This is a genomic window from Cellulosimicrobium sp. So1_17 (assembly GCF_055181235.1).
The window spans coordinates 3,890,810-3,947,653 of sequence record NZ_CM143702.1; the positions used below are offsets into that span (position 1 = coordinate 3,890,810).

Annotated in this window: 54 protein-coding genes and 1 tRNA gene (2 of these 55 only partly in view); 43 read left to right on the forward strand and 12 right to left on the reverse strand. The window is 73.7% G+C overall.

Annotated elements, in window-relative coordinates:
- From ACZCLJ_RS17160 to mshA, 7 genes are all read left to right on the forward strand, one after another.
- Positions 1-371 carry the final stretch of an L-aspartate oxidase gene (locus ACZCLJ_RS17160; protein ID WP_463104630.1) on the forward strand. The gene continues 1,309 nt to the left of window position 1, outside the view, so 371 of the gene's 1,680 nt are visible here — the last part of the coding sequence; the start codon falls outside the window, past its left edge; the stop codon is at positions 369-371.
- 204 nt (positions 372-575) lie between these two features.
- Positions 576-1,502, forward strand: coding sequence for a carboxylating nicotinate-nucleotide diphosphorylase (nadC, locus tag ACZCLJ_RS17165; protein WP_463106425.1), 927 nt, complete (start codon positions 576-578; stop codon positions 1,500-1,502).
- Positions 1,503-1,544: 42 nt separating this feature from the next.
- Complete coding sequence (lysS, locus tag ACZCLJ_RS17170) at positions 1,545-3,068, forward strand: lysine--tRNA ligase (protein ID WP_463104631.1); 1,524 nt, start codon at positions 1,545-1,547, stop codon at positions 3,066-3,068.
- Between the two features lie 19 nt (positions 3,069-3,087).
- On the forward strand, positions 3,088-3,273 hold the full coding sequence (locus ACZCLJ_RS17175; protein WP_251150139.1) for a hypothetical protein: 186 nt from the start codon (positions 3,088-3,090) through the stop codon (positions 3,271-3,273).
- 136 nt (positions 3,274-3,409) lie between these two features.
- Positions 3,410-3,742 (forward strand): histone-like nucleoid-structuring protein Lsr2, encoded by a 333-nt coding sequence (locus ACZCLJ_RS17180; protein ID WP_251150140.1) that lies wholly within the window; start codon positions 3,410-3,412, stop codon positions 3,740-3,742.
- Between the two features lie 102 nt (positions 3,743-3,844).
- Complete coding sequence (locus ACZCLJ_RS17185; protein ID WP_463104632.1) at positions 3,845-4,975, forward strand: lactonase family protein; 1,131 nt, start codon at positions 3,845-3,847, stop codon at positions 4,973-4,975.
- Positions 4,976-5,021: 46 nt separating this feature from the next.
- Entirely contained in the window at positions 5,022-6,275 is a 1,254-nt protein-coding gene (mshA, locus tag ACZCLJ_RS17190) for a D-inositol-3-phosphate glycosyltransferase (protein WP_463106426.1), read from the forward strand.
- A gap of 41 nt (positions 6,276-6,316) precedes the next feature.
- Here the strand turns inward: mshA and ACZCLJ_RS17195 are convergent, their stop codons facing one another.
- Positions 6,317-6,760, reverse strand: coding sequence for a nitroreductase family deazaflavin-dependent oxidoreductase (locus ACZCLJ_RS17195; protein WP_463104633.1), 444 nt, complete (start codon positions 6,758-6,760; stop codon positions 6,317-6,319).
- 156 nt (positions 6,761-6,916) lie between these two features.
- Between ACZCLJ_RS17195 and ACZCLJ_RS17200 the strand changes: the two genes are divergently transcribed.
- On the forward strand, positions 6,917-7,654 hold the full coding sequence (locus tag ACZCLJ_RS17200; protein ID WP_251150143.1) for a phosphoglyceromutase: 738 nt from the start codon (positions 6,917-6,919) through the stop codon (positions 7,652-7,654).
- Between the two features lie 92 nt (positions 7,655-7,746).
- Here the strand turns inward: ACZCLJ_RS17200 and phoU are convergent, their stop codons facing one another.
- The gene (gene phoU / locus ACZCLJ_RS17205) at positions 7,747-8,430 is read right to left on the reverse strand and encodes a phosphate signaling complex protein PhoU (protein WP_251150144.1); all 684 of its coding nucleotides are present in this window, start codon (positions 8,428-8,430) and stop codon (positions 7,747-7,749) included.
- A gap of 253 nt (positions 8,431-8,683) precedes the next feature.
- Between phoU and ACZCLJ_RS17210 the strand changes: the two genes are divergently transcribed.
- The 6 genes from ACZCLJ_RS17210 to pstB all read left to right on the forward strand — a co-directional run bounded on the left by ACZCLJ_RS17210 (position 8,684) and on the right by pstB (position 14,992).
- On the forward strand, positions 8,684-9,952 hold the full coding sequence (locus tag ACZCLJ_RS17210) for a sensor histidine kinase (RefSeq protein WP_463104634.1): 1,269 nt from the start codon (positions 8,684-8,686) through the stop codon (positions 9,950-9,952).
- Entirely contained in the window at positions 9,949-10,656 is a 708-nt protein-coding gene (locus ACZCLJ_RS17215; RefSeq protein WP_251150146.1) for a response regulator transcription factor, read from the forward strand. The genes ACZCLJ_RS17210 and ACZCLJ_RS17215 overlap by 4 nt, the downstream gene beginning before the upstream one ends.
- A gap of 188 nt (positions 10,657-10,844) precedes the next feature.
- Positions 10,845-11,987: a phosphate ABC transporter substrate-binding protein PstS gene (locus ACZCLJ_RS17220; protein ID WP_251150147.1), complete on the forward strand. Its 1,143-nt coding sequence runs from the start codon at positions 10,845-10,847 to the stop codon at positions 11,985-11,987.
- A gap of 91 nt (positions 11,988-12,078) precedes the next feature.
- Positions 12,079-13,059, forward strand: a complete 981-nt coding sequence (gene pstC, locus ACZCLJ_RS17225) for a phosphate ABC transporter permease subunit PstC (RefSeq protein ID WP_251150148.1) — start codon at positions 12,079-12,081, stop codon at positions 13,057-13,059.
- Complete coding sequence (gene pstA / locus ACZCLJ_RS17230; RefSeq protein WP_463104635.1) at positions 13,059-14,123, forward strand: phosphate ABC transporter permease PstA; 1,065 nt, start codon at positions 13,059-13,061, stop codon at positions 14,121-14,123. The genes pstC and pstA overlap by 1 nt, the downstream gene beginning before the upstream one ends.
- 89 nt (positions 14,124-14,212) lie before the next feature.
- The gene (pstB, locus tag ACZCLJ_RS17235; protein ID WP_251150150.1) at positions 14,213-14,992 is read left to right on the forward strand and encodes a phosphate ABC transporter ATP-binding protein PstB; all 780 of its coding nucleotides are present in this window, start codon (positions 14,213-14,215) and stop codon (positions 14,990-14,992) included.
- A 109-nt stretch (positions 14,993-15,101) separates the two neighbouring features.
- On the opposite strand, the gene ACZCLJ_RS17240 is transcribed toward pstB, so the two are convergent.
- Positions 15,102-15,584 carry a hypothetical protein gene (locus ACZCLJ_RS17240; RefSeq protein ID WP_463104636.1) on the reverse strand — a complete coding sequence of 161 codons (483 nt, stop codon included), beginning with the start codon at positions 15,582-15,584 and terminating at the stop codon, positions 15,102-15,104.
- Positions 15,585-15,817: 233 nt separating this feature from the next.
- On the opposite strand from ACZCLJ_RS17240, the gene ACZCLJ_RS17245 reads away from it, so the two are divergent.
- The 3 genes from ACZCLJ_RS17245 to ispF all read left to right on the forward strand — a co-directional run bounded on the left by ACZCLJ_RS17245 (position 15,818) and on the right by ispF (position 17,769).
- On the forward strand, positions 15,818-16,300 hold the full coding sequence (locus ACZCLJ_RS17245; protein WP_031315710.1) for a CarD family transcriptional regulator: 483 nt from the start codon (positions 15,818-15,820) through the stop codon (positions 16,298-16,300).
- A 168-nt stretch (positions 16,301-16,468) separates the two neighbouring features.
- Positions 16,469-17,224, forward strand: a complete 756-nt coding sequence (gene ispD, locus ACZCLJ_RS17250; RefSeq protein WP_463104637.1) for a 2-C-methyl-D-erythritol 4-phosphate cytidylyltransferase — start codon at positions 16,469-16,471, stop codon at positions 17,222-17,224.
- Positions 17,221-17,769, forward strand: coding sequence for a 2-C-methyl-D-erythritol 2,4-cyclodiphosphate synthase (gene ispF, locus ACZCLJ_RS17255; protein WP_251150153.1), 549 nt, complete (start codon positions 17,221-17,223; stop codon positions 17,767-17,769). Before ispD ends, ispF begins: the two co-directional genes overlap by 4 nt.
- On the opposite strand, the gene ACZCLJ_RS17260 is transcribed toward ispF, so the two are convergent.
- Entirely contained in the window at positions 17,753-18,319 is a 567-nt protein-coding gene (locus ACZCLJ_RS17260) for a hypothetical protein (RefSeq protein WP_463104638.1), read from the reverse strand. The genes ispF and ACZCLJ_RS17260 overlap by 17 nt on opposite strands.
- Positions 18,320-18,482: 163 nt before the next feature.
- Here ACZCLJ_RS17260 and ACZCLJ_RS17265 point away from each other — a divergent pair, with 163 nt between their 5' ends.
- Positions 18,483-19,106, forward strand: a complete 624-nt coding sequence (locus tag ACZCLJ_RS17265; protein WP_463104639.1) for a TetR/AcrR family transcriptional regulator — start codon at positions 18,483-18,485, stop codon at positions 19,104-19,106.
- A 48-nt stretch (positions 19,107-19,154) separates the two neighbouring features.
- Here the strand turns inward: ACZCLJ_RS17265 and ACZCLJ_RS17270 are convergent, their stop codons facing one another.
- A complete protein-coding gene (locus ACZCLJ_RS17270) occupies positions 19,155-20,564 on the reverse strand; it encodes a D-arabinono-1,4-lactone oxidase (protein ID WP_463104640.1) in 1,410 nt (469 codons plus the stop codon).
- A 63-nt stretch (positions 20,565-20,627) separates the two neighbouring features.
- Between ACZCLJ_RS17270 and ACZCLJ_RS17275 the strand changes: the two genes are divergently transcribed.
- From ACZCLJ_RS17275 to rlmB, 3 genes are all read left to right on the forward strand, one after another.
- On the forward strand, positions 20,628-21,914 hold the full coding sequence (locus tag ACZCLJ_RS17275) for an alanine racemase (RefSeq protein ID WP_251150157.1): 1,287 nt from the start codon (positions 20,628-20,630) through the stop codon (positions 21,912-21,914).
- A 49-nt stretch (positions 21,915-21,963) separates the two neighbouring features.
- Positions 21,964-23,394 (forward strand): cysteine--tRNA ligase, encoded by a 1,431-nt coding sequence (gene cysS / locus ACZCLJ_RS17280; protein WP_463104641.1) that lies wholly within the window; start codon positions 21,964-21,966, stop codon positions 23,392-23,394.
- Positions 23,395-23,504: 110 nt separating this feature from the next.
- Complete coding sequence (rlmB, locus tag ACZCLJ_RS17285; RefSeq protein WP_463104642.1) at positions 23,505-24,494, forward strand: 23S rRNA (guanosine(2251)-2'-O)-methyltransferase RlmB; 990 nt, start codon at positions 23,505-23,507, stop codon at positions 24,492-24,494.
- Between the two features lie 40 nt (positions 24,495-24,534).
- On the opposite strand, the gene ACZCLJ_RS17290 is transcribed toward rlmB, so the two are convergent.
- The 4 genes from ACZCLJ_RS17290 to otsA form a co-directional block, all read right to left on the reverse strand.
- Positions 24,535-25,800 carry a DUF4032 domain-containing protein gene (locus ACZCLJ_RS17290; RefSeq protein ID WP_463104643.1) on the reverse strand — a complete coding sequence of 422 codons (1,266 nt, stop codon included), beginning with the start codon at positions 25,798-25,800 and terminating at the stop codon, positions 24,535-24,537.
- A gap of 344 nt (positions 25,801-26,144) precedes the next feature.
- Positions 26,145-27,269 carry an ABC transporter ATP-binding protein gene (locus ACZCLJ_RS17295; protein ID WP_251150160.1) on the reverse strand — a complete coding sequence of 375 codons (1,125 nt, stop codon included), beginning with the start codon at positions 27,267-27,269 and terminating at the stop codon, positions 26,145-26,147.
- 213 nt (positions 27,270-27,482) lie between these two features.
- The gene (gene otsB, locus ACZCLJ_RS17300; protein WP_463104644.1) at positions 27,483-28,346 is read right to left on the reverse strand and encodes a trehalose-phosphatase; all 864 of its coding nucleotides are present in this window, start codon (positions 28,344-28,346) and stop codon (positions 27,483-27,485) included.
- Positions 28,343-29,839, reverse strand: a complete 1,497-nt coding sequence (gene otsA, locus ACZCLJ_RS17305; RefSeq protein WP_463104645.1) for an alpha,alpha-trehalose-phosphate synthase (UDP-forming) — start codon at positions 29,837-29,839, stop codon at positions 28,343-28,345. Before otsA ends, otsB begins: the two co-directional genes overlap by 4 nt.
- Positions 29,840-29,969: 130 nt before the next feature.
- On the opposite strand from otsA, the gene ACZCLJ_RS17310 reads away from it, so the two are divergent.
- From ACZCLJ_RS17310 to ACZCLJ_RS17325, 4 genes are all read left to right on the forward strand, one after another.
- Entirely contained in the window at positions 29,970-31,685 is a 1,716-nt protein-coding gene (locus ACZCLJ_RS17310) for a serine/threonine-protein kinase (RefSeq protein ID WP_463104646.1), read from the forward strand.
- Between the two features lie 71 nt (positions 31,686-31,756).
- Positions 31,757-32,335 (forward strand): hypothetical protein, encoded by a 579-nt coding sequence (locus ACZCLJ_RS17315; protein ID WP_251150163.1) that lies wholly within the window; start codon positions 31,757-31,759, stop codon positions 32,333-32,335.
- Positions 32,336-32,422: 87 nt separating this feature from the next.
- Entirely contained in the window at positions 32,423-33,280 is an 858-nt protein-coding gene (locus tag ACZCLJ_RS17320) for a DsbA family protein (RefSeq protein WP_251150164.1), read from the forward strand.
- A gap of 63 nt (positions 33,281-33,343) precedes the next feature.
- Positions 33,344-33,416, forward strand: a tRNA-Thr gene (locus ACZCLJ_RS17325).
- Between the two features lie 45 nt (positions 33,417-33,461).
- On the opposite strand, the gene ACZCLJ_RS17330 is transcribed toward ACZCLJ_RS17325, so the two are convergent.
- Positions 33,462-34,319, reverse strand: a complete 858-nt coding sequence (locus ACZCLJ_RS17330) for an SGNH/GDSL hydrolase family protein (protein ID WP_251150165.1) — start codon at positions 34,317-34,319, stop codon at positions 33,462-33,464.
- A gap of 156 nt (positions 34,320-34,475) precedes the next feature.
- Positions 34,476-35,177, reverse strand: coding sequence for a uracil-DNA glycosylase (locus ACZCLJ_RS17335; RefSeq protein WP_463104647.1), 702 nt, complete (start codon positions 35,175-35,177; stop codon positions 34,476-34,478).
- 141 nt (positions 35,178-35,318) lie between these two features.
- On the opposite strand from ACZCLJ_RS17335, the gene ACZCLJ_RS17340 reads away from it, so the two are divergent.
- From ACZCLJ_RS17340 to ACZCLJ_RS17355, 4 genes are all read left to right on the forward strand, one after another.
- Complete coding sequence (locus ACZCLJ_RS17340; RefSeq protein WP_251150166.1) at positions 35,319-35,636, forward strand: DUF3263 domain-containing protein; 318 nt, start codon at positions 35,319-35,321, stop codon at positions 35,634-35,636.
- Between the two features lie 72 nt (positions 35,637-35,708).
- A complete protein-coding gene (locus ACZCLJ_RS17345; protein ID WP_251150167.1) occupies positions 35,709-36,356 on the forward strand; it encodes a LytR C-terminal domain-containing protein in 648 nt (215 codons plus the stop codon).
- Positions 36,357-36,458: 102 nt separating this feature from the next.
- Positions 36,459-36,662, forward strand: coding sequence for a cold-shock protein (locus tag ACZCLJ_RS17350; RefSeq protein WP_251150168.1), 204 nt, complete (start codon positions 36,459-36,461; stop codon positions 36,660-36,662).
- Positions 36,663-36,707: 45 nt separating this feature from the next.
- A complete protein-coding gene (locus tag ACZCLJ_RS17355) occupies positions 36,708-38,210 on the forward strand; it encodes a phytoene desaturase family protein (RefSeq protein WP_463104648.1) in 1,503 nt (500 codons plus the stop codon).
- Positions 38,211-38,227: 17 nt separating this feature from the next.
- On the opposite strand, the gene ACZCLJ_RS17360 is transcribed toward ACZCLJ_RS17355, so the two are convergent.
- Positions 38,228-39,802, reverse strand: coding sequence for a glycoside hydrolase family 15 (locus ACZCLJ_RS17360; protein ID WP_463104649.1), 1,575 nt, complete (start codon positions 39,800-39,802; stop codon positions 38,228-38,230).
- Positions 39,803-40,115: 313 nt separating this feature from the next.
- On the opposite strand from ACZCLJ_RS17360, the gene groL reads away from it, so the two are divergent.
- The 14 genes from groL to urtE form a co-directional block, all read left to right on the forward strand.
- Positions 40,116-41,741 carry a chaperonin GroEL gene (groL, locus tag ACZCLJ_RS17365; protein WP_251150171.1) on the forward strand — a complete coding sequence of 542 codons (1,626 nt, stop codon included), beginning with the start codon at positions 40,116-40,118 and terminating at the stop codon, positions 41,739-41,741.
- Between the two features lie 300 nt (positions 41,742-42,041).
- The gene (locus tag ACZCLJ_RS17370; protein ID WP_251150172.1) at positions 42,042-42,344 is read left to right on the forward strand and encodes an urease subunit gamma; all 303 of its coding nucleotides are present in this window, start codon (positions 42,042-42,044) and stop codon (positions 42,342-42,344) included.
- Between the two features lie 41 nt (positions 42,345-42,385).
- Positions 42,386-42,760 carry an urease subunit beta gene (gene ureB / locus ACZCLJ_RS17375; RefSeq protein WP_463104650.1) on the forward strand — a complete coding sequence of 125 codons (375 nt, stop codon included), beginning with the start codon at positions 42,386-42,388 and terminating at the stop codon, positions 42,758-42,760.
- Between the two features lie 3 nt (positions 42,761-42,763).
- On the forward strand, positions 42,764-44,482 hold the full coding sequence (locus ACZCLJ_RS17380; RefSeq protein WP_463104651.1) for an urease subunit alpha: 1,719 nt from the start codon (positions 42,764-42,766) through the stop codon (positions 44,480-44,482).
- A 3-nt stretch (positions 44,483-44,485) separates the two neighbouring features.
- Positions 44,486-45,388, forward strand: a complete 903-nt coding sequence (locus ACZCLJ_RS17385; RefSeq protein WP_463104652.1) for an urease accessory UreF family protein — start codon at positions 44,486-44,488, stop codon at positions 45,386-45,388.
- On the forward strand, positions 45,381-46,184 hold the full coding sequence (gene ureG / locus ACZCLJ_RS17390) for an urease accessory protein UreG (protein WP_251150176.1): 804 nt from the start codon (positions 45,381-45,383) through the stop codon (positions 46,182-46,184). Before ACZCLJ_RS17385 ends, ureG begins: the two co-directional genes overlap by 8 nt.
- Positions 46,185-46,219: 35 nt before the next feature.
- Complete coding sequence (locus tag ACZCLJ_RS17395) at positions 46,220-47,134, forward strand: urease accessory protein UreD (protein ID WP_463104653.1); 915 nt, start codon at positions 46,220-46,222, stop codon at positions 47,132-47,134.
- Between the two features lies 1 nt (position 47,135).
- On the forward strand, positions 47,136-48,173 hold the full coding sequence (locus ACZCLJ_RS17400; protein WP_463104654.1) for an energy-coupling factor ABC transporter permease: 1,038 nt from the start codon (positions 47,136-47,138) through the stop codon (positions 48,171-48,173).
- Between the two features lie 203 nt (positions 48,174-48,376).
- Positions 48,377-51,619, forward strand: coding sequence for a hypothetical protein (locus ACZCLJ_RS17405; RefSeq protein WP_463104655.1), 3,243 nt, complete (start codon positions 48,377-48,379; stop codon positions 51,617-51,619).
- A gap of 175 nt (positions 51,620-51,794) precedes the next feature.
- On the forward strand, positions 51,795-53,057 hold the full coding sequence (gene urtA / locus ACZCLJ_RS17410; protein WP_251150180.1) for an urea ABC transporter substrate-binding protein: 1,263 nt from the start codon (positions 51,795-51,797) through the stop codon (positions 53,055-53,057).
- 203 nt (positions 53,058-53,260) lie between these two features.
- Positions 53,261-54,145, forward strand: coding sequence for an urea ABC transporter permease subunit UrtB (urtB, locus tag ACZCLJ_RS17415; RefSeq protein WP_454042875.1), 885 nt, complete (start codon positions 53,261-53,263; stop codon positions 54,143-54,145).
- Complete coding sequence (gene urtC / locus ACZCLJ_RS17420) at positions 54,142-55,326, forward strand: urea ABC transporter permease subunit UrtC (protein ID WP_463104656.1); 1,185 nt, start codon at positions 54,142-54,144, stop codon at positions 55,324-55,326. Before urtB ends, urtC begins: the two co-directional genes overlap by 4 nt.
- Positions 55,323-56,276 carry an urea ABC transporter ATP-binding protein UrtD gene (gene urtD / locus ACZCLJ_RS17425; protein ID WP_463104657.1) on the forward strand — a complete coding sequence of 318 codons (954 nt, stop codon included), beginning with the start codon at positions 55,323-55,325 and terminating at the stop codon, positions 56,274-56,276. Before urtC ends, urtD begins: the two co-directional genes overlap by 4 nt.
- Positions 56,276-56,844 carry the 5' portion of an urea ABC transporter ATP-binding subunit UrtE gene (gene urtE, locus ACZCLJ_RS17430; protein ID WP_463104658.1) on the forward strand. It continues 124 nt past the right edge of the window, so only the first 569 of its 693 coding nucleotides appear in the window; the start codon lies at positions 56,276-56,278; its stop codon lies off the right edge, out of view. Before urtD ends, urtE begins: the two co-directional genes overlap by 1 nt.

Sequence of the window (56,844 nt, forward strand, 5' to 3'; positions counted from 1 at the left end):
TCGGGTCGCCGTCTCCGCGTCCCGGGCCGTCCGCGCTCGTCGCCGCGGCCGCCCGGTCGCGGATCCAGTCGGTCGCGTCCGCCGGGCCAGGCGTCATCCGCGACGCCGAGGGGCTCGCCGCTGCCGAGCGCCGCCTCGCCGCGATCCGCACGGACGCGCACGAGGCGAGCGACGTCGTCGCGCAGCCGCAGGCCGCCGAGTGGGAGACGACGAACATCCACCAGGTCGCGACGGCGCTCACCGCGGCGGCGACGCTGCGCAGCGAGAGCCGCGGCGGCCACTTCCGCACCGACTTCCCGGCGCCGGACCCGGCGTGGGAGCGCCGCGTCGTCGTCTCGCTCGACGACGACGGCACCCTGCTCGTCCGCTGACCGGTTCCCTGCCGAGCACGACCTGAGGGACGTTCTGCGCGCGATGACGACCGCGAGGTCGTTCTCGACCGCGGGCGAGGTCGTGCTCGGTCGTCGCGCGGGCGGCTACGGTGGGGGACCGTGAGCACCCCCGCCGAGCCCGTTCCCGCCCGCCCGTCCGAGGGCGAACCGCAGCCCGGCGCCCCGTCGCGCGTCGAGCCGGGTCTGGACCCCACGTGGGTCGCCGAGACCGTGGCGCGCGCGCTCGACGAGGACCTCGGCGTCGCGCCCGGGCGCGACGTCACCACCCAGGCGACCGTCCCGCCGTCGGCCACGGGCACCGCGCACCTCGTCGCGCGCGCGGACGGCGTGGTCGCCGGTCTCGTCGTGGTCGAGGAGGTGACGCGCCAGGTGGCCGCGCGGCTCGGGCTGCCGCCCGTCGACGTGACGTTCTCCGCGCGCGACGGCGACGCCGTCGGTCGTGGCCACGTGCTCGCCGCGCTCACCGGCCCGGTCCAGGTGCTGCTCGTCGCGGAGCGCACGCTGCTCAACCTCGCGTCGCGCGCGTCGGGCGTCGCGACGGCGACGCGCGCGTGGGCGCGCGAGCTCGACGGCACGGGGGCGCAGGTCCTCGACACGCGCAAGACGACGCCGGGTCTGCGCGCGCTCGAGAAGTACGCCGTGCGCGCCGGCGGCGGGACCAACAAGCGCATGGGCCTGTACGACGTCGCGATGGTCAAGGACAACCACGTCGTCGCCGCAGGCTCCGTGAGCGCGGCGATCGAGGCGATCCGCCGGACGTTCTCGGACGTGCTGGTCCAGGTGGAGGCCGACACGACCGCCCAGGCGCTGGAGGCGCTCGACGCGGGTGCCGACTTCCTCCTGCTCGACAACATGCCGACGTCCGTCCTCGCCGAGACCGTCGCGGCCGTCCGTGCGCGCGAGGGCCGGGACGGCGTGCCCGCGAAGGTCGAGCTCGAGGCGACGGGAAACCTCACGCTCGACCGCGCGCGCGAGGTGGCCGGCACGGGCGTCGACTACCTCTCGGTCGGCGCCCTCACGCACTCCGCCCCGATCCTCGACCTCGCGCTCGACCTGCTGCCGTCCGTCGAGTCCGTCTCGTCCGTCCCGTCCGTCCCGTCACGGTCGTGACCCGGACCCTGTCATCGAGGGGGCGTCGGTAGAATCGTCCGCGTGACTCCCCCCGCCGGAAACCCTGATCCCTCCACGCCCGACGAGGACGACGTCCCCGAGCAGATCCAGGTCCGCCGCGAGAAGCGCGAGCGCATCCTCGCGCGCGGCGACGAGCCGTACCCGGTGGGCGTGCCGCGCACGCACACGATCGCCGAGGTCCGCGCGGGCTGGGCGCACCTCGAGACGGGCGAGGAGACGCAGGACGAGGTCGGGGTCGCGGGCCGCGTCGTCTTCCTGCGCAACACCGGAAAGCTGTGCTTCGTCACGCTGCAGGACGGCGAGGGCAACCGCCTGCAGGTCATGCTCAGCCAGGCCGTGGTCGGCGAGGAGTCGCTCGCCACGTTCAAGGCCGACGTCGACCTCGGCGACCACCTGTTCGCGCACGGGCGCGTCATCAGCTCCCGGCGCGGTGAGCTGAGCGTCTTCGCCGATGCCTGGAAGGTCGCCGCGAAGGCGCTGCGCCCCCTTCCGGTGCTGCACAAGGACCTGTCGGAGGAATCACGCGTCCGACAGCGTTACGTGGATCTCATCGCACGTCCCGCGGCGCGGGACACGGTACGTCTGCGCGCCGCCGTCGTGCGCTCGATCCGCGAGAACTTCTGGGAGCGCGGGTTCGTCGAGGTCGAGACGCCCATGCTGCAGACGCGCCCGGAAGGTGCCGCGGCGCGCCAGTTCGAGACACACATGAATGCGTTCGACATCGACCTTTTCCTGCGCATCGCGCCCGAGCTGTTCCTCAAGCGCGCTGCGGTCGGCGGAGTCGAGAAGGTCTTCGAGATCAACCGGAACTTCCGCAACGAGGGCGTGGACTCCACGCACTCCCCGGAATTCGCGATGCTCGAGGCGTACGAGGCCTACGGCGACTACGACACCATGGCGGCGCTCACGAAGAATCTCGTGCAGCGCGCGGCGCAGGACGCTCTCGGCACCACGCTCCTGACCCTGGCGGACGGTACCGAGTACGACGTCGGCGGCGAATGGACGCAGCTGAAGATGTACGACTCGTTGTCGGACGCGCTGGGGGAGCAGATCACTCCGGAGACGTCGGTCGAGCAGCTGTTGTCGTTCGCGACGAGGTTCGAGCTCTCGTTCGACCCGAAGAACGTCAACCACGGGAAGCTCGTCGAGGGCCTGTGGGAGCACCTCGTGGGCGACCACCTCGTCGCCCCGACGTTCGTCCGCGACTTCCCGGTCGAGACCTCGCCTCTCACACGGGACCACCGCACGGTGCGCGGTCAGGTCGAGAAGTGGGACCTGTACGTGCGCGGCGTCGAGCTCGCGACGGCCTACTCCGAGCTCGTCGACCCCGTGGTGCAGCGCCAGCGCTTCGAGGCGCAGGCCCTGCTCGCCGCGGCGGGCGACGACGAGGCGATGCGCATCGACGAGGACTTCCTCACCGCGATGGAGTTCGCGATGCCACCCTCGGGCGGCATGGGCCTGGGCATCGACCGCCTGCTCATGGCGCTCACGGGACTGGGGATCCGCGAGACGATCCTCTTCCCGCTCGTCAAGCCGGCCCAGTGACGGGATTAGGATCGGGATCATGAACGACGTGCTGCCCGTGCTCGGCGCCCTCGTCCCCTCGGTCGGCGTGGGGCTGCTGTTCTGGTTCGCCATGCGGTACATCGTGCGCGCGGACCGCAACGAACGAGCGGCTCTCGCGCGGCTCGACGCCGAAGAGGAAATGCGTTCGCGGGTGGCCGTGGATTCCGGTCGCGACGCGGCATGACGTTCGGGCCATGCACGGATTCATCGCACCGGACGACGTTATCCCCTGGACGCGCGGCAAAGACAATTGACGTGCTTGTCGTGCTGGGGCATGCTGGACAGGTCATCTCCTTCCTGTGAAGCGTGAGGAATCAACAGTGGCCCAGAAAGTCCAGGTAATTCTCGTGGACGACATCGACGGAGGGGCGGCGGACGAGACGGTGACCTTCGCGCTCGACGGCGTCTCCTACGAGATCGATCTCAGCACGAAGAATGCGCAGCAGCTGCGCGACGCGTTCGCCTCGTGGGTCGGCAACGCCCGCAAGGTCTCGTCGCGCACCTCCGCACGCCCGGCGGCGCGCCGTGGCCGCAGCACGGGTTCCGCCCGCGCGACCGAGATCCGCGAGTGGGCCCGGGCGAACGGACACAAGGTCAACGACCGCGGCCGCATCTCCCAGGAGATCCAGGCCGCCTACGACGCGGCGCACTGACGCTCGACCCGCACGGGGCGCACCACCTCTCGGTCCTCGACCGGGCGGCGGGCGCCCCGTCGTCGTGTCGGGAGCGGACGGGAGAGAAACTACGCTCGGGCTATGACCTTCTCGACGCGCACCCTGTGGATCGGCACCTACCCGCACCCCGGGTCGGACGTCCCGGAGGGTGTCTGGCAGGTCGAGGTCGACGTCGAGCAGGGCGCGTTCGTCGGTGGACGTCTCGTCGCCACGACGCCGTCGCCGTCGTTCCTCGCGCTGACGGCCCCCGTCCCGCCCGGGGGCGGCACGGCCCGCACGCTCTACGCCGTCGGTGAGACCCCGGAGGGCACGCTCTCGGCGTTCGACGTCTCCGCGGACGGCACGATCCGGCCGCTGGGCCCGGGGATCCCCACCGGCGGCGACTCGCCCTGCCACGTCCTCGCCCGGCCCGGCGAGGTGCTCGTCGCCAACTACGGCGACGGCGTCCTCACGGTCGCGGCCACCGAGTGCGACGGCGCTCTCACGGGCTCGACGCGTCGGTACGGTCACGCGGGGACCGGACCCGACGCGGAGCGTCAGGAGGGACCGCACGCGCACTTCGTCGCGGACGACGGCGAGGGGGGCGTCCTCGTCGTCGACCTCGGGACGGACGAGCTGCGTCGGCACGACCCCGCAGACGCCGAGGGCACGCCGCCCGCGGTCGTCGCGACCTTCCCGCCCGGGACCGGGCCCCGACACCTGGCGACCCTTCCGGGCGGTCATCTCGTCGTCGTGGGGGAGCTCGACCCGGCCCTCTTCGTCCTCGCGCCCGCGGGCGACGGCCGCTACGACGTCGTCGCACGGTACCCGGTGACCTTCGCCACCGCGCCGGACGGCGGACGGAGCTTCCCGTCGCACGTCGAGGTCACGCCGGACGGCGCGCGCGTCGTCGTGGGCGTGCGGGGTGCCGACGTGCTCGCCGTGCACGCGGTCGAGCACGGGCCGGACGGCGCGCCCCCGCGACTGCGCCACCTGGCCGACAGCCCGGTCGGCGGGACGTGGCCGCGCCACCTCGCGGTCCTGCTGCCGGTGAGCGGCGAGGAACCGACCCACGACCTCGTCGTCGTCGCGAACCAGCAGGACGACCCGCTGGCGGCCGGCGACGGGCCGTCGTCGAACCTCGCGCTCCTGCGCGTGCGCCGCAGCGACGGGCTCGGCGAGGTGCTCGACGTCCTCGCGCTCCCCGCCCCCGCCTGCGTCGTGGAGGCGTGACGCGGTGACCACCGGCCGCCCCGACGGCGACGCCCTGCGCGTCGCGATGCTGTCCGTCCACACCTCGCCCCTGGACCAGCCGGGAACGGGCGACGCGGGCGGGATGAACGTCTACGTCACCGAGCTCGCGCGCGCGCTCGCGCGGCACGGTGCGCAGGTCGAGATCTTCACGCGCGCGACGTCGTCCGCCCAGCCGCCCGTCGTCGAGGTCGCGGAGGGCGTGACCGTGCGGCACGTCGCCGCCGGCCCGTTCGAGGGACTGGACAAGAACGACCTGCCCGGGCAGCTCTGCGCGTTCACCGCGGGGGTCCTGCGCGCGGAGGCGCGGCACCACGTCGGCTGGTACGACGTCGTGCACACCCACTACTGGCTGTCGGGCCAGGTCGGGTGGCTGGCCGCCGACCGCTGGGACGTGCCGCTCGTGCACACGATGCACACGCTCGCGCGCGTGAAGAACGCCGCGCTCGCGCCCGGGGACGCGCCCGAGCCGCTCGGGCGGATCATCGGGGAGGAGCAGGTCGTCGCGGAGGCCGACGCGCTCGTCGCGAGCACCGACGCCGAGGGCGACGACCTCGTGCGCGACTACGCGGCAGACCCGGCGCGCGTCCACGTCGTGCCCCCGGGCGTCGACCTCGACCTCTTCTCCCCAGGCGTGCCCGACGGCGCCGGGCCGGCGGAGCGCGCGGAGCGGCGCCGCGCGCTGCGCGACGAGCTCGGCCTGCCCACCGAGGGCCGGCTCGTGCTGTTCGCCGGCCGCGTCCAGCCGCTCAAGGCGCCCGACGTCCTCGTCCGTGCGCTCGGCGTGCTCGCCGACCACGACGAGCCCGTGCCGACGCTCGTCGTCCTGGGCGGACCGAGCGGGCGCCCGACGGCTGTCCGCGAGCTCGAGGCGCTCGCCTACCAGCTGGGCGTCAGCGACCAGGTCGTCGTGCGGCCGCCCGTCGCGCGCGCGCTGCTCGTCGACTACTACCGGGCCGCCGACCTCGTGGCGGTGCCCTCGCACAACGAGACGTTCGGGCTCGTCGCCGCCGAGGCGCAGGCGAGCGGGACGCCCGTGGTCGCGGCTGCCGTCGGCGGCCTGACGACCGTCGTGGTCGACGGCGAGTCCGGCGTCCTCGTCCCGGACCACAACCCGTGGACCTGGGCCCGTGCGCTCGCGGACCTGCTCGCGGACGACGACCGTCGCGCCGGGCTCGCCGTCGGTGCGCGGCGCGTCAGCGAGCGGTTCGGCTGGGACGCCGCTGCACGCCGCATGCTCGACGTCTACGCCCAGGCGACGAAGGTCCGCGCGGCGCGCTGACCCCGGCGCGCGGCGGTCGCTGCGGGCCGTGCCCGGCGGTGTCAGGCGTCGGTCGTGCGCTCCAGGACGAGGACCGGGATCTCCCGCGTCGTCTTCTCCTGGTAGTCCGCGTACGGCGGGTACGCGGCGACGGCGCGCTGCCACCACAGCGCCTTCTCCTCGCCGTGCACCTCGCGCGCGACGTAGTCGTGGCGCTCGGCGCCGTCCTGCAGCTCGACCTGCGGGTGCGCGAGGACGTTGTGGTACCAGACGGGGTGCTCGGGGGCGCCGCCGAGAGAGGCGACGACCGCGTACGCGCCGTCGTGCTCGACGCGCATGAGCGGCGTCTTGCGGACCTTCCCGGTGCGTCGCCCGAGGGTCGTCAGCACGACCACCGGCATCCCGTTGAGCGTCGTGGCCTTCGTCCCCCCGGACGTCTCGTACGTCTCGGCCTGCTTGCGGGCCCAACCGCTGGTGCTGGGTGCGTAGTCTCCGTGGATCGGCATGCCCGTCCCAACGTGCGTGCCGGGGGCGACATTCCCCGCGGACGTCCTCGCCGTGCGAGGACGTCCGTCCTGCGGCGGGCGACATCGGTCACCGGCCGGTCACCAGCCCGTGGACCGGACGTGCCCCGCCCCGGAGGCGTGCGGCAGGATGGAGCCATGACCTACACCCTCGTGCTGCTCCGCCACGGCGAGAGCGACTGGAACGCCAAGAACCTCTTCACCGGCTGGGTGGACGTGGCCCTCTCCGAGAAGGGGATCGAGGAGGCGAAGCGTGGCGGCGAGCTCCTCGCGGAGTCGCAGATCTCTCCCGACGTCGTGCACACCTCGCTCCTGCGCCGCGCCATCACGACGGCGAACCTCGCGCTGGACGCCGCCGACCGCCACTGGATCCCGGTCAAGCGGTCGTGGCGCCTCAACGAGCGCCACTACGGCGCGCTGCAGGGCAAGGACAAGAAGCAGACCCTCGAGGAGTACGGCGAGGAGCAGTTCATGCTCTGGCGCCGCTCGTACGACACGCCGCCGCCGGAGATCGAGCTCGGCTCGGAGTTCTCGCAGGACGCGGACCCCCGCTACGCCGACGCGCCGGTCGTGCGCACCGAGTGCCTCAAGGACGTGCTCGAGCGCGCCCTGCCGTACTGGGAGGGCGAGGTCGTCCCCGACCTGAAGGCCGGCAAGACCGTCCTCGTCGCCGCGCACGGCAACTCGCTGCGCGCGCTCGTCAAGCACCTCGACGGGATCTCCGACGAGGACATCGCCGGGCTCAACATCCCGACGGGCATCCCGCTGCTGTACGAGCTCGACGAGGACCTGAAGCCCGTCACGCGCGGCGGCCGCTACCTCGACCCCGAGGCCGCCGCGACGGCCGCCGCGGCCGTGGCGAACCAGGGCCGCTGAGCGTCATCAGGGCGTGACGGCACGAAGGAGGCGCGGATCGACGATCCGCGCCTCCTTCGTTCCGCCGTGCCCTCTCGGCACCGGGCGGGCGATCAGGCGGTCGCGCGCGCCTGGCCCGACGGGATGCCGCGGTCGTCGGCGAAGTCGCCGGTCACCAGGTAGGTGACGCGCTTCGCGATGGAGACGCCGTGGTCGCCGAACCGCTCGTAGTAGCGGCCGACGAGCGTCACGTCGACGGTCTCCTGCGTCGTGCCGTCCCAGGAGTGGTCCAGCAGGGCCGTGAACGTGTCCTGGTGAAGGCGGTCCAGCAGGTCGTCGTCGCGCTCGATGTTCGCGGCGACCGTGAGGTCCCGGGTCGTGAGGAGCGTCGTCGTGCGGCGAGCGACACGCACCGCGGCGTCGTTCATCTGCTCGAACGTCCTGTGCAGCGTCGGCGCGATGGCACGCGAGGGGTACCGGCCGCGGGCGACCTGTGCGACGTGACGGGCGAGGTCGCCCATGCGCTCGAGCGTCGCGCTCATGCGCAGCGCGCTGACCACCACGCGCAGGTCGGTGGCGACCGGCTGCTGCTTCGCGAGCAGGAGGACGCAGCGCTCGTCGAGCTCCCGCTCGATGGCGTCGATGGTGTGGTCGGCCGCGATGACCTGCTGCGCGAGCTGCAGGTCCGCCGTGAGCAGCGCCTGTCCGGCGCGGTTCATCGCCGCCTCGACCAGCCGGCTCATCTCGGCCAGGTCGTCACCGACCTGCTTCAGCTCGGCCTCGAAGATCTCCCGCATCGCTTCCCTCTCGTCGTGACCGGACGGCACCGGACAGCACCGGTCGGCGCGCCCGGGACGCGCCGGCGCAGTGCTCCTCGTGGTCCTCGCAGGTTCCTGGCAGCCGGATGCGTCGTCGGCTCCGGTCACCTTTCCATCCGAGATGGTCCGCGCGATGAACGCCAGGACGCCGCAAGGTGAACTCTTGCCGTCCCGGTCCGGGGAGGGCCGCCCGCAGTCCGGGACGCGTCGCGGCCGACCGTACGCTGGACGTGTGGAAGCCGAGAGCCTCATCGAGGGCGCGACCGTGCTGCTGGCCGGGATCGTCGGCGTCGTCGTCGGCGTCATCGCCGCGGTCGCGTTCCGCCTGAGCGAGCGCGAGCAGCGCAGGGGCGCACCCGAACCGGCGCGCGAGCTGGACGAGGGTCTCGTCCGCGTGCTCGCGGTGCTGCGGTCGGCGGCCGTCGTGCTCGACGGCGAGGGCGACGTCGTGCGCGCGAGCCCGCCCGCGTACGCGCTGGGGGTCGTCCGCGGCGACGCGATCGCGCACGCTGCGATCCGCGACCTCATCGACGACGTGCGGCGCGACGGCGTGATCCGCGACGAGGAGCTCGAGCTGCCGCGCGGGCCGGTCGGCCGCGGCACCGTGCTGCTCCAGGTGCGCGTCGCGCAGGTCGGGCCCGACCACGTGCTCGTGCTCGCCGAGGACCGGACCGAGGCGCGCCGCGTGGAGGCGATCCGGCGCGACTTCGTGGTGAACGTGTCCCACGAGCTCAAGACGCCGGTCGGCGCGCTGGCGCTCCTCGCGGAGACGGTGCAGGACGCCGCCGACGACCCGGTCGCGGTGCGACGTTTCGCGGCGCGCATGCAGTCGGAGGCGACCCGGCTGTCCGCGCTCGTGCAGGAGATCATCGAGCTCTCCCGGCTCCAGGTGGCCGGAGCGCTGCAGCAGGTCACGGTCGTCCCCGTACGGGGGGTGGTCGAGGAGGCCGTGGACCGCGCGCGCACGACCGCGCAGGGCAAGGGCATCACGCTGACGACCGGCGGCGACCTCGACGCCGCGGTGTACGGGGACCACAACCTGCTCGTCACCGCGGTGCGCAACCTGCTCGACAACGCGGTCGCGTACTCGGGGGAGAACACGCGCGTCGGGGTCGGGGTAGCGCGGGCCGGCGACCTGGTCGAGATCGTGGTCGTCGACCAGGGCATCGGTATCGCGGCCGACGAGCAGGCCCGTGTGTTCGAGCGGTTCTACCGGGTCGACCCCGCGCGCTCGCGCGACACGGGCGGCACGGGGCTCGGCCTCAGCATCGTCAAGCACGTGGCCGCCGACCACGGCGGCGAGGTGACCATGTGGTCGGAGCCCGGCCGGGGCTCGACCTTCACGATCCGCATCCCCGCCGCGGTGCAGCTCCCCTCCGGCGCGGCCCACGACGGGCTCTCCCGGATCCCCCGGGGCGTCGGCGCCAGGAACGGTGCCGACGCCGGCGACACGAACGACACGACGAACGACGACGTACGGAACAAGGAGGTAGGCGCGTGACGCGCATCCTGGTGGTGGAGGACGAGGAGTCGTACCGCGACCCGCTGGCGTACCAGCTGCGGCGCGAGGGCTTCGACGTGGTCGAGGCGGCCACGGGCACCGAGGCGTTGGAGCAGTACGACGCGGGCGGGGCCGACATCGTGCTCCTCGACCTCATGCTCCCGGGCCTGAGCGGTACGGAGGTCTGCCGAGAGCTGCGCCAGCGCGGTGACGTCCCCGTCATCATGCTGACCGCGAAGGACTCCGAGATCGACAAGGTCGTCGGGCTCGAGCTCGGGGCGGACGACTACGTGACGAAGCCGTACTCGTTCCGCGAGCTGCTCGCCCGCGTCCGCGCGGTGCTGCGCCGCAAGGGCGGGGAGAACGGGCACGAGGTGGTCGACGACGGGACGCTCGAGGTCGGGCCGGTGCGCATGGACGTCGAGCGGCACACGGTGACCGTCGCGGGGGAGGTCGTGCCCTTCCCGCTCAAGGAGTTCGAGCTGCTCGAGCTCCTGCTGCGCAACGCGGGACGTGTCCTCACGCGCGGCCAGCTCATCGACCGTGTCTGGGGCACGGACTACGTGGGCGACACGAAGACGCTCGACGTCCACGTGAAGCGGATCCGCTCGAAGATCGAGCCGGAGCCGGCGTCGCCCAGGTTCCTCCTCACGGTCCGTGGCCTCGGGTACAAGATCGCCGACGGCGTGACCGTCCAGCCCTAGAGCACGTCCCGGGACGGCCGAGAAAGGGGCGTCCCGGGACGATGCGCACCCTGCCCGGAAACGTCTGTGCACTGTTCACCTCGCGTTCATCGGGACTCGGTGAACGCGTCACCCGCTCCTCCTACCGTCCTGAGCGTCACCGGTACTCGCCGGTGCCTCGCACAGCTTCGAACAGGATGGATCGACTCGTGAAGCTCAGCCGAATCTCCCGCGCGGGTACCGCGGTCATGGTGGGCGCTCTCGCCCTCACGCTGGCTGCCTGCAGCTCCGACGGCTCGGACGGCTCCGACACCGAGCCGGGCGGCACCGAGAGCTCTGCCGGGGGCGACCTCGAGAGCCTCAGCGGCACGCTCGCCGGTGCGGGCGCCTCCTCCCAGGAGAACGCCGTCGCGGGCTGGATCGCCGGCTTCGGCGACATGGCTCCCGGCGTGACCGTCACCTACGACGCCGTCGGCTCCGGCGGCGGCCGCGAGCAGTTCATCGCCGGCGCGACGCAGTTCGCCGGCTCGGACGCGGCGCTCGACGAGGAGGAGCTGGCCGCGGCGCAGGAGCGCTGCTACGGCGGCGACGTCCTCGAGCTCCCGCTCTACATCAGCCCCATCGCGGTCGTCTACAACCTGCCGGACGTCGACGCCGACAACGTCAACATGTCCGCCGAGACGCTCGCCAAGGTCTTCAACGGCGACATCACCTCGTGGGACGACCCGGCGATCGCCGCCGAGAACGAGGGCGTCGAGCTGCCCGCGATCGACATCATCCCGGTGCACCGCTCCGACGAGTCGGGCACGACGGAGAACTTCACCGAGTACCTCGCGGCGGCGTCGAACGGCGCCTGGCCGCACGAGGCCAGCGGTGACTGGCCGGTCGAGGGCGGCCAGTCCGGCGCCCAGACGCAGGGTCTCATCGACACCGTGACCGGCGCCGAGGGCGCGATCGGCTACGCGGACGCGTCGCGTGCCGGCGACCTCGGCACCGTCGCGGTCAAGGTCGGCGAGGAGTACGTCCCGTACTCGCCCGAGGCCGCTGCCGCCGTCGTCGACGCCTCGCCGCGCGCCGAGGGCGCGTCGGAGACGCAGCTCGTCGTCGAGATCGACCGCGCCACGACGGAGGCCGGCGCGTACCCGCTCGTGCTGATCTCGTACTCGATCGCGTGCGGCACCTACGAGGAGCAGGCCGACGTCGACAACGTCAAGGGCTACCTCGGCTACGTCGCCAGCGAGGAGGGCCAGGCCCGCGCGGCGGAGCCCGACGTCGCCGGCGCGGCCCCGATCTCGGACGACCTGCGTGCCGAGGTCGAGGCAGCGCTCGACAGCATCACGGTCCAGGGCTGACCACCCCCGGGCGGGCGGGAGGGCGACTCGTCCTCCCGCCCGCCCGAGGCGGTCCCCCCGCATCTCGTCCCCACCACACGACGGAGCACCAGTGAGCGTCACCAGCCCACCCCGGCGAAGCGCCGAGGCCGCGTCCCCGCAGCGCGGGAAGCCGACGGCCGGCGTCGGCGGCAAGATCTTCTCCGGCCTGGCGCACGGCGCCGGCATCGTCATCCTCGTCACGCTCGCCGCCGTCGCGGCCTTCCTCGTCGTCGAGGCGTGGCCGGCCCTCACGGCGAGCCCCGAGGAGCTCGCCGAGATCTCCTGGTTCTCCGGGGGGTCGTTGCTCGCGTACATCGGCCCGCTCGTCTTCGGGACCGTCCTCGCGTCGGTCCTGGCGCTCCTCCTCGCGGTGCCCGTCTCGGTCGGCATCGCGCTCTTCATCTCGCACTACGCGCCGCGGCGCCTCGCGCAGAGCCTCGGCTATCTCGTCGACCTGCTCGCCGCCGTCCCGTCGGTCGTCTTCGGCCTGTGGGGCGCGCTGTGGCTCGCGCCGATCCTCGACCCGTTCTTCCGCTGGCTCTCCTCCGCGCTCGGGTTCATCCCGCTGTTCGAGGGCTACCAGGCCCCGGCGCGCAACATCATGACCGCGGCCGTCGTGCTCGCCGTGATGCTGCTGCCGATCGTCACCGCCGTCTCGCGCGAGGTCTTCCTCCAGACGCCGACGCTGCACGAGGAGGCCTCGCTGGCCCTCGGCGCGACGCGCTGGGAGATGGTCCGCCAGGCCGTCATCCCGTTCGGCCGCTCGGGCGTGATCAGCGCCGCGATGCTCGGCCTCGGTCGTGCGCTCGGCGAGACCATGGCCGTGCTCATGGTCATCTCGCCCGGGATGCTCTACTCCTTCTTCCTGCTCAAGCCGGGCCAGCACCAGACGATCGCGGCCAACATCGCGGCGCAGTTCCCCGAGGCGTCGGGGCTCTCCGTGAGCGTCCTCATCGCCACGGGGCTCGCGCTCTTCGTCATCACCTTCGCCGTCAACTTCGCCGCGCGCGCCATCGTCGCCCGCCGCAAGGACTTCTCGGGAGCCAACTGATGACCGTCGACACCCCCGTCCAGCAGACGGCGCTGGAGCTGACGGCGAGCGGCACGCGCCTCCCGCGCTGGACGCCCTGGGCCTTCGTCGGCGGGTCGCTCGTCGTCGCGTTCCTCGTGCTCCTCCTCGTCGCGTCGCCGACGCTCGGCGGCGTCGTCGGCCTGGGCGCCGTCCTGTACGCCGTCGGGCTGACGATCACGTCCCGCGTGGTCGAGGGCGGCCGCTACGCCGCCGACCGCCTCGCGACGACGCTCGTGACCTTCGCGTTCCTCCTCGCGATGATCCCGCTCGTCTCGCTCGTGTGGACCGTCGTCTCGAAGGGCGCGGCGCTCTTCAGCTGGGAGTTCCTCACCACCGACATGATGGGCGTCTACGGCGCGATGACGAGCGGAGGGGTCTATCACGCGATCGTCGGGACGCTGCTCGTCACCCTCGCGTGCTCCGTCATCGCGGTGCCGCTCGGCATCCTCACGGCGATCTACCTCGTCGAGTACGGCCGCGGCGCGCTCGCCCGCGGCATCACGTTCCTCGTCGACGTGATGACCGGCATCCCGTCGATCGTCGCGGGCCTCTTCGCGTTCGCGCTCTTCACGCTGCTCTTCGGCCCGGCCTACCGCGCGGGCATCATGGGCGCCGTCGCGCTCGCGGTGCTCATGACCCCGGTGGTCATCCGCTCGGTGGAGGAGATGCTGCGCCTCGTCCCGAACGAGCTGCGCGAGGCGTCCCTCGCCCTGGGCGTGCCGAAGTGGCTGACGATCGTCAAGGTCGTCCTCCCGACCGCGATGGCGGGCATCGTCACGGGCGTCATGCTCGCCGTCGCGCGCGTCATCGGCGAGACCGCCCCGCTGCTGCTGACCATCGGGCTCGTCAACTCGGTCAACTGGGACCTCTTCGACGGACGCATGGCGACCCTGCCGGTGTTCGCCTACCGCCAGTGGGCACAGGGCGGGACGGGCGTCGACCGCGCCTGGGCCGCGGCGCTCACCCTCATCATCATCGTGATGCTCCTCAACCTCGTGGCCCGCCTCGTCGGCCGCTGGTTCTCGCCCAAGAAGGGCCGATGAGCACCCCGAGCGCCGCGCGTGGCGGCGGAGCACACACGACCCCTCGGCCGGCGGCGCACCGCGCCGGGACCTCGGAAGGACCGCACGACATGAGCAACCGCATCGACGTCAAGGACCTCAACATCTACTACGGCGACTTCCTCGCCGTGCAGGACGTCAGCATGGCGATCGAGCCCAAGTCGGTGACGGCCTTCATCGGCCCGTCCGGCTGCGGGAAGTCGACGTTCCTGCGCACCCTCAACCGGATGCACGAGGTGATCCCCGGTGCGCGCGTCGAGGGCACCGTCGCGATGGAGGGCGTCGACCTGTACGGCAACGGCGTCGACCCCGTCGCGGTGCGACGGCAGGTGGGCATGGTGTTCCAGCGCCCCAACCCGTTCCCGACGATGTCGATCAAGGAGAACGTGCTCGCGGGCGTCAAGCTCAACAACAAGCGCATCTCGCGGTCGGACGCCAACGACCTCGTCGAGGCGTCCCTGCGCGGCGCGAACCTGTGGAACGAGGTCAAGGACCGCCTCGACCGTCCGGGGTCCGGCCTGTCCGGCGGGCAGCAGCAGCGCCTGTGCATCGCCCGTGCGATCGCCGTGAAGCCGCAGGTGCTGCTGATGGACGAGCCGTGCTCGGCGCTCGACCCGATCTCGACGCTCGCGATCGAGGACCTGATCGCGGAGCTGAAGGACGAGTACACGATCGTCATCGTCACGCACAACATGCAGCAGGCGGCGCGCGTGAGCGACCGCACCGCGTTCTTCAACATCGCGGGCACAGGCAAGCCGGGTCGGCTCATCGAGATGGACGACACCGCGACGATGTTCTCGTCGCCGTCCCAGCAGGCCACGGAGGACTACATCTCCGGCCGCTTCGGCTGAGCCCCGAGCCCGGCTCCGCGGGCCCGTGCACGACGGCGCCGCTCCCCACCGAGGGGAGCGGCGCCGTCGTGCTGCTCGGCGTGGCGCGGCGAGCCCGCGCCGGGCCGGCTCAGGGGATCAGGTGCGCGTACTCCTCGAGCGTCCCGTCGAGGACCGGCAGGGAGAGGGTCTCCTCCTCGCCCGTGCTCACGGAGACGGTCACGGGCAGGACGCCGCCCGGAGCGGCGTCGACGCTGCCCAGCTGGGCGTCGAAGCCGTCCTCGGTGCCGAGGTACACGGTCGACCCGGCCTCGACGGGCACGGTCAGGCCGGCGCCGCCCTCGGGGGCGAGCTCGAACTCGACGTCCTCGCTGGTGTCGTTCGCGAAGGCACCGATGACCGCGCCCGGCTCGCCCTCGCCCGCGGTGACGACCATGAGGTTGAGCCCGCGCAGGTCGTCCGTGAGGTTCACCCGGAGGCCGTCGGACGGCGAGTAGGGCCGGTTCGTCTCGATGGGGGAGCACGCGGCGGTGGCGGCGACGGTCGCGACGACGACGGGGACGGCCCAGGCCCGCAGGGTCCGGCGTGCTCGGATGGTCGTGGTGCGGGTCACGTGCTCTCCAGGGGCGCGAGGGGGCTGAGGGGTTCCGGGCCAAGCCTAGTGCGTCCTCGTCCGCGGGCGATGCGCGCCGTTCCGGACGCGTTCGCGACCCGTTCGTGACGGGCACGCAGAGGCGTCTGACCTGCACGAACACCGGTGCGCGGGGGCGCGGAAAGGTGCCCGGGGCTCGGATATCCACAGAGGCCCGTGGTAAGATGGACCTCCGCGAAAGGGGACATCTGCAGATGACGTTCACAGTAGGCGAGACCGTTGTCTACCCGCACCACGGCGCCGCACTGATCGAAGAGATCAAGACGCGTACGATCCGCGGCGAGGACAAGATCTACCTCAAGCTCAAGGTCGCCCAGGGTGACCTGACCATCGAAGTCCCAGCCGAGAACGTCGACCTCGTCGGCGTGCGTGACGTCGTCGGCCAGGAAGGTCTCGACCGTGTGTTCGAGGTGCTTCGTGCACCCTACACGGAGGAGCCGACCAACTGGTCCCGCCGGTACAAGGCGAACCTCGAGAAGCTCGCGTCGGGCGACGTCATCAAGGTGGCCGAGGTCGTGCGTGACCTGTCCCGCCGGGACGCCGACCGGGGCCTGTCGGCCGGTGAGAAGCGGATGCTCTCCAAGGCGCGGCAGATCCTCGTCTCGGAGCTCGCGCTGGCCGAGCACACCGAGGAGGACAAGGCAGAGGCGATCCTCGACGAGGTCCTCGCGTCCTGATCCACCGGGCGGCTCGCACGAGGGCCCGGCGCTCGACACCACGGGAGGGTGGCCGTCCACGGACGGCCACCCTCCCGTCGTCGTCCCACCGGGCGCGACGGACGACCGGGCGCGACGGACGACCGGGCGCGACGGACGACCGGGCGCAGCACGGGATACCGTGTGGCCGTGCCGACTCTCGCCGTCCTCACCGCCGCAGGCTCCGGGACGCGCCTCGGGATGGACGTCCCGAAGGCGCTCGTCGAGCTCGACGGGCTGCCCCTCGTCGTGCACGCCGCGCGGCGTCTGTGCTCCTCGGGCGTCGTGGACGCGATCGTCGTGACGGCGCCGCCCGACCTCGTCGACCACGTCGGCGCGATGCTGCGCGACGACCCCGGCGTCGACCGTCCGGTGCGCGCCGTGGCCGGCTCGGGCACACGCCAGGCCTCCGTCGCCGCAGGGCTGCGAGCCGGCCTCGCCGGCGCGGACGCGGCGCCCGGTTCCGGTCCGGTCGACGTCGTGCTCGTGCACGACGCCGCCCGGCCCCTCGCGCCGCCCTCTCTCGTGCGGCGCGTGGTCGAGGCGGTGCGCGCCGGGCACGCCGCCGTCGTGCCCGGGCTGCCCGTGACCGACACCGTCAAGCGCGTCGACCCGGCGGACCCCGACGACCCCGTCGGCGCCGAGCGGGTCACGGGCACCGTCGACCGGTCGGTGCTGCGTGCGGTCCAGACGCCGCAGGGTTTCGACCGGGCGCTGCTCGAGCGCGCGCACGCGGTCGCCGAGCACCGCGCGGGCGACGAGGCGGTGGCGGCGACCGACGACGCCGGCCTCGTCGAGGACCTCGGTCACGACGTGCACGTCGTCCCGGGCGACCCCGCCGCGGCGAAGATCACCACGCGGCACGACCTGCGCGTCGCGGAGCTCACCCTTCAGGAGTCACGATGACGACGGACCCGTCGGAGACCACCGTCCCGTCCACGCCGCGGGGAGCGCCCACGGCGTTCCCGCGCACGGGCGTCGGGGTCGACGTCCACGCGTACGCGGCCGAGGGCGACGAGCGCCCCCTGTGGCTCGGCGGCCTGCACTGGCCGGGGGAGAGAGGGCTGGCGGGCCACTCCGACGCCGACGTCGCCGCGCACGCCGCGGCGGACGCCCTGTTCTCCGCGAGCGGGCTCGGAGACCTGGGGTCGAACTTCGGCACGTCCGCGCCGGAGTGGGCCGGGGCGAGCGGTGCGAGCCTGCTCACCGAGGCCGCGCGCCGCGTCCGGGCGGCAGGGTTCGAGATCGGGAACGTCGCGGTCCAGGTGATCGGCAACCGGCCGCGCGTCGGCTCCCGCCGGCGCGAGGCGGAGGCCGCGCTCAGCGCGGCGGCGGGCGCCCCCGTGACGCTCACGGCCACGACCACCGACGGCCTCGGTCTCACGGGGCGCGGCGAGGGCGTCGCGGCCGTCGCGACGGCGCTCGTCGTGGCGGTCAGCCCGCCGGCGTGACCTGCACGCTCGTCAGGACGGAGCGCGCCTGCTCCGCCCCGGTGGCGTCCTCCACGGCGTGGGACGCGGTGAGGTACACCGTCCACGGCTCGCCGTCGGCGGCGGTCGACCCGACGAGGAGGACCTCCTGGGCGACCGGCGTCCCGCCGACGTCGACCGTGCCCGAGACGCGATAGGCGGGGGTCTCCCCGAGGGTCGTCGCGCCCTGGCCCTCCGCGTCGGGGACCCAGCCGTCGATCGCGGCGACGCGCTCCGCGGTGGCGGCGCCGGCGTCGTCCAGCGGGCCGCCCGCCGCCTCGCCCGTGACGACGACGTCGGCCTGGAACGCCGGGTCGCCGAACCCGTCGGGGGAGCGGACCGCGAACGCGCCGTCCTGAGTCAGGCGCTCCCAGCCCGCGGGGGCCGTCACCGAGACGGGGACGTCGGGCACCGCGTACGTCGCCGGGCTCGCGGTCGCGTCGGGCTCGCCGGAGGCCCCGCAGCCTGCCAGGACGAGTGCGGACGCCACGAGGGACGTGGCGAGAAGGGGGCGGTGAGCAGCAGGTCGCACGGGGCTCCGTCTCGTCAGGCGCTGTGGCCGGGATGTCCCCGACGCGCCATTCTCGCGCGTGGCGGGCCCCGCGTGCCAGGCCGATCACGGACCCGTACGATCGGTGGGAAGCCTCACGATGTGTTTCACTTTCCCAGAGCACGACACATGGGATGAACCGCACATGAACCGTATGTCCGTCGAAGAACGCCGGGCCCAGCTCGTGGACGCAGCGATGACCATCGCGGTCCGCGAGGGGGTTGAAGCGGTGACCATCCGCGGGGTCGCCGCCGAGGCAGGCGTCTCCCTGGGCGTCGTCCACTACTGCTTCGAGGACAAGGACGAGCTCCTCCAGGCGATGGGCAACAGCCTCGCCCTCGTCGCGTCCGAGCCGGTCCGCGCGTCGCTCGACGCGAGCGCCGACGTCGTCGTCCTCGCGCACGCCGCGGCGGACGCGCTGTGGGAGGGGCTGACACCCCGCCGGCACATGCGCCTGCTGACGTTCGAGTTCGCGACCGCCGGGGTGCGCAGCCGCGCGCTGCGGTCCGTCGCGCACGCGCACCTCGAGCAGACGTGGAACATGACCCAGGGGATCCTCGAGGAGGTCGCCCGGCGCGCCGGGGTGAGCTACCGGCTCGACGTGCGCTTCCTGTCGCGGCTCGTCGCGGGCTACATCGACGGCATCGAGATCGCGTGGCTGGTCGAGCAGGACGACGACGTCGCGATCGCGAGCTTCCACGCGCTCGCCGACTACGTCCTCACGCAGGTCGAGCGGCCCGAGGACGACGGGGTCCGGGCGAGCGCCTGACGAGTTCCGGCCTTCCGGCCGTCCGAGCTCCCGGGCGGCTCGCGGCGGCTACCGGCCGACCTGCCGCCCGACCTGCCGCCCCGCAGGCGGGCCGAGGACCGTGTCGGTGTACGGGTTCGTGAACACCCCGCCGGGGTCGACGGCGTCCCGGACGGCGAGGAAGTCGTCGAACCGCGGGTAGAGCTCGCGGAAGCGCGCGGCGTCGAGGCCGTGGAGCTTGCCCCAGTGCGGTCGGCCGTCGACCTCGGCGACGATCCTCTCGACCGCGTCGAAGTACCGCTCGTGGGACAGCCGGGCGTACTGGTGGACGGCGACGTACGCCGTCGGGCGGCCGTGCGCCGTGGACAGCCAGACGTCGTCGGGTGCCGCGAAGCGCACCTCGACCGGGAACGGGACGTGCTCGCCCGACCGCTCCAGCCAGTCGTCGATCGCCGTCAGGACGTCGACGAGGCGCTCGCGCGGCACCGCGTACTCCATCTCGCGGAACCTGACCCGGCGGGACGTGACGAACACCTGGTACGACGGCGCCACGTACGTGCGCGGCGCGAGCGCGCGGGCCGCGACCTCGTTGAGGTGCGGCGTCACCCGCGGCACGGCCTTCGCGACCCGGTTGACGAGCTCGAACGCGCCGTTGGAGAGCAGCTCCTCGTCGATCCACGTGCGGGCGCGGGCGACGGCGCCCGGGCCGGTGCGCAGGCGCTCGAGCTCCCTCGCCTCCTCGTCGGGCGCGAGGCGGTTGTTGCGCTTGGTGAGCGCGCGCCGCGTGTGCGGGAACCAGTAGAACTCGACGTGGTCGTTCCCGCCGACCAGCCCGTCGTGGTCGTCGTCCGGCGCCGCGAGCCCGTCGAGCACCCGGGCGAGCGGCCACGGCTCCTCCTGCGCCCGCAGGAGGAACGCGGGGACCACCTCGAGCGTCACCGCGGACAGCACGCCGGTCGCGCCCAGCCCGAGCCGGCTCGCCTCGAAGAGGTCGGGATCCTGTGTCGACGTCGCCTCGCGGACCGTCCCGTCCGCGCCCACGACGCGCACGCCGCGCACCTGGGTCGGGAGCCCGCCGAGGCGCCCGCCCGTCCCGTGCGTGCCCGTCGAGATCGCGCCGGCGATCGACTGCCGGTCGATGTCCCCGAGGTTGCGCATCGCGAGCCCTGCGGCGGCGAGGGCAGCGTTGAGCCGGTGCAGGCGGATGCCCGCGCCGACCGTGACGTGCACCGCGTCGCCCTCGCGGGAGATGCGCTCGACGAGGCTCAGCCGGTCGAGGTCGAGCAGCAGCCCGTCCGTGACCGCCGCGGGTGTGAAGGAGTGACCCGCCCCGACGGCGCGCACGCGCAGACCCTCGTCCGCGGCGCCGGCCACGCGCGCGGCCAGGTCGGCCTCGTCCCGCGGGGTGGTCCGACGACGCGGGGTCGCGGTGGCCGTACCGGCCCAGTTCGTCCAGGGGAGGGCGTCGTCGCTGCTCACAGCACGTACTGTCTCACGCGCGACCCGTGCCGCGGCGAGGTCCCGGTGGCGTACGTTTCTCCCATGGGCGAGGCCACGACGACGGCGCGAGCGGTGGGGGGCCGTGACGCCGGGACCGACGAGCAGCACACCACGGGACCCGGGACAGGGACGTCGCCGTCCTTGCTGGCGCGCCTCACCCGGGCGACCGAGCGCCTGGACGGGCCGCTCGCCGTCGTGGACCTCGACCGGTTCGACGCGAACGCCGACGAGCTGATCGGGCGCGCCGGCGGAACGCCCGTCCGCCTCGCGTCGAAGTCGGTGCGCGTGCGTGCGCTCGCCGACCGCGCGCTCGGGCGCGGATTCCGTGGCGTCATGGCGTTCTCGGTACGTGAGGCGCTGTGGCTGGTCGGGCAGGGGACGCGCGACGTGCTCGTGGCCTACCCCAGCGTCGACCGCGGCGCGCTCGCCGCCCTGGCCAGGGACGAGGCGGCGCGCCGCGAGATCACGTTGATGGTCGACGACGCCGCGCACGTCGCGCTCGTCCGCCAGGCGCTGGCCGGGGTCGGCGTCGGGCCGGACGCGGCGCCGGTGCAGGTCGCCCTCGACGTCGACGCGTCCCTGCGCGTGGGTGTCGGACCCTTCGTCGCTCACCTCGGCACGCGGCGCTCGCCCGTGCGCACCCCCGACGACGCCGCCGCCCTCGCCGCGCGCGTCGTGGCGGAGCCGGGCCTGCGGCTGCGCGGCGTCATGTTCTACGAGGCGCAGGTCGCCGGGCTCCCCGACGGCAGCCCCGCGGTCCGCCTCGTCAAGCGCGCGTCGGTCGCCGACCTCGCCACCCGCCGTGGCGAGGTCGTGGAGGCGGTGCGGGGCGTCGTCGGGCACGACGTGGAGCTCGTGAACTCGGGGGGGACCGGTTCGCTCGAGACCTCGTCCGCCGACCCGGTCGTGACGGAGGTGACCGCCGGCTCGGGCCTCTACGTCCCCGGGCTGTTCGACGGGTACCGCGCGTTCCGGCCGCGAGCCGCGGCGTTCTTCGGGCTCGACGTGGTCCGTGTCCCCGCGCCGGGCTGGGCCACGGCGTTCGGCGGCGGGTACGTCGCGTCCGGGCCCGCGGCGCGCAGCCGGCTCCCGCTCGTCGTGACGTCCGGGTGGTCGCTCACCGGGCGTGAGGGGGCCGGCGAGGTCCAGACGCCCCTGCACCGGACGAACCGGCGGGCGGCCGACCTCGAGGTCGGCGACCGGGTGTGGTTCCGTCACGCCAAGGCCGGCGAGGTCATGGAGCGCTTCGACGTCGTGCACCTCGTGCGCGGCGAGGAGGTCGTGGACGTCGTGCCGACGTACCGCGGCGAGGGGCGCACCTTCGGCTGACCGCGACGCCGTTCGGACCGGGCAGCGCCGCCCCGGTACCCTTGCGGACGTGACCCTTCGCCTGTTCGACACCGCCACGCGGGACGTGCGCGACTTCGTGCCCCAGACCCCGGGCGAGGTCGGCATCTACCTGTGTGGCGCGACCGTTCAGGCCGCACCCCACATCGGTCACATGCGTTCCGCCGTCGCCTTCGACGTCCTCGTGCGCTGGCTCCGCCGCGCGGGGTCGCGCGTCACCCTCATCCGGAACGTCACGGACATCGACGACAAGATCCTCGCGAAGTCCGCCGCGGCCGGCGAGCCGTGGTGGGCGTGGGCCGCGACGTACGAGCGTGCGTTCACCGCCGCGTACGACGCGCTCGGCGTGCTGCCGCCCACCTACGAGCCGCGCGCGACCGGGCACGTCCCCGACATGGTCGACCTCATGGAGCGGCTCGTCGGGCGCGGCCACGCGTACACCACCGGGCCGGGCGACGTCTGGTTCGACGTGCGGTCCTGGCGCGAGTACGGCTCGCTCACCAACCAGCGCCTCGAGGACCTCAACCCCGTGCCCGACGACGTCCCCGCCGACGCGCACGAGGCCGCCGCCAAGCACGACCCGCGCGACTTCGCGCTCTGGAAGGCGCCCAAGGACGACGAGCCGGCCACGGCGTCCTGGGAGACACCGTTCGGCCGCGGGCGGCCGGGCTGGCACCTCGAGTGCTCGGCGATGGCCCGTCGCTACCTCGGCGACACGTTCGACATCCACGGCGGCGGCCTGGACCTGCGCTTCCCGCACCACGAGAACGAGCAGGCGCAGTCGCGCGCTGCCGGGTACGGCTTCGCGCGGCACTGGCTGCACAGCGCATGGGTCACGCAGGGCGGCACGAAGATGAGCAAGTCGCTCGGCAACGGGCTCCTCGTGCGCGAGGTCCTCGAGACCACCAGCCCCGCGGTGCTCCGCTACGCGCTCGCGTCCGTCCAGTACCGCTCGATGCTCGAGTGGACGCCCGCCACCGTGACCGAGGCACAGACGACGTGGGAGCGCCTCGCCGGGTTCGTCGAGCGCGCCACGGAGCGCGTCGGGGACGTCGGCGACGTGCGCGACGCCGAGCTCCCGACGGCCTTCACCACGGCGATGGACGACGACCTCAACGTGCCCGCGGCGCTCGCCGTCGTGCACGAGCACCTGCGCGCGGGGAACTCGGCGCTCGCCGACCGCAGCAGCGCGGCAGACGCCGTCGCGCGCCACCACCTCGTCGCGCTGCGCGCGATGCTGGAGGTGCTCGGCCTCGACCCGGGCGACCCGCAGTGGGCCGACGCCGGCGACTCGCGCTACGCGGCCGCGCTCGACGCGGTCGTGGGCGCCGAGATCTCGGCCCGCGCCGAGGCGCGCGCCGCACGGGACTTCGCGACCGCCGACGCGATCCGGGACCGCCTCGCGGCGGCCGGGATCGTCGTCGAGGACTCCGCCGACGGCGCGCGCTGGAGCCTCGGCTGACCGAGCATGGACCGAGGGGCTCGCGCGAGACCCCCGGCCACCGCCGCCGCCCGCGACCCGCGCGGCGGCGCACCACGACCTGAACGACCGACGACACGACGGGCAGACCCATGGCAGGCAACTCACAACGACGCGGCGCGATGCGCAAGGCCGGGAGCAAGAAGGGCGCGACCGTCGGCTCCGGTGGTCAGCGCCGCAAGGCGCTCGAGGGCCGTGGCCCCACGCCCAAGGCCGAGGACCGCGTCTACCACCCGGCGCACCAGCGCAAGGTGGCCGCCGAGAAGAAGGCGGCGGGCCAGCGACCGGGCGGTGCGCGCAGCGGACGCGGCGGCTCCCCGAAGGGTCGTGGCGGCGTCCAGGAGATCGTCACCGGCCGCAACTCCGTGCTCGAGGCGCTGCGCGCCGGCATCCCCGTCGAGGCGGTCTACCTCTTCTCCCGTCTCGACGCCGACGACCGCACTCGCGAGATCCTCGACATCGTCTCCGGACGCGGCTACGAGCTGCTCGAGGTGGGCAAGCCCGAGCTCGACCGCCTCACCGACGGCGCCGTGCACCAGGGCGTCGCGCTCAAGGTCCCGCCGTACGACTACCGGGACGTCGACGACCTGCTCGACGCCGCGGCCGCGTCCGACCGGGCGCCGCTCATCGTGGCGCTCGACGGCGTGACCGACCCCCGCAACCTGGGTGCGGTCCTGCGTTCCGCCGGCGCGTTCGGCGCGCACGGCGTCCTCGTGCCCGAGCGTCGGGCGGCCGGCGTCACCGCGTCCGCGTGGAAGGTGTCCGCGGGCGCCGCCGCACGCGTGCCCGTCGCGCGGGCCACGAACCTCGTCCGCGCGCTCGGCGAGCTCAAGAAGGCGGGCTGCTTCGTCGTCGGGCTCGACGCAGGCGGCACGACGTCGATCGGCGAGCTCCAGCTCGCGACCGAGCCGCTCGTCGTCGTCGCCGGGTCCGAGGGCAAGGGGCTGTCGCGCCTCGTGCGCGAGGCGTGCGACGTCGTCGCGTCCATCCCCATCGACTCCGACACCGAGTCGCTCAACGCCGCCGTCGCGACCGGCATCTCGCTGTACGAGGTCGCGCGCCTGCGCGCGGCGCAGGACTGACCCGACCGGCCGCCGTCGTCACGGCGACGGCGGCCGACGGTCAGCCGTAGTACTCCGGGTCCTTCTCGCCCGGTGCGAGGCCGAGGATCGACTTCTCGTCCGGACGGTGCTGCAGCACGTTCTCGACGTACGAGCGCGTGGCCTCCGCCATCGGCACGTCGCGGCCCGCGCGCTCCGAGATGAACCACCGGTGGTCGAGGATCTCGTGGAAGAGCTGCGCCGGCTCGAGCTTGCGACGCAGGTTGCGCGGGACGGCCTGGATCGTCGGCTCGAACACGCCGCTGAGCCAGTCGTGCGCGACGAACTCCTCGTCGTCGTTCTGCCGGTCGGTGGCGGCGCGGAACGAGTCGAGGTCGTTGAGGAGGCGCCGGGCCTGGTTCTCCTGCACGTCGAGACCGGTCAGCCGGATCAGCCGCCGCGAGTGGTGGCCCGCGTCGACGACCTTCGGCTGGATCTGGACGGTCGTGCCGTCGATGTCGGTCGTGATGGCGAGCTCGCCGACGTCGAAGCCGAGGTCGTTGAGGTGCTCGATGCGCGCCGCGACCCGCCACCGCTCGTCGGCGCCGAACGACTCCGACGTCGTGAGGGCCTCCCACAGCTCCTCGTACCGCGCGACCAGGGCGTCGCCGATCGCGACCTCGTCCACGTCCTCGTCGAGCAGCTCGCCCGCCGCGAGGTCCATGAGCTCGCCGATGATGTTCGTGCGTGCGAGGTCGACGTCGTACGAGCGCTGGCCCGGCGACAGCTCGCGGTGCAGGTCACCGGTCTCCGCGTCCACGAGGAACGCCGCGAACGTGTCGGCGTCCCGGCGGAACAGCGTGTTCGACAGCGACACGTCGCCCCAGTAGAAGCCCACGAGGTGCAGCCGCACGAGAAGGACGGCGAGCGCGTCGATGAGACGCGTCGCGGTGTCCGGTCGCAGCGACTGGCTGAACAGCGCGCGGTACGGCAGGGAGAACTGCAGGTGCTCCGTGACGAGCACCGCCTCCAGCCGCTCGCCGTTCGGGTCCTTGCGGCCCGTGATGACGCCCACGGGCACGACGCTCGGCACCTCCAGCCGACGCAGCTGTCGCAGCAGCTCGTACTCCCGGTACGCGACCGTCTCACCGATCTCCTTGATCGCGATCACCCGGCCCGAGAGGCGGACGAACCGCACGATGTGCCGGGAGATGCCGCGGGGGAGCGCCGCGAGCGTCTCAGCCGGCCAGTCCTCGAGCGGGACGTCCCAGGGCAGGTCGAGGAGAGCCGGGTCGGGGGCAGACGCGGTGATCTGCAGGTTGTGCACCGTCACGGGTCCATTGTCCATGGTCGTAGGTCGTGGTGGTCGGGTCCGCCGACGCCTGCGCGGGGGCGGGGCGGGTCTACCATCCGCCGCTCGTTCCTCGCGGCTCCCGCCAGACCCGCCACGACCCGCCCCACCCCCGCTCCGGCGTCAGCTCGTCCTGACGCCGAACCCTGGGTTGTGGGGCAGAGATGGGCGCTGGTGGCGCGTAAGCCCGGGTTCGGCGAGATGGGGGGTGTCGAACCCTGGGTTGTGGGGCAGAGATGGGCGCTGGTGGCGCGTAACCCTGGGTTCGGCGGGCGTCGGGGCGAACGACGAAGGGCGGGCCCGACCCGGAGGTCGGACCCGCCCCGTCGGCGGTGCGGAGGTCAGCTGAGGCGCTGGCCCGAGGCAGCCGAGAAGACGTGCGAGTTGCCCGGGCGGATCGCCACGTAGATGCGCTCGCCCTTGGTGGGGACGTTGCGCGGGTCGACGCGGACGATGACCTGGTTGTCGCCGGCACCCGAGTGGACCTCGGCCTGCGCGGCCAGCTCGCCCTTGAGGGTGCCGTAGACGAACGCGTCGGAGCCGAGCTCCTCGACGATGTTCACCTCGACGGGGAACGCGCTCTCGTTGGCCTGCGACACGACGTCGAGGGCCTCGGGACGGAAGCCGATCGTCACCTTGCCGTTGTCGGCCTCGGTGAGCTTCGCGGCCACGTCGCGCTCGAGCGGCAGGCGGGCCGGGCCGACCTCGGCGACGCCACCGTTGACGGTGAACGTACCGATGTTCATGGCCGGCGAGCCGATGAAGCCCGCGACGAACACGTTCTGCGGGGTGTCGTACATCTCGCGCGGGGTGCCGACCTGCTGGAGCAGACCGTCCTTGAGGACCGCGATGCGGTCACCCATCGTGAGGGCCTCGGTCTGGTCGTGCGTGACGTAGACCGTGGTGACGCCGAGACGACGCTGGAGCGACGCGATCTGCGTACGGGTCTGGACGCGGAGCTTGGCGTCGAGGTTCGACAGCGGCTCGTCCATGAGGAACACCTGGGGCTGGCGCACGATGGCGCGGCCCATGGCGACGCGCTGGCGCTGACCGCCGGAGAGCGCCTTCGGCTTGCGGTCCAGGTACTCGGTGAGGTCGAGGATCTTCGCGGCCTCCTCGACGCGCTGGCGGATCTCCGCCTTCGGCGTGCCGGCGATCTTCAGCGCGAAGCCCATGTTGTCCGCGACGGACATGTGCGGGTACAGCGCGTAGTTCTGGAACACCATCGCGATGTCGCGGTCCTTCGGCTGGACGTCCGTGACGTCGCGGTCGCCGATGTAGATGTTGCCCGCGTTGACGTCCTCGAGGCCCGCGAGCATGCGGAGAGAGGTCGACTTGCCGCAGCCCGAGGGGCCGACGAGGACGAGGAACTCGCCGTCCTCGATGTGCAGGTTCAGCTGGTCCACCGCGGGGCGCTCGGTCCCGGGGTAGAGCCGCGTTGCGTGGTCGTAGGTGACCGTAGCCATGATGGGTACATCCCTCCACCGGCAGGTACGTGCCGGACGATCCGTTGTGCAGTGACGTGCCACTTCGACGTAGCTGTTCGCGATGGCGGACGAGCGTGTCTTCGACGACACAAATGAAGTCGGACCCCCACGCAGACAGGGACCCGACGTCATCGTGGAGCCGATACTACCCCCGGCTGCTGAGTGCTAGGTCACACCCCGGTGCCGCCGAGGTCACGATCCGGTCCCGACCTCACCGGCCAGGGCGCGCGCGAGGAGGTCGAGCGCGGCGGCCAGCGTGTCGGCGTCGGGCACGCGCACCGCCGCAGCGGTCTCGCCGGGACCGACCTTGATGCCCAGGTCGTCGCCGTCGAGGACCGCCAGGGCCGTCTCGTCAGTCGTGTCGTCGCCCGCGTACAGGACGCGCGTGCGGCCGGTCGTCCCGGCGTTCTGCCCGACGTCGTCGCGCAGCCGGTCCACCGCCTCGCCCTTCGACACGGTGAGGACGGCGATCTCGACGACGTCCTTGCCGTGCATCGCGTGCAGCCCGAGGTGCTCGGCCACCGCGTCGGCCGCGGCCTCGGCCGCGAGGGTGTCCTCGGCGGAGGCGAGCCGCGTGTGCAGGACGGCGGCGCTCGGCTTGTCCTGCACCCAGGCGCCCTCGCGCCCGGCGACCGCGGCGGCCAGGCCGGTCCGCAGCTCGGCGAGCGCGCGCTCCTGGTCGTCGGTGAGCACGAGCGGCACGGCGTCCACCCCGTGCTCGGTCACGTGCCCGGTCTCGGCGCCGTGGCTCCCGACGAGGAACGTCCCGACCGGAGGTTCCCCGCGCTCGGCGAGATCGGTGAGGTTGCGCCCCGACACGAGGGCGAGCCGCGTCGTCGTCCCCTGCAGCGCCGCCGCGAGGCGGTCCACGGCGGCGCGGGCCGCGGGCGTCATGCGCGCGGCCAGGGGGTCGTCGACGAGGGGCGCGAGCGTCCCGTCGAAGTCGAGGGCGACGAGGCGCGCGCGGGGCGGCCGGTCGCCGTCGGCCGCGAATGCGAGGACGGTCTCGGCGACGTCGGGCGGCAGCGTGACGGGGGCCGGTGCACCCTCGCTCATGCCCGGCGCTCCACGGCGTCGCCCTGCTGACCCCGGTCGGCGGGCTCGGTGGACCCCGAGGAGCGGCGCGGCACCCGCGACGGCATGGCGGTCAGCACGCCGAGGAACGACTCCGACCACTTGGCGACGTCGTCCGTGAGGACACGGCGGCGCAGCCGGCGCATGCGCTTGCGCTGCTCGCGGTGGTCCATGTGCGCGGCCGCGACGATGATGTCCTTCATCCCGTCGATGTCGTGCGGGTTGACGAGCAGCGCGCCCGACGCGAGCTCGTCCGCGGCGCCCGTGAACTCCGACAGGACGAGGACGCCGCGGTCGTCGGAGCGGGCCGCGACGTACTCCTTGGCGACGAGGTTCATGCCGTCGCGCAGCGACGTGACGAGCATGACGTCCGCCGCGAGGTAGAGGGCGGCCATCTCCTCGGGCGGGTACGAGTGGTGCAGGTAGTGGATGGCCGCGTGCCCGATCTCGGCGTACTCGCCGTTGATGCGGCCCACGGCGCCCTCGACGTGCTCGCGCAGCTCCTGGTAGGCGTCCACGTTCTCGCGGCTCGGGCTCGCGACCTGCACGAGCGTCGCGTGCTCGACGTCGAGCCGGCCGTCCTGCAGCAGCTCGCCGTACGCCTTGATGCGGTGCCGGATGCCCTTCGTGTAGTCGAGGCGGTCGACGCCGAGGATCATGACGTCGGGGTCGCCGAGGTCCGCGCGGACCTCGCGGGCCCGCTGCTGCACCTCGGGCGTGCGCGCGAGCTCGTCGAACCGCCGCGAGTCGATGGAGATGGGGAACGCGGCGGCGCGCACGTGCCGGTCGCGCCCCTCGGCGGTGGGGACCGTGATCATCGGGCCGCGCGTGGTGTACGCGCGCAGCCTGCGGACCGCGCGGATGAAGTTCGCGGCGTCGCCCGCCCGCTGGAAGCCGACCAGGTCCGCGCCGAGGAGCCCGTCGAGGACCTGGCGCCGCCACGGGAGCTGCTGGAAGAGCTCGAGCGGGGGGAAGGGGATGTGGTTGAAGAATCCGATCCGCACGTCGGGCCGCTGCTCGCGGACCATCTGCGGCACGAGCTGGAGCTGGTAGTCGTGCACCCACACGACGGCGCCCGGCGCCGCCTGCGCGACGGCGGCGTCGGCGAAGCGCTGGTTGACGCGCCGGTACGCCTCCCACCAGGTGCGGTGGTAGGTGGGCGGCGAGATGACGTCGTGGTAGAGCGGCCAGAGCGTGTCGTTGGAGAAGCCCTCGTAGTAGCGCTCGATCTCGTCGGCGCTCAGGGTCACGGGGACGAGGCGCATGTCGTCCGCGTCGAACGGCTCGTGCGCGAGGTCCGGGGCGCCGGACCAGCCGACCCACGCGCCGTCGGTCGCCTGCATGACCGCCTCGAGAGCCGTGACCAGGCCGCCCGGCGAGCGGCTCCACGAGACGTCACCCCCGGCGTTCACCGTGAAGTCCACGGGCAGCCGGTTGGCCACGACGACGAGATCGAACCCCTCTTTGCCTGACAACGGAATTCTCCTTGTGCTTCGATGGAACGCGGATGACGCGTCCCAGGGTAGACGGACGGTCGCGCACGGCGCGGGTCGACACCGAGCGTCCCGGGCCGCCGGACGTCGCGTCTGCGGCTACCTTGTCACCATGGAGGAGTCCACGCAGCGCGTCGCACCGACGGCGGGCGGACGCGGGCCGGCCCCCGGCAGCGAGGTCGGCGGCTACCTCGTCGGCGCGCGCCTCGGCTCGGGCGCCATGGGGACGGTGCACAGCGCGCACGACGGCGGCGGCAACCTCGTCGCGATCAAGTTCCTCCACGCGCACGTCGACGTCGACGCGGCGGCGCAGGGTCGCGAGCGGTTGCGGCGCGAGGCGCTGGCCCTGCAGCGGCTGCGACACCCCGCCGTCGCGCAGATCCTCGACGTCGAGCTCGACGGCCCGGACGCGTTCATCGTCACCGAGCTCGTCGACGGACCGACGCTCGAGGACGAGGTCGCGGACGGCGGCCCGCTCGACGCCTGGGACCTGTACGAGCTCGCGGACCAGCTCGCCGCGGCGCTCGAGGCCGTCCACGCGGCGGGCGTCATCCACCGCGACCTCAAGCCGAGCAACGTCCTCGTGGCGTCGCGCGGTCCCGTGCTCATCGACTTCGGCATCGCGCAGGGTCTTGAGGACGCGCGGGTGACGTCGACCGGACTGGTCATGGGCACGCCCGGCTACCTCGCGCCCGAGCTGCTCGAGGGCGCGGCGCCGAGCGCGGACACCGACTGGTGGGGCTGGGCCGCGCTGCTCGCCTACGCGGCCACGGGCCGGGCCCCGTTCGGCGTGCGGCCGACCGACGTCGTGCTCGCCCGGGCCCGCAGCGGACGACCCGACCTCGCCGGCCTCGGGCCCGTCACCGCACAGGCGCTCGCGGGCGCGCTGCACGCCGACCCCTCCCGGCGTCTCGGCCCGACCGAGGTCGTCGCGGCGCTGCGCCGGGCCGCCGACACGGGCGACGCCCCCACCCAGCTCGTCGGGCCGCCGACCGGCCCGACGCAGGTCGTGGCACCCGCCGCCGCCGTCGCAGGTGCCGCTGCGGGTGCCGCGTGGGCTGCTGCGCCCGCGGTCGTGCCGCCGCCCCTGCCCGCGTCCCAGACGCAGGTGAACGACGGCCGTACCGTCGCCGTGCCCGCGGGTGGCCCGGCCGACCCCGACCTGCTCGACGATCTCGGGGCGCCCCCCTCCGACGAGGCCGGCGAGCCGCTGTACGTGCGGCCCGTGCCGGCGTCCCGGCGCACGGCGCTCATGCTCCTCGCGGTGCCCCTCGTCCTCCTGGGGGCGATGTTCCCCGGGCTCGCGTTCGGCGCCCTCGCGCTGTTCGTCGTCCTCGCGCGCGTCGTCGGCGTCACCACGGAGTCCCTGCACACGCGCCGTGAGCGGCGTGGCGTCCAGCGCAGCGACACGGCGCGCTCCGTCGCCGCGTCGCCCTGGTACGTCCTCCGCGCGATCCTCGGCGCGCTCCCGTCGCTGCTCGTCGCGGCGTGCGCGGGAGTGCTGGTCGTCGTGGCGGGGTGGTGGCTCCTCGAGGCGGACCGCTGGGTCGTCGTCGAGGGCCCCGACGGCGGCAACCCGCCCGTCGTGACGACCGTCCTGCTCGTGGTCGCGATGCTCGCGGCGGTCGTGCTCGCGTGGGTCGGCCCGCTCACGTACCTCACGCGCTACGGGACGCGCACCGCGCTCGCCCGGGTCGCCCCCGGGCGCACCGGGACCGTCGTCCTCCTCGGCCTCGGGATCGCCCTCACCGTCGTGTGCGTGGTGCTGCTCGCGTCGGACCGCCCGGTCGAGTGGTGGCCGTTCCCGGGCCCGCCGGACCTGCGCTGAACCCCGGGCCGGGCACCGGCGTCCGGTCGGCACCCAGGCCCGTCCCAGGCGGCGTGTGTAGTCTGGGCGCCGTGCTCCGGACGACGGTCACGCGCGGCCTCCCGCGCGGCGCGACGCGGGCGTCCGTCATGCCCGCGACCGGGCCGTTCCTCGGCCCCGTCGTCCTGCTCCTCACCGTCGCCGCAGCCCTGCTGACGACCCTCGCGGACCGCGGGTTCGCCGTCGTGCACCAGTGCGTGACCGTCCCCGGCGTCTGGGGGATCGCGGGGATGCACCTCGCGCTCGTCCACGAGACGCCCGACTGCCCGTCCGGGACGGCGCTCGGCGGTGACGGCGCCACGATGGTGACCGTGCTGGGCGTGCTCGCCGTGCCCGTCCTGCTGGGCCACGCGGTCGCCGCGCTCGTGGCCTGGGGCGTCTCGGCGCGCGTGCGCCGTGCGCACGCGCGGGCCCGCGAGCTGTCCGCCGGGACACGGCGTGTCCTGGCCGCGCTCCTCGCCCGTGTCCTCGGCGCCTCGCAGGGACGGAGGGTCGTCGGGCCGCGTGCCCAGCGGCTGCCGCGGCCCGACGTCGTCCCCGCCGCGCTGCACCACCTCGCCGACGCCGTGGTGCGCACCCGGCGCGGACCCCCCGTGGCCGCCCTCGCCTGACGGCTCCCGCACGCCGAGCCCGACGGCGGCACGCCCCGCCCTCCGTCGTCCCCGCACGACGACCGCACCGCACCCGAAGGACCCACCATGCCCAGCAACGAACCCCAGACCAAGGCCCAGCGCCGCGACGCCGCGCGCGCCGAGGCCCTCGCGCTCCGCGAGGCGCAGGCCAAGCGCGACCGCCGCAACCGGCTCATCACGATCGGCGCGCTCGTCGCCGGTCTGGCCGTCCTCATCGGCGTGTTCCTCTACTTCTTCATCCCCGCGCTGAACGACCAGAACGAGACCATCGACGCCGTCACCGCGGGGAACCTCAGCGAGGTCACGAACCCCGAGAACTCCACCGACGGCGGCATCCCGATGGGGGCCGACGGCGCGGCCGGCACCGACAACGGCGCGGACGCCGTCGAGGTCGCGGTCTACCTCGACTACATGTGCCCCATCTGCGGCGACTTCGAGGAGGCGAACGGCGCGCAGCTCGACGCGCTGCGCGAGTCCGGCGACATCACCGTCGTGCTGCACCCCGTGTCGATCCTCGACCGCTACTCGCAGGGCTCGCAGTTCTCCACGCGTGCGGCGGCTGCCGCCGGCTTCGTCGCCGACCAGGCCCCCGAGGCCATGAACGAGTTCAACAGCATCCTGTTCGCCAACCAGCCCGCCGAGGGCTCCGAGGGCCTGACCGACGAGCAGATCGCTGACCTCGCCGAGCAGGCCGGCGTCCCCGCCGACGTCGCGGCACAGATCGCCGACGGCACGGCCACCGAGGAGTTCGCCGACTGGGCCGCGACGGCCACGAACCTCGTCACCCAGGACGAGTCGCTCGCCAACCCGCAGTCCGGCGGGTTCGGCACACCGACGATCGCGATCGACGGTGAGCGCTGGGACGGCAACTGGTCCGACCCGAGCGCGCTGCCCGCCGCGGTCGAGGCCGCACAGCAGGGCTGACGTCCGACCGGGTCGCGCCGGACGAGCGGGTATCCTGCTCTCTCGTCCGGCGCGAGCCGGTGCGCCGCCTTAGCTCAGCTGGTAGAGCACTCGCCTTGTAAGCGAAAGGTCGTCGGTTCGAACCCGACAGGCGGCTCCGCGCGGGCCCCCGACCTCCACGAGGTCGGGGGCTTCGTCGTCCTCAGCCCTCCGCGAGCGGGACCGGCTGGAGCTCGGGTGCCTTCGGCAGCCTCCCGTCGCCCGACGACGTCCCCGTGAGGCGGCGCTGCACCCACGGCCCGACGTGCGCGCGCACCCACTGCCCGTGCTGCCGCGCGCGGTCGATCGCGGGCGACGGCGGCAGGGGGGTCAGCGGATCGTCCCAGGCCGCGTCGTCGGGCGCCTGGCCCAGCCCGACGAGCGCCGCCTGCGCGACGCGCCGGTGCCCCTCGGGCGTGAGGTGGATCCGGTCGTCGGACCACATGCGCCAGTCCTGCAGCGCGCGCAGACCCCAGAGGTCCACGACGTACGCGCCCTGCCGCCGCGCGATGGCCCAGATGTGCGCGTTGTAGACCCCGACGCGCGATCGCGTCAGCCCGACGAGCGGCGAGTGCGACGCGTCGAAGCCCGTGCCCATCAGGACGTCGATCCCCGCGGCCCGCAGTCGGGCGACCGCGTGCTCGAGGTTGCGCGCGAGGCGGTCGACGTCGGCGTTCGGACGCAGGATGTCGTTCCCGCCACCGATGACGCTCACGAGGTCCGGCTGCAGGGCGAGGGCCGCGGGCACCTGCTCCGTGAGGATCGACCGGAGCTTGCGGCCGCGGATCGCGAGGTTGGCGTACCGCAGCGGCTCGTCGCCCGCGGCGACGCGACGCACCGCGAGGTGCTGCGCGAGGAGGTCGGCCCAGCCGCGCTGGTGGTCGTCCTGGCCGGGGTACGGGTCCCACAGCCCCTCGCTGAACGAGTCACCGACCGCGACGTAGCTGTTCCAGCGCGGTGGGGCGGTCTCGGGGGCGGGCGTTCCGGCGGACGGGGAGGTCGTCGGGTTCGGCGTCGTCACCCGACCATTCTGCTCCTACCGCTCGCGTGGTCCCGGCAGCTCAAGGGGGCGCGGTGAGGGGCAGTTCCGCGGTGCGTCCCGTCCACCACCGCTCGTCCGTCGCCTCGCCACGACCTGCGGTACGGCCAAGACCCAGGACTCTCGCGGTCCAGGCACCTAGGTGGTCGGCAGGTGCCAGTCGACGGGGGCGGCGCCTTGCGCGACGAGGAGCTCGTTGACGCGCGAGAACGGGCGGGAGCCGAAGAAGCCGCGGCGGGCCGAGAGCGGACTCGGGTGCGCGCTGGCGACGACGGGGGTGTCGCCGAGCATCGGGCGCAGCGTCGCGGCGTCGCGGCCCCAGAGGACCGCGACCAGGGGGGCGTCGCGCGCGACGAGCGCCCGGATCGCGGCCTCGGTGAAGGCCTCCCAGCCCTGGCCGCGGTGCGATCCCGGCTCGCCGGGACGCACGGTCAGGACCCTGTTGAGCAGCATGACGCCCTGGTCGCTCCACGCCGACAGGTCGCCCGTCGCGGGGGTCGGGGCCCCGACGTCGTCCGCGAGCTCCGCGAAGATGTTCTGCAGGGAGCGCGGCACGGGGCGCACATGGGGCTGCACCGAGAAGGACAGGCCCATCGGGTGGCCGGGCGTGGGGTACGGGTCCTGCCCGACGACGAGCACGCGCACCTCCGCGAGCGGGCGCGAGAACGCGCTGAGGATGGCCGACGGCGCGGGCAGGTACTCGCGGCCGGCGGCGACCTCCGCACGGAGGAAGTCGCCCGTCGCGTGCAGCTGCGCCTCGAGGGGCGCGAGGGCCTCGGCCCAGTCGGGCGCCATGACGCTCGCGAGCGGGGGACGGGTCGTTCCGGGTGCGCTCTCCACGAGCACCGAGCGTAGCCCGCGCCCGGCGAGGACGAATGACACCGGTGTGGTTCGCTGCGTACCCTGGGGACGGTCCGACGGTCGCGACGCGATCGGGGCGGACGGTTTCGGTGACGAGAACGTGCACGACGGGAGGGAACCATGAGCGAGGCGGCACACGTCCTCGAGGGGCCCGGCGCGACCGCGCCCGACGGCAGCGACGACGCGGCGTCGGGACTGAGCGCGCGCGACCGGGAGATCCTCGACTTCGAGCGGCAGTGGTGGAAGTACGCGGGCGCCAAGGAGCAGGCGGTGCGCGAGCTGTTCGACCTGTCCGCCACCCGGTACTACCAGGTGCTCAACGCGCTCATCGACTCGCCGGCCGCGCTCGCGCACGACCCGATGCTCGTGAAGCGCCTGCGGCGCATGCGGTCCACGCGCCAGCGCGCCCGGACCGCGCGCCGTCTCGAAGGTCTCTGAGGCGGGGCGAGCCGTGGAGAACCGGCGAACCGGACGTTTAGCCATCGGCCTCGACCGGGCTACCCTGTCGCCGTGACGAAGAGCCGCTACCCCTACGCGCCCGACGAGTTCGACGCTCCCGCGCCGCAGGGTGCGCCCGTCGGCGTGCACCGCTCACCCCGCACCCGGTGGAGCAAGACCTGGCCGTTCCTCCTCGTGGCCGTGGTCTTCGCCGGGCTCGCGTACGGCGGCTTCACGCTGCTGTCGGACGGGAACGGCGAGGCGCCGCCCCAGGCGGAGTCCACCGATCCCGCCGGGGAGTCCACGGAGACGCCGGGCGACGGCGAGACCGAGGCGCCCGCCGAGACGGAGGAGCCCCCGGCCGAGACCGAGGAGCCCCCGGTCGAGGAGACCCCGGCCGCTCCGGACATCGACGGTCTCATGGCGGTCGCCGACCCGAGCGCGCTCGTCCGCGTGATGAACGACGGCGGTCCGACCGGCTCCGCGGGGACCGGCAAGGACGCCCTCGACGGGCGCGGCTTCACGAACACCACCGCCGAGGACTTCCCCGGAGAGTCGGGCGCGACGGGCAACGTGGTCTGGTACACCGAGAACCGCAGCGACACGGCGGCCGCCGTGGCGGCCATCCTCGGCATCCCCGCGGAGCAGGTGACCCAGGAGACGCTGCGTTCCGGCGACGTCATGGTCGTCATCACGACCGAGCTCACGCCCGCGGGCTGACCGGGCCCGCGTTCTCCTTCCGCCGGCCCGCCGTCGCCGCTAGGCTCGCCGTACCACGAGGCGGCGGTCGCCCCGTGGGTGACGACGCACGAGGAGATCTCGATGGCTCAGGGCACCGTGAAGTGGTTCAACGCCGAGAAGGGCTACGGGTTCATCACCCCGGCCAGCGGTGGTCAGGACCTGTTCGTCCACTTCAGCGCCATCCAGTCCGACGGCTACCGCTCCCTCGAGGAGGGGCAGCAGGTCGAGTTCGAGCTCGGCCAGGGCACGAAGGGACCGCAGGCCGAGGCGGTGCGGCCGCTCTGACCGTGCTGACGACGGTGCGGCCGAGGGACTGAGCAGGCGGGCGCGGTGGAGAACCTCGACGCGGTCGTCGTGGGCTCGGGCCCGAACGGTCTCGCGGCAGCGGTGACGCTCGCCCGTGCCGGGCTGACGGTCCGCGTGCTGGAGGCGCAGCCGACGGTCGGTGGCGGTGCGCGGACGCTCGACCTGGGCCTGGCAGACGGGGTCGTCCACGACGTGTGCTCGGCCGTCCACCCCATGGCCTGGGCGTCGCCCTTCTTCGAGGCGTTCGACCTCGGCGGGCGCGGGGTCGACCTCGTCGTCCCGGAGGTCTCGTACGCCCAGCCGCTCGACGGCGGTCGGGCCGGCATCGCCTACCGCGACCTCGACCGCACGGCCGAGCGGCTCGGCGGTCCCGACGGCGCGGCCTGGCGTGCGCTGCTCGGGCCCCTCGCGCACGGGTGGCGGGACGTCGTCGCGCTCGCGCTGAGCGACAAGCGCTCGGTGCCGGCTCGCGTGCTGCGGCCGGAGGGCGCCGCTGTCGCGGCCCGGTTCGGCGCGGCGGTGCTCGAGCAGGGCAGCCGTGCATGGGACCGTCGCTTCTCGACCGAGGAGGCCGCGGCGCTGCTCACGGGCGTCGCCGCGCACGCCATCACCCCGCTGCCCTCGCTCGCCGGTGCCGGGACCGCGCTGCTCCTCGCGGGGCTCGGCCACGCCCCGGGCGGCTGGCCGATCCCGCGCGGCGGGTCCGGTGCGATCGTCGCGGCGCTCGTCGAGGACCTGCGCGCGCACGGGGGTGACGTCGTGACCGGTCACCGGGTGGCGTCCCGCGCCGACCTGCCCCGGGCCCGGGCCTACGTGTTCGACACCGTGCCGCGCGTCGTCGCGGACGTCTTCGCCGACCGACTGAACCCGCATGCCGCGGCCTCGTTGCGGCGGTTCCGGCACGGCGACGCCGCGGCGAAGGTCGACCTCGTGCTCTCCGGGCCGGTCCCGTGGGCGGACGCCGAGGTCGGCCGGGCGGGCACGGTGCACGTCGGGGGATCGCGCGCGGACATGGCGTCCGCCGAGTCGGAGGTCGCGGCCGGCCGCCACGCGGAGCGCCCGATGGTGCTCGTGAGCGACCCGACCGTCGTCGACCCCGGGCGCGGGGCCGGCGGGCTCCGGCCGCTGTGGACGTACGCGCACGTGCCCGCCGGGTCGACGCGCGACGTCACGGAGGACGTCGTGGCCCAGATCGAGCGCTTCGCCCCGGGTTTCCGCGACGTGGTCGTGGCGTCGCGCTGCGTACCGGCCGCGGAGATGAGCCGGCACGACGAGAGCTACGTCGACGGCGACATCGCGGGCGGCGCGGTGACGATGTGGCAGATGGTGGCGCGCCCCAGCCTCCGCCCGGACCCGTACGCGGTCGGGCTGGAGGGCGTGTACCTCTGCTCCGCGTCGACGCCGCCCGGACCGGGCGTGCACGGCCTCGGCGGCTGGTACGCCGCGCGCCGGGTGCTGCGCCGCGAGTTCGACGTGCGCGACGCCCCGGACCTCGCGCCGCGGGAGGACCGCAGTCCGGCGACGTAGTACCGCAGCTCAGCGAGTCAGCCAGCGGCGTCGAGCTCGACGAGTGCGAGGACGACGAGCGCGGAGCTCCACGACAACGGTGCGACCGCCGCGGGGGACCCGTCGGCCAGCACCTTCTCCGGGATCGCGCCGGACGCCGTGCGGTGCTCGTCGACCCAGCGCAGCCACTCGCGGGCGTCCGCACGGTCCTCGGCGTCGGACGACGACGCCGCGGTCAGGGCGTAGAGCGACGTCTGCGGCGTCCAGGAGATGCCGTCCTCGCGCCACCCCGCACCGGGGGCGAGCCCACCGGCCGGCCGCAGCATCTCGGTGACCGAGGCGTGCCAGGCCTGTTGCGCGCCGTCGAGCGGCTCCGGCTGGAACGGCGGGAGGACGAACGCCGTCGAGGCGTCCCGTGGGCCACCGGTGACGTGCCGCGGGTACCCCTGGCTGCCGAACGCGTCCTCGACGGCGGTACGCAGACGCTCCGCGGCGCGCGACGTCTGCACCACGCGGGTCCACGGGCCCGCCGTGGCGCTCGCGTCGAGCACGACCTCCGCCGTGCCGCCTGCCGTGCTCTCGGCCGTGCCGGCTGCCTCCGCCGTCGTCGCCGGCCGGGGGACCCTGCCGAGTCCCGCGCCGTACACCGTCGCGCGGCGCGGGTGCTCGAGCGTCGCCGCGGTCCGGTAGAAGTCGGACGCCGCCTCGAGGCCCGCGAGGAGAGGCCCTGCGGTGCCGAGCGTGAGCGACGTCGGCTCGACCTCCCAGTAGTCGCTCGACGCCGGCGGCAGCGCGTCGGCTCCGGCGACGAGCGACAGCGCGTGGGCGGTGGACGCGTCGACGAGGGGACGCAGGCGGGCGACGACGTCGGCCCGGTCCGCCTCGGGAGCCTCGGCGACCACGACGGCCGCCGCCCACAGCGCCCAGCCGGTCCCGTCGGACTGGAGCCCGCGGTCGTCGGGGACGCCGGTGCCGTCCGGCAGGTACCGCGCGTGGAAGGACCCGTCCTCCTCCTGCACCTGGCCCAGGAACCCGAGCACGTCGAGAGCCTCGTCGACGTGACCCGTGCGGGCGAGCGCCGCCGCGGTGAACGACGCGTCGCGTGGCCACACGTACCGCCACTTGGGCGAGGGCGCGGCGAGCGACGCCCCGTTGTCGAGCACGAGGGCACGCAGGTCGAGCAGCGCGTCCTCGCCCAGCTCCGCGTAGGGCCCGCCCGCCCCGGGGACCGTGCCTGCGGCGAGCCAGGCGCGCGAGGCGGCGGCGGCGTCGGCCGCGGCGGACGCGTCGAGGAGTGCGGCGGCGTCGATGGGTGCGCCCGCGACCTGCGCGAGGCGGTTCGCCTCGCCGTCGGCGGGGTCGACCCCCGCGGCGAGCACGGCGGCGTCCAGGCTCGCCGGGTCGAGGACGCGGCTTCCCTCGAGATAGGTCGCGGCGGTCCCGGACGGCAGGCGCAGGAGCGCGCCGGAGGTGACGGCGACACCGTCCTGGTAGAGGTCGATGTGCTCGCCCACCGGTTCGGCGGAGGCGGTCGCCGCGCTGAGCCCCAGGGTCGGGACCAGCACGAAGCCGGCCACCGCACCGAGGCGCCACGTCGCTGTTGCGCGGATCACACCGCGCATCCTAGGGGAGCGCGACCACGCCGGGGACCGGGCGCCGGATTCCGCCCGGCGCGATACCGCGAGGACGGGGGCGGCACTGTCTTGCACTCGCAGGGTGAGAGTGCCAATAATGGCGTTAGCACTCTCCTCGTGAGAGTGACAGAAGTGACCAGCGCAGGCAGCCGTCCAGGCGGGTGCCGCGCAACAACACCAGGTCGACAGGTGAGGCCCGCCCCGGCGGCGTGACATGAACGCCGCCCGACGCGGGTCGTCCGTCGCGGGCGCCCGCCGACCGCCGAAAGCCACCAGCGGAGGATCATTCCCCATGGCAAAGATCATCGCCTTCAACGAGGAGGCCCGTCGCGGGATGGAGCGCGGGCTCAACGTCCTCGCCGACACCGTGAAGGTCACCCTCGGCCCCAAGGGCCGCAACGTCGTGCTCGACAAGAAGTGGGGCGCGCCGACGATCACGAACGACGGCGTCTCCATCGCCAAGGAGATCGAGCTCGAGGACCCGTACGAGAAGATCGGTGCGGAGCTCGTCAAGGAGGTCGCCAAGAAGACGGACGACGTCGCGGGTGACGGCACCACCACCGCGACCGTGCTCGCCCAGGCGCTCGTGCGCGAGGGTCTGCGCAACGTCGCCGCCGGCTCGAACCCGATCGCCCTCAAGCGCGGCATCGAGAAGGCCGTCGACGCGGTGACCGAGCAGCTGCTCAACGCCGCCAAGGAGATCGAGACCAAGGAGGAGATCGCCGCCACGGCCGCCATCTCCGCCGGCGACCCCGCGATCGGCGAGCTCATCGCCGAGGCCCTCGACAAGGTGGGCAAGGAGGGCGTCATCACGGTCGAGGAGTCGAACACGTTCGGCCTCGAGCTCGAGCTCACCGAGGGCATGCGCTTCGACAAGGGCTTCCTCGCGCGCTACTTCGAGACGGACCCCGAGCGCCAGGAGGCCGTGCTCGAGGACCCGTACGTCCTCATCGTCGAGTCCAAGATCTCGAACGTGAAGGACCTGCTCCCCGTCCTCGACCAGGTCATGAAGCAGGGGCGCTCGCTCCTCATCATCGCCGAGGACGTCGAGGGCGAGGCCCTCGCGACGCTGGTGCTCAACAAGATCCGTGGCACGTTCAAGTCCGTCGCCGTCAAGGCCCCGGGCTTCGGCGACCGCCGCAAGGCCATGCTCCAGGACATCGCGATCCTCACCGGCGGCCAGGTCATCACCGAGACGGTGGGCCTCAAGCTCGAGAACGCGACGCTGGACCTGCTCGGCCAGGCGCGCAAGGTCGTCGTCACCAAGGACGAGACCACGATCGTCGAGGGTGCGGGCGACGCCGACCTCATCGCGGGTCGCGTGAACCAGATCCGTGGCGAGATCGAGAAGTCGGACTCCGACTACGACCGCGAGAAGCTCCAGGAGCGCCTCGCGAAGCTCGCGGGCGGCGTGGCGGTCATCAAGGCCGGCGCGGCGACCGAGGTCGAGCTCAAGGAGCGCAAGCACCGCATCGAGGACGCCGTGCGCAACGCGAAGGCTGCCGTCGAGGAGGGCATTGTCGCCGGTGGTGGCGTCGCGCTCATCCAGGCCGGTGCCGTGGCGTTCGAGAAGCTCGAGCTCGAGGGTGACGAGGCGACCGGTGCCGCGATCGTGCGCGCCGCGATCGACGCCCCGCTCAAGCAGATCGCGATCAACGCCGGTCTCGAGGGCGGCGTCGTGGCCGAGAAGGTCCGCAACCTCCCGTCGGGTCACGGCCTCAACGCCGCGACCGGTGTCTACGAGGACCTCCTCGCCGCTGGCGTGAACGACCCGGTCAAGGTCACGCGCTCCGCGCTGCAGAACGCCGCCTCCATCGCGGCGCTCTTCCTCACGACCGAGGCCGTCGTGGCGGACAAGCCGGAGAAGAACGCGCCGGCGCCGGGTGGCGACGGCGGCATGGGCGGCATGGACTTCTGATCCACGCCTGACCCGTCCGGCCCGTCCGGACGCACCAGCAGCACCGAAGGCCGTCGGCCGGGTTCGCCCGGTCGGCGGCCTTCGTCGTGCCGTCCCTGCGCCGAGCCCGGGGTTGCGGGCCGATGCTGGCCGCTGGTGGCGCACAACCCGGGGTTCGGCGGCATCCTGGGAGCGTGGTGGCCGCGTGTGGCCCGCGAAGGCTCGGTCCCGGCACGTGGACGACGCCGTCAAGGGCGCGGTACACACGCGTATAACGCCGCGTATACACATCGGACACATGCGACGGGCAGGATCACCGCCATGCACCTGACACCTGGTGACACCGAGAAGCTGCTGCTCGCCGTCGCGGGCATGGTCGCCCGCGACCGGCGCGAGCGCGGCGTGCTCCTCAACTATCCCGAGACGGTCGCGCTCCTCACCACGTGGGTGATCGAGCGGGCGCGCGAAGGCGTGAGCGTCGCCGAGCTCATGGTCTCCGGCCGCGAGGTCCTGGGCCGCGACGAGGTCATGGAGGGCGTCGCCGAGATGCTCCCCGACGTGCAGGTCGAGGCGACGTTCCCCGATGGTCGCAAGCTCGTCACCATCCACCAGCCGATCGCCTGACCGGCGACCCGTACGACCAGCAGCGCAGGACGGAGCCGACGATGGCGGGTATCAGCACGAGCGGGCCGGGCGCGATCCGGCTCAAGCAGGGCGCGGAGGACGTCCCGATCGTCCTCAACGCGGACCGCACCGACGACGAGCGGATCACGCTCGTGGTGACGAACACCGGGGACCGGCCCGTGCAGATCGGGTCGCACCTGCACCTGCCCGACGCCAACGCGGCGCTCGACCTCGACAGGGCCGCAGCGCACGGCTTCCGGCTCGACGTCCCGTCGGGCACGTCCCGCCGGTTCGAGCCGGGCGCGTCCGCCGAGGTCGAGGCCGTGGCTCTCCGGGGCCGACGCCGGGTGCCCGGCCTCCAGCGCGGCAAGCCCGACGGCGGTCGGCTCGACACCACGACGACCCCGGAGGACTGAGCGATGGTCGCGATCTCGCGCGAGCGCTACGTGGCGCTCTACGGGCCCACGAAGGGCGACCAGGTGCGCCTGGGCGACACCGACCTCTGGATCGAGGTCGAGGAGGACCGAACGTTCGGCGGCGAGGAGGTCGTCTTCGGCGGCGGCAAGTCGATCCGCGAGTCGATGGCGCAGGGGTCGACTACCCGTGCCGAGGGCGCGCTCGACACCGTGATCACCAACGCCGTCGTGCTCGACTGGTGGGGGATCGTCAAGGCGGACGTCGGGATCCGCGACGGCAGGATCGTCGCGCTCGGCCGGGCCGGCAACCCCGACGTCGCGGACGGCGTGCACCCGGACCTGCACATCGGGCCGTCCACCGACGTCGTCTCGGGCGAGGGCAAGATCCTCACCGCGGGCGGGATCGACTCGCACGTGCACCTCATCTCGCCGTCGCAGGTCCACGAGGCGCTCGCCACGGGCATCACGACGGTCGCGGGGGGCGGTACCGGGCCCAGCGAGGGCACGAAGGCGACGACCGTCACGCCGGGTGCGTGGCACCTCGAGGCGATCCACCGCTCGCTCGACCGGCTGCCCGTCAACGTGCTCCTGCTCGGCAAGGGCAACACCGTGAGCGCCGAAGGGCTGCGCGAGCAGGCGATGGCGGGCGCAGGCGGCTACAAGGTGCACGAGGACTGGGGCTCGACGCCCGCCGCGATCGACGCGGCGCTGCGCGCGGCCGAGGACTGGGGCCTGCAGGTCGCGCTGCACTCGGACTCGCTCAACGAGGCCGGGTACGTCGACTCGACGCTGCGCGCGATCGGCGGCCGGTCGATCCACGCGTTCCACGCCGAGGGCGCGGGCGGCGGGCACGCACCCGACATCCTCACGGTGGCGAGCCACCCGAACGTCATCCCGGGGTCGACCAACCCCACGCTGCCGCACACCGTGAACACCGTGGCCGAGCACCTCGACATGCTCATGGTGTGCCACCACCTCAACCCCGCCGTCCCGGAGGACCTCGCGTTCGCCGAGTCGCGCATCCGCGGCACGACGATCGCCGCCGAGGACGTGCTGCACGACCTCGGGGCGATCTCCATCACGTCGTCGGACGCGCAGGCGATGGGCCGCATCGGCGAGGTCGTGACGCGCACGTGGCAGGTCGCGCACGTCATGAAGGCCCGCCGCGGCGCCGACCCGGGCGGCGGCCGAGGCCCCGCGCTGCCGGCCGACAACCTGCGCGCGCGCCGCTATGTCGCGAAGTACACGATCAACCCGGCCGTCGCGCACGGCATCGACGGCTACGTCGGCTCCGTCGAGCCGGGCAAGGCGGCGGACCTCGTCCTGTGGGAGCCCAAGCTGTTCGGCGTCCGGCCGAGCGTCGTCATGAAGGGCGGCGCGCTCGTGTGGGGCGCGCTCGGAGACCCGAACGCGTCGATCCCGTCGCCCCAGCCCGTGCTCATGCGCCCGGCGCTCGCGGACGCGATCGGCGCGGACGTGTCGATGTCGTTCGTGTCGCCCGCCGCGCTGGACGACGGCCTCGAGGAGCGGCTCGGTCTCGCGCGCCAGCTCCTGCCCGTCGCCGACACGCGCGGCGTCGGGAAGGCGCAGATGAGGCTCAACGACTACCTGCCGCAGATCGAGATCGACCCGGAGACGTTCGCGATCGAGGTCGACGGGGAGCTCGTCGTCCCCGCGCCCGCCGAGCGGCTGCCCCTCGCGCAGCTCTACTCCCTGTTCTGAGCCATGAGCGACACGGGAGAACCGGCACGCCGTGGCCGCGGCGTCGAGGGCGGTGACACGGGGGGTGACGAGGGGGGTGGCCGGGCCGAGCTCATGCTCGCGCTGCTCGCGGACGCGCGCCTCCCGACCGGCGGGCACACGCAGTCGGCCGGGCTCGAGCCCGCGCTGCGAGCGGGCATGGACCCGACGCGGGTGCCCGACTACGTGCGAGCGCGCCTCGCGACCGTGACGCGCGTCGAGGCGGCGACGGCCGTCGTCGCGCGGCACGCGGTGCTCGCGGGTCTGCCCGACGCCACGGGTTCGCCCCGCCGGTCCGCCTCGCCGTCGTCCGGGCCCGACGACGCGTGGTCGCCCGTGTCCCGCGCCCTCGCCGACGCATGGCGCGCCTGGGCGGCGCGGACGCCGTCGCCCACGCTGCGCGAGACCTCGCAGCGGCTCGGCCGCGGCTACCTGCGGCTCCTGCGCCGGCTCTGGTCCGGGCACCCGGGCGTCGTCGGGCTCGACGCCGCGTCCCGCCTCCTCGCGGCCGACCGGGCGACGTCGGGCGTGCCGGCAGGAGAGGACGTCCGGGCGACGTCGGGCAGGACGGTGCGCGCGCCGTCGTCACCGCGCCCCGTCGTGCTGGGCGTGACGGCCGCGTGTGCAGGCCTGTCCGCACTGCAGGTCGCGCGCCTCGTCGGCTACGAGGACGTGCAGACCGTCGCTGCGGCGACGCTCAAGCTCGCTCCGGTCGACCCGGTCGACGCGACCGGCTGGGTCGTCGCCGCACAGCCCGCGATCGACGCGCTCGCCCGCGACGTCGCCCACCTGACCGACCCCCGCGCGATCCCCGCGCACGGCGCACCGCTCGTCGAGCAGTGGGCCGAGATCCACGCCCGCACCACCGAGAGGCTGTTCAGTGCCTGACAACCTGACCGACCCGAGCACCGCCCCCGTCGCGACGTCCACGAGGTCCCTGCGCCTCGGCGTCGCCGGCCCTGTCGGCACGGGCAAGAGCTCGCTCATCGCGCTGCTGTGCCGCGAGCTGTCCGGAGTGCTGCAGCTCGGCGTCATCACCAACGACATCTACACCGACGAGGACGCGCGCTTCCTGCGGTCCGCCGGCGTGCTCGACCCCGAGCGCATCCGCGCGGTCGAGACGGGCGCGTGCCCGCACACCGCGATCCGCGACGACGTCACGGCGAACCTGCTCGCCGTCGAGGACCTCGAGGAGGACTTCGCGCCGCTCGACGTCGTGCTCGTCGAGTCCGGCGGCGACAACCTCACCGCGACGTTCTCGCCCGCGCTCGTCGACGCGCAGATCTTCGTGCTCGACGTCGCGGGCGGCGGAGACGTCGCGCGCAAGGGCGGCCCGGGGATCGCGCGCGCGGACCTCCTCGTCGTGAACAAGACCGACCTCGCGCCGTACGTCGGCGTCGACGTGCCGCAGATGGTCGCCGACGCGACTGCCGCGCGCGACGGCGGCCCCGTCCTCGCGCTCTCGCGGCTCGACCAGGACTCGATCGACGCTCTCACCGGGTGGCTCCACGGCCTGCTCGCCGAGCACCGGGCCGGCAGCCACGTGCCGCAGGACCCGGGGCCCATGGCGCCGCACTTCCACGCGGACGAGGACGCCGAGAACGGGATCGGGTTCCTCCACACGCACGAGGACGGCGACGCCGGTCACGACCACGACCACGCGCCGACCGGCGCGCGCGGCTGAGCTCGGCACGACAGGAGAGGACCGGAGAGGGCCGGATGGACGGCACGACGCGGGTCGGGGTGACCCGGGCGGCAGGGCGCGTACGGTGCGACCTGCGCCCCGGGGCGCTCAGCGCGCGCGTGCTCTCGACCGGCCCGGGCGTCGCGCGGGTCGCGCTCGTCGCCACGCGTGCCCTCCTCCTCGGCGGCGACCACGTGCGCGTCGAGGTGCACGTCGGGGAGGGCGTGGAGCTCGAGCTCGTCGAGGTCTCGGGCACCGTCGCCTACACGGGGCGCGGCCGGGCGGCGTCGTGGACGGTGGACGTCGTCGTGGGGGACGGCGGCCTCCTCGTCTGGGACGCGCTGCCGTTCGTCGTCGCGGAGGGCGCGGACGTCACGCGGAGCACCGACGTGCGGCTCGGTGCGGGAGCCGTCGCGCTGCTGCGCGAGACGCTCGTGCTCGGCCGGACGGGGGAGTCCGGCGGTCGGCTGCGGTCGAGCACACGCGTCGAGCACGTGTCAGGACGACAGGTCACCGGGGTGATCCCTGACCCTGACACGGCGACACCGCTTCACCGCGTGTCAGGGTCACCGACCACCGGGGTGATCCCTGACCCTGACACGTTGCGCGAGCTGTTCGTCGAGGACCTCGACCTCGGTGCGCACCGCGCGCTGCCCGGGATCCTCGGGACGGCGCGCGTCGTCGACTCGGTGCTCCTCCTCGGCACGCGACCTCCGGCCGCGCGCCCGGACGACGCCGTCGCCACCGGGCGGCACCCGTTGCGCCTCGACCTCGACGGGCCGGGCGCCGTCGCGCGCCACCTCGGGGCGAGCACGCACGACGCCGGCCTCGACGCCGTCCTCGCCACATGGGCCGCGGCGGCGCGTGCCGCCCGCGCGGCCGTCGTCCCGTACCCCGACCCCGGCAACGACCCCGATCAGAGCATCATGCTGCAGACGACAGGAGCCTGACATGCACGTCCCCGACCACTTCCTGAACGACCCCACGTCGGCGACGACCGCCGTCGTCTCCCTCGCCGCCGTCGGGTACGCCGCGTACCGGGCGCGGGCCGACCTCACGCCCGGCCGCGTCGCCCTGACCGCCGCGACGACGGGCTTCGTGTTCGCCGTGCAGATGCTCAACTACCCGGTCGCGGCGGGCACGAGCGGGCACCTCATGGGCGGGGCGCTCGCGGCGGCGCTCGTCGGGCCGTGGCTCGGCATGCTGTCCGTGACCCTCGTCCTGCTCGTGCAGGCGCTCGTGTTCGCCGACGGCGGGCTCAGCGCACTCGGGACGAACGTGCTGCTCATGGCCGTGGTCGGCACGCTGGTCGGCTGGGCCGTCACGCGCGGCGTCCTGCACCTGACCCGCGGGCGCTGGTCGCCCGCCGCCGCTGGGGCGGGTGCGCTCGCGAGCGTCCCCGTGTCGGCGGCGGTGTTCGCCGGCCTCTTCGCCGTCGGCGGGACCGTCCCCGTGCCGGTCGGCGAGCTCGTCGGGCAGATGCTCTCCGTGCACGTGCTCATCGGGCTCGGCGAGGCCCTCATCACCGCCGGGGTCGTGGGCCTCGTGCTCGCGGTCGCACCGGGCGTCGCGGCGATCGAGCAGGTCGCCCGCGCCGCGCGCGGTGTCGGCGTGCCCGACGGCGCAGGGTCGGCCTCCCCGGTCCTGTCGCCGTCGGGTGTCGCGACCGCCGCTCCGGCGGGTGGCGTCCGCCGGGCCGTCGCCGCGCTCGGCAGCGGCGCGCTGCTCGCCGCGGTCGTGCTGTCGTCGTTCGCGGCCGCCACGCCCGACGGCCTGGAGGCGACCGCGGAGTCCGTCGGGTTCGCCGGCGCCGCGCGCGACCACGCCTTCGCCGGGATGCCGCTCGCGGACTACGGCGAGGTCGGCGGGATCTTCGTGGGCGTCGCCGGGTTCGTGGGCGTCGTGCTCGCGGTCGCGGTCACCTGGGCACTGCTCGCGGGTTCCCGTCGGGCGCTCGGTGCACGGGCGGTCGCCGCACCTGCTGCCTGACGGCGATCGACGACGGCCCGTCGCACCCGGAGGGTGTGCGGCGGGCCGTCGTCGTCGGGGCGGGCAGGTCGGAGCAGCACGTGCGCGAGCGTGCTGCCGGTCCGTCGCCCGCAGCTGCCCGGCACGGCCGTCGCCCGTCGTTGCCCGGGGCCGGGGACGACGCTCCGTTCAGCGCGGCAGGGCCGGGGGCCTACGCTGACGCCGTGCACGACGACGTCACTCCTCGCCGCCCCTGGTACGCCGCCGTCGCGGCCGCGGTGCTCCTCGGGCTCGGGCTCGGGGTCGCGGCGGGTCTCGGCGACGTGCTGGCCGTCGAGGCGACGCCGTCGGTCGCGGCGCCGGAGCACGCCGTCGCGGCCCCCGCCGCAGCGGCCGCCGCTGCGCCCGGGGTCACGACCGTCGTCCTCCCCGACGACTCGCTGCGGCTCTCGCTCGCGGCCGACGCCGTCGTGGACGCGCTCGCCGCGCGCGGTGCCGCGACGACGGTCCGGGTGGACCCCGCCGGGACAGACCCCGCCGCGCCCGACCCTGCACCGGGCGAGCTGCGTGTGGACACCGACGCCGACCTCGGATCCGACGACCTGGAGGCATACCGCGTCGTGGCGCTCGGGGACCCGGCGGATGCCGGCGCCTGGCAGCTCGACGCGGCCGACGTCGCGGGCGCGGCGCACGGGCTCTACGAGGTGGCGGACCGCATCCGCACCGGTCGTGACGCCCTGCCCGCCGGACCCGGCGAGCCGGGCGACGGCGTCGTGCAGGAGCCCGCGCTCGGCATGCGGCTCGTCGACAAGGGTGCGACCGGCATCGAGCCCGACGCGCAGGGGTGGCGCGAGGGCGACCCGTACTCGCACAACGGCGGGTCGTTCGCCGACGCGATCCTGTCCGACGCCCCGTACGTGGACGAGGCCGCGCTCGCGGACGACGACGCGGACTTCCGGGGCTACGTCGCCTCGCAGCTCGCGCAGGGGTTCACGGGCGTCGTGATCCCGGGCTTCCTCGAGTACGTGACGTTCGACGAGGTGGGCGACGGTCAGGAGGTGTACGCGGGCGACGACGAGCACGTCGCGCGCGCGGAGGCGATGCGCTCCGGGTTCGGCCCGATGTGGGAGTACGCCGACGACGCCGGTATGGACGTCTACCTCCAGACCGACATGCTCATGCTCAGCACGCCGCTGGAGGAGTACCTGGGTGCGCGCGACCTCGACGTGCACGACCCCGAGCTGTGGGACGTGTACGCCGCAGGTCTCGACGAGCTCTTCACGGCGATGCCCGCGGTCGACGGCCTGATGGTCCGGATCGGCGAGGCAGGGCGCATCTACGACCTGCCGGGCTGGGACTACTGGTCCGAGCTCGCGGTCACGGACGACGCCGCGGTGCAGGCCATGCTCGCGGCCTTCACGCGCGTGGCGGAGGAGCACGGCAAGGACGTGATCTTCCGGTCGTGGTCGGTCGGGGTGGGCGCGGTCGGCGACATGCACACGAACCCTGATTCCTACGAAGCCGTGCTCGCCGGGATCGACTCGCCGTCGCTCGTCGTGTCGACCAAGCACGTCGCCGGGGACTTCTACTCGTGGCTGCCGCTCAACCCCACGCTCGAGGTGGGGGACCAGCGGCGCCTCGTGGAGCTGCAGTCACGGCGGGAGTTCGAGGGCTTCGGGGCGCTGCCGAACGATCTCGGCCCCGCGTACGCCGGCGCGCTCGAGCACTACCTGGCCGCCAACCCGCACGTCGAGGGCGTGTGGGCGTGGGCGCAGGACGGCGGGCCATGGAAGGCCGGCCCGATGAGCCTGTACCGCAAGTCCGGGTTCTGGCAGCTCTACGACCTCAACACCTATGCCGCGACGCGCCTCGCCGTCGACCCGGCCGCCGACCCGGGCGAGATCACCGCCTCGTGGGCGCGCGCCACGTTCTCCGACGACCCGGCGACGGTCGCGGCGGTCGGCGAGGCGATGGCGCTCTCGCGCGACGCGGTGACCCACGGTCTGTACATCGGCGCGTTCGCCGGGAACCAGGTGAAGGCCCTCGGTCTCGAGCCGCCGCCCATGATGTGGATCTTCGAGTGGGACATCGTCTCCGGCGACGCCGCCGCGCTCGACTCGATCACCTCGATCGTGGGGGACCGGCCCGAGGACGTCGAGGCCGCCGTCGCGGAGGGCCGCGACGCCGTGCGGACCGTCGGCCGGATGCGCGACGCGATCGCCGGGACCGACCCGGCGACGTGGCGCGACCCCGCGCTGCGCGAGCAGCTTCTCGACGCGATCGACTACGAGGCGGACCTGCTCACGGTGCTCGCGGACTATCGCGAGGTTGTGCTGCAGCACGGCCGCTGGCTCGCGACCGACGACGGCGCGGCCCGGGCGGCGTGGGCGGACGCCCGGGACCGTTTCGAGAGCTCGCGGTCCGCGCACGTCGCCACCTACGGGGACGACCTCTACCTGCCCGCCTACACGTTCACGGCCGCCGACCTCGGGCTCCAGCGTGCGGAGCGCGACCTTCCCGTCGCGTGGGCCGCCCGCGTGCTGGGGCTCGTGCTCGTCCTCGCCCTGGTCCTGGGCACGGCGCCGGGGCAGCGTCTTCTCGGCCGGGCCGCCCGCACCCGCACCCGCGTCGGTGCCGGCGACGGCGACAGCGACGGCGACGGCGACGGCGACGAGCCGAGCAGGCGGGTGCCCGGTGCCCTCGCCCTGCGCGCGCTGTGGCTCGGCGCCACGCGGCCCTGGCGCGTCGCCTCTCTCGCAGGGGACGCCGGTCGCGCCGACCGCGTGCTCGTCTGGGCGCTCCCGGTGGGCGCCGTCGTGCTCAGCCGGGTCGCGTACACGTGGGCGCTCTCCTGGGTGCACCTCGTCGTCGTGCTCGGAGCATGGGCGCTGTTCGTCGGGGTGCTGCGGCTGACGGTCGGGCGTGCCGGGTCGTTCGGCCTCGCGGGCGCGGTGGGTGGCGCCGCGATGCTGCGAACGGTGGTCCTGCTCGCCGTGCTCTCGCCGACCGGGCCGGGCGGCTACTGGTACGGGCTGTGGGCGGAGCCGGGTGCGCGGACGGCGTACGTCGTGCTCGCGTTCGCCGGCTTCGCGTGGGTCGGCGTCGCGTCGTGGTTCGCGCTGCGGTCACTCGGCGCCGGCGTGCTCGGCGCGACGGGGCGGGTGCTGGTCGTCGCCGCGGCGCCGCTCGTCGTCGGCGGGCTGGCCGTCGCCGCCGTCGGGCTCGAGACGACGCTCACCGCCTGGAACGACCAGATGATGGTCCTGCCGTGGGGGTTGTCCCGGATCCTCGGGCTCACGGTGCACCTGGGCGTCCCGGCGGCTCTCCCGCTCGCGGTGGCGGTGCTCGGTGCCGTCGTCGGCGCGCTCGGTGCCGCGGCGTGGTGGTCCGGTCGCGCACGGAGAGCGACGGGTTCGCCTCGCTGGGACCTCGGGTCGGAGCCAGGAGTCGGCGTGACCGGATCGTGACCCCCCGACACGCAGCGTTAACACGAGGGTGAAACCGCCCGAAACACGGCCTCTCTAGCGTCGACACCAGTGGGCACGGTTGCGGACACGCTCTCGTATACATCCGCGTACACCTGCCCGCGGCACGCGGTCCTCCCGCCCCGGAGGCCGCGCCGACCCGCTGAAAGGACCTCCGGTGACACCTTCACGCGCCACGACCCGCCTCGCCCCGGCAGCCGCCCTCGTCGCCCTCACGCTCGTGCTCACCGCGTGCGGCGCGCGGACCGAGAGCGGCGACACCACCGGCGAGACCACCGCCGCCGAGAGCTGCGTCGACACCTCGGGCGACACCGTCAAGATCGGCTTCCTCAACTCGCTGTCCGGCACCATGGCCATCTCCGAGCAGACCGTCGCCGACTCGCTCGCCCTCGCGGCCGACGAGATCAACGCCGACGGCGGCGTCCTCGGCAAGCAGCTCGAGATCGTCCAGGAGGACGGCCAGTCCGAGCCCACGGTCTTCGCCGAGAAGGCCGAGAAGCTCATCACGAGCGACTGCGTCGCCGCCGTGTTCGGCGGCTGGACGTCGGCGTCGCGCAAGGCCATGCTGCCCGTGTTCGAGGCGCAGGACTCGCTGCTGTTCTACCCCGTCCAGTACGAGGGCCTCGAGTCGTCGCCGAACATCTTCTACACCGGCGCGACGACCAACCAGCAAATCGTCCCCGCGCTCGACTACCTCAAGGAGCAGGGCACCGAGTCGATCTTCCTCGTCGGCTCCGACTACGTCTTCCCGCGCACCGCGAACAAGATCATCAACGCGTACGCCGAGGCCAACGGCATGGAGGTCCTGGGCGAGGAGTACGCGCCGCTCGGCCACACCGACTTCTCGACGATCGTCAACAAGGTGAAGTCCGCCGGCGCCGACGCGGTGTTCAACACGCTCAACGGCGACTCCAACGTCGCGTTCTTCAAGGAGTACAAGAACGCGGGCCTCGGCCCGGACGCGATGCCCGTCGTGTCCGTGTCCATCGCGGAGGAGGAGGTCGGCGGCATCGGCGTCGAGAACGTCGAAGGCCAGCTCACCGCCTGGAACTACTACCAGACCATCGACAGCCCCGAGAACGCCACGTTCGTCGAGGCCTTCCAGGCCGAGTACGGCGACGACCGCGTGACGTCCGACCCGATGGAGGCCGCGTACACGTCGCTGCACCTCTGGAAGGGCATGGTCGAGAAGGCCGAGTCGTTCGACGTCGCCGACGTCCAGGAGGCAGCGGGCGGCGTCACGTTCGACGCGCCGGAGGGCTCCGTGACCGTGAACGGCGACAACCACCACATCGCCAAGACCGCGCTCATCGGGAAGATCGGCGCCGACGGCCTCATCCACACCGAGTGGAGCTCCGAGGAGCCCATCGAGCCCGACCCGTTCCTCGAGGGCTACGACTGGGCCGAGGGCCTCTCCTGACGGTTCCGCTCGTCCCGCCCTGCTGAGTCCGGCGGGGGCCGGGGGTGCGCGCGCCGGGTCTACCATCCGCCCGCTCGTTCCTCGCGGGCTCCCGCCAGACCCACCACGACCCGGCGCACGCACCCCCGGCCCCCACCTCGTCTGGCCGGTCGCCTCAGCCCTCGTCCACCTCCCGCACGCACCCACCGGAAGGCGCGCCGCCCATGGATGTGCTGTTCTCCCAGCTGTTCGCGGGACTGAGCCTCGGCTCCGTCCTGCTCCTCGCCGCCCTCGGGCTGGCGCTCACGTTCGGCCAGATGGGCGTCATCAACATGGCGCACGGCGAGTTCATGATGGCGGGCGCCTACACGGCGTTCGTCGTGCAGGGGGTCGTCGGGAACGCCGGCGTCTCGTTGCTCGTGGCGCTGCCGCTCGGGTTCCTCGTCGGCGGGCTGCTCGGTCTGCTGCTCGAGGCCACGCTGATCCACCGGATGTACAAGCGGCCTCTGGACACGCTGCTCGTCACGTGGGGCGTCGCGCTCGTGCTGCAGCAGGTCGCGCGCGACGTGTTCGGCGCGCCGAACGTCGACGTGCGGGCACCGTCCTGGCTGAGCGGGGCCTTCGACCTGTTCGGCCTCGCGGTGCCGAAGACGCGCCTGTTCATCCTCGCGCTGGCCGTCGTCGCCGTCGTGGCGCTGGCGGTCGTGCTCAAGGCGACGCCGCTCGGGCGCCGGATCCGCGCCGTCGTGCAGAACCGCGACCTGGCCGAGGCGAGCGGCGTCTCCACCCGTGCCACCGACCGGCTGTCGTTCTTCATCGGCTCCGGTCTCGCCGGCATCGCGGGCGTCGCGCTCACGCTGCTCGGGTCCGTCGGCCCGACGCTCGGCACGAGCTACATCGTCGACGCGTTCCTCGTGGTCGTCGTCGGCGGCATCGGGCAGATCAAGGGCACCGTCATCGCGGCGTTCGCGCTCGGGCTGCTCCAGGCGACCTTCGAGTACTCGACGACCGCGAGCATCGCCAAGGTGCTCGTGTTCGTCGCGATCGTCGCCTTCCTGCAGGTGCGACCCCAGGGCCTCGTGTCGGTCCGGACGAGGAGCCTCGCATGACCGCCGTCACCGAACGGGCCCAGACCCTGTTCCGCTCGTCGCGCGCCCGCGTGATCATCGGGTTCGCCGTCGCCGCCGTGCTGCTCTTCGCGGTCGCACCCGCCACGCTCTCGACGTTCCGCCTCGGGCTGCTCGGCAAGTTCCTGTGCCTCGCCATGGTCGCGGTCGGCATCGGCCTCGCCTGGGGCCGCGGCGGGATGCTCACGCTCGGGCAGGGCGTGTTCTTCGGCCTCGGCGCGTACATGATGGCGATGCACCTCAAGCTCGCCGACGCCGCGCAGGTCGAGGGGTCGGGCGGCGTGCCCGACTTCATGATGCTCTACGGCTCCGGCGTGGTGCCGGGGTGGTGGGAGCCGTTCCGGTCGCCGGTCGTGACGATCCTCGCGATCCTCGTCGTCCCGGCCGGGGTCGCCGCGCTGCTCGGCTGGGCCGTGTTCACGCGGCGGGTCCGCGGCGCGTACTTCGCGATCCTGTCCCAGGCGCTCGCGGCCGCGTTCGCGATCCTGCTCATCGGTCAGCAGGCGACGACGGGCGGCACCAACGGCCTCAACGGCTTCCGGTCGTTCTTCGGCTACGACCTCGCCGACCCGGTGAACAAGCGCATGCTCTTCTTCATCGCCGCCGGGGCGCTGCTCGTCATGGTCGCGATCGCGCGCCAGCTCATGGTCTCCCGGTTCGGCGAGCTGCTCGTCGCCGTGCGGGACCAGGAGAACCGTGTGCGGTTCCTCGGCTACGACCCGGCGAAGGTCAAGGTCGTCGCCTACGCGGTCGCCGCGCTCATGGCGTCCGTCGGCGGGGCGCTGTTCGTCCCGATCGTCGGCATCGTCTCGCCCGCGGACGTCGGCGTCGTCCCGTCGATCGGGTTCCTCATCGGCGTCGCGATCGGCGGCCGCGCGACGCTCCTCGGGCCGGTGCTCGGGTCGATCGCCGTGAGCTGGGCGCAGACCACGCTGTCCGAGCAGTTCCCGTCCGGGTGGATCTACGCCCAGGGGGCCCTGTTCATCGTCGTCGTCGCGTTCCTCCCGGGCGGTCTGGCAGAGCTGTTCACCCGGTGGCGCCGCTCGCGCGGAGCTCCGGAACCCGACGCCGGTCCCGCCCCGGGCGGCGACGTCACCTCCGGCGCCGGTCCCGACGAGACCGAGCGCACCGCCGTCGACGCACCCTCGGGGAGGGCCTCATGACCGAGCAGCACACCGCACCCGAGGCCCTCGAGGAGGGGGTCGCGGGAGACGGCCTCGACCTGGAGGCGGCCCAGGCCGTCCTCGGCGTCGACGACTCCCGGTTCCGGCACGACTATCTCGAGATCCGCGGCCTGCGCGTCGAGTTCGACGGTTTCGTCGCGGTCCAGGGCGTCGACCTCACGGTGACGGCGGGCGACCTGCGCTTCCTCATCGGGCCGAACGGTGCCGGGAAGACGACGATCGTCGACGCGATCACCGGACTCGCGAAGGCGTCGGGGTCCGTCCAGTTCGGCGGCGTCGAGCTGCTGGGGAAGAAGACGCACCGGGTCGCCCGCGCAGGAGTCGGGCGCACGTTCCAGACCGCGAGCGTGTTCGAGGAGCTCAGCGTCCTGCAGAACCTCGACATCGCCGCAGGTTCCCGGCGCGGGCCGCTCACGCTCCTGCGCCGGCGCGGACAGGTGCCCGAGTCCGTCGAGCAGGCGCTGGAGACCGTCGGCCTGACCCACCTGCGCGACACGCAGGCCGGGATCCTCGCGCACGGGCAGAAGCAGTGGCTAGAGATCGGCATGCTCCTCGTCCAGGACGCGCGCCTGCTCCTGCTCGACGAGCCCGTCGCGGGCATGAGCCAGGCCGAGCGCGAGCAGACGGGCGAGCTCCTGCAGCGCATCGGCGCCCAGAGGACGGTCGTCGTCGTCGAGCACGACATGGAGTTCCTGCGGGCCTTCGCCTCCTCGGTGACGGTGCTCCACCTCGGCCAGGTGCTCGCCGAGGGCACGTACGCCGAGGTCCAGGCCGATCCGCGCGTCCAGGAGGTCTATCTCGGCAGCGCCGGGGCGACCCGCGGCGCGCGACGACCCGGGCGGGACGCACCGGAGGGCGGGCCCGCGGCGTCGGGCACGCGGCCGACGGCGGGGCCGCAGGGCGCCGCGAGACACGAGGAGGAGGCGTGATGCTCGAGCTCACGGGACTGCACGCCGGCTACGGCCGGACCATGGTGCTGCACGGCGTGGACGTCACGGTGCCCGCGGGCGGCGTGGCCGCCGTGCTCGGCCACAACGGCGCGGGGAAGACGACGCTCCTGCGGACGGCCCTCGGCCTCCTCAAGCCGCGCTCGGGCACGGTCGTGCTCGACGGCGAGGACGTCACCCGGCTGCCGACGTACCAGCGGGTGCGGCGCGGGCTCGCGTACGTGCCGCAGGGCCAGCAGTCGTTCGGGGACCTCACGGCCCGCGAGAACCTGCAGCTCGTCGCCGACACGTCGCGCGAGGGGTCGCGCCGGCTCGACGAGGCGCTCGACCTGTTCCCGGCGCTGCGCGGCCTGCTCCGGCGACGCGCGGGACTGCTCTCGGGCGGGCAGCGCCAGCAGCTCGCGATCGCCCGCGCGCTCATCACCGGCCCGCGCGTCCTCGTGCTCGACGAGCCGACCGAGGGCATCCAGCCGTCGGTCGTCACCGAGATCGAGGACGCGATCCTCACGCTGACGGACGCGGGAGGGCTGTCGGTGCTGCTCGTCGAGCA

Bases quoted from the DNA above. Each gene is read 5' to 3' on its own strand.
- ACZCLJ_RS17245 (WP_031315710.1), top strand. From the start codon at position 15,818: ATGACGTTCACAGTAGGCGAGACCGTTGTCTACCCGCACCACGGCGCC.
- ACZCLJ_RS17380 (WP_463104651.1), top strand. From the start codon at position 42,764: ATGGTCGCGATCTCGCGCGAGCGCTACGTGGCGCTCTACGGGCCCACG.
- ACZCLJ_RS17350 (WP_251150168.1), top strand. From the start codon at position 36,459: ATGGCTCAGGGCACCGTGAAGTGGTTCAACGCCGAGAAGGGCTACGGG.
- ACZCLJ_RS17195 (WP_463104633.1), bottom strand. From the start codon at position 6,760: ATGCCGATCCACGGAGACTACGCACCCAGCACCAGCGGTTGGGCCCGC.
- ACZCLJ_RS17185 (WP_463104632.1), top strand. From the start codon at position 3,845: ATGACCTTCTCGACGCGCACCCTGTGGATCGGCACCTACCCGCACCCC.
- ispF (WP_251150153.1), top strand. From the start codon at position 17,221: ATGACGACGGACCCGTCGGAGACCACCGTCCCGTCCACGCCGCGGGGA.
- otsB (WP_463104644.1), bottom strand. From the start codon at position 28,346: ATGAGCGAGGGTGCACCGGCCCCCGTCACGCTGCCGCCCGACGTCGCC.
- ACZCLJ_RS17310 (WP_463104646.1), top strand. From the start codon at position 29,970: ATGGAGGAGTCCACGCAGCGCGTCGCACCGACGGCGGGCGGACGCGGG.
- rlmB (WP_463104642.1), top strand. From the start codon at position 23,505: ATGGCAGGCAACTCACAACGACGCGGCGCGATGCGCAAGGCCGGGAGC.
- ACZCLJ_RS17295 (WP_251150160.1), bottom strand. From the start codon at position 27,269: ATGGCTACGGTCACCTACGACCACGCAACGCGGCTCTACCCCGGGACC.
- ACZCLJ_RS17320 (WP_251150164.1), top strand. From the start codon at position 32,423: ATGCCCAGCAACGAACCCCAGACCAAGGCCCAGCGCCGCGACGCCGCG.
- ACZCLJ_RS17275 (WP_251150157.1), top strand. From the start codon at position 20,628: ATGGGCGAGGCCACGACGACGGCGCGAGCGGTGGGGGGCCGTGACGCC.
- groL (WP_251150171.1), top strand. From the start codon at position 40,116: ATGGCAAAGATCATCGCCTTCAACGAGGAGGCCCGTCGCGGGATGGAG.
- ureB (WP_463104650.1), top strand. From the start codon at position 42,386: ATGGCGGGTATCAGCACGAGCGGGCCGGGCGCGATCCGGCTCAAGCAG.
- ACZCLJ_RS17175 (WP_251150139.1), top strand. From the start codon at position 3,088: ATGAACGACGTGCTGCCCGTGCTCGGCGCCCTCGTCCCCTCGGTCGGC.
- mshA (WP_463106426.1), top strand. From the start codon at position 5,022: ATGCTGTCCGTCCACACCTCGCCCCTGGACCAGCCGGGAACGGGCGAC.
- ACZCLJ_RS17385 (WP_463104652.1), top strand. From the start codon at position 44,486: ATGAGCGACACGGGAGAACCGGCACGCCGTGGCCGCGGCGTCGAGGGC.
- ACZCLJ_RS17265 (WP_463104639.1), top strand. From the start codon at position 18,483: ATGAACCGTATGTCCGTCGAAGAACGCCGGGCCCAGCTCGTGGACGCA.
- ACZCLJ_RS17340 (WP_251150166.1), top strand. From the start codon at position 35,319: ATGAGCGAGGCGGCACACGTCCTCGAGGGGCCCGGCGCGACCGCGCCC.
- urtD (WP_463104657.1), top strand. From the start codon at position 55,323: ATGACCGAGCAGCACACCGCACCCGAGGCCCTCGAGGAGGGGGTCGCG.
- pstA (WP_463104635.1), top strand. From the start codon at position 13,059: ATGACCGTCGACACCCCCGTCCAGCAGACGGCGCTGGAGCTGACGGCG.
- urtC (WP_463104656.1), top strand. From the start codon at position 54,142: ATGACCGCCGTCACCGAACGGGCCCAGACCCTGTTCCGCTCGTCGCGC.
- urtB (WP_454042875.1), top strand. From the start codon at position 53,261: ATGGATGTGCTGTTCTCCCAGCTGTTCGCGGGACTGAGCCTCGGCTCC.
- ACZCLJ_RS17395 (WP_463104653.1), top strand. From the start codon at position 46,220: ATGGACGGCACGACGCGGGTCGGGGTGACCCGGGCGGCAGGGCGCGTA.
- phoU (WP_251150144.1), bottom strand. From the start codon at position 8,430: ATGCGGGAGATCTTCGAGGCCGAGCTGAAGCAGGTCGGTGACGACCTG.
- ACZCLJ_RS17200 (WP_251150143.1), top strand. From the start codon at position 6,917: ATGACCTACACCCTCGTGCTGCTCCGCCACGGCGAGAGCGACTGGAAC.
- ACZCLJ_RS17370 (WP_251150172.1), top strand. From the start codon at position 42,042: ATGCACCTGACACCTGGTGACACCGAGAAGCTGCTGCTCGCCGTCGCG.
- pstB (WP_251150150.1), top strand. From the start codon at position 14,213: ATGAGCAACCGCATCGACGTCAAGGACCTCAACATCTACTACGGCGAC.
- ACZCLJ_RS17290 (WP_463104643.1), bottom strand. From the start codon at position 25,800: ATGGACAATGGACCCGTGACGGTGCACAACCTGCAGATCACCGCGTCT.
- ACZCLJ_RS17400 (WP_463104654.1), top strand. From the start codon at position 47,136: ATGCACGTCCCCGACCACTTCCTGAACGACCCCACGTCGGCGACGACC.